This window comes from Lentilactobacillus senioris (assembly GCF_026798195.1).
In the GTDB taxonomy this organism is placed as follows: domain Bacteria; phylum Bacillota; class Bacilli; order Lactobacillales; family Lactobacillaceae; genus Lentilactobacillus; species Lentilactobacillus senioris_A.
This window is the reverse complement of sequence record NZ_JAPQEZ010000007.1, coordinates 1-57,671: the sequence shown is the minus strand read 5'-3', so window position 1 is coordinate 57,671 and position 57,671 is coordinate 1. Positions and strand designations below refer to the sequence as shown.

At 40.9% G+C, this 57,671-nt stretch carries 56 protein-coding genes and 1 tRNA gene (1 of these 57 running past the window's edge); 9 read left to right on the top strand and 48 right to left on the bottom strand.

Annotated elements, in window-relative coordinates; translation table 11 throughout:
- The 9 genes from hpt to pth all read right to left on the bottom strand — a co-directional run.
- On the bottom strand, nucleotides 1-229 hold the beginning of the coding sequence (gene hpt / locus OXT66_RS08535; protein ID WP_268596949.1) for a hypoxanthine phosphoribosyltransferase. Its footprint begins 314 nt before the window's first position; only the first 229 of its 543 coding nucleotides appear in the window; its start codon is at nucleotides 227-229; the stop codon falls past the left edge of the window.
- Nucleotides 230-250: 21 nt separating this feature from the next.
- A complete protein-coding gene (gene tilS / locus OXT66_RS08530) occupies nucleotides 251-1,615 on the bottom strand; it encodes a tRNA lysidine(34) synthetase TilS (RefSeq protein ID WP_268596948.1) in 1,365 nt (454 codons plus the stop codon).
- 55 nt (nucleotides 1,616-1,670) lie between these two features.
- Nucleotides 1,671-2,165, bottom strand: coding sequence for a S1 domain-containing RNA-binding protein (locus OXT66_RS08525; protein WP_268596947.1), 495 nt, complete (start codon nucleotides 2,163-2,165; stop codon nucleotides 1,671-1,673).
- 113 nt (nucleotides 2,166-2,278) lie between these two features.
- A complete protein-coding gene (locus tag OXT66_RS08520; RefSeq protein WP_268596946.1) occupies nucleotides 2,279-2,878 on the bottom strand; it encodes a GyrI-like domain-containing protein in 600 nt (199 codons plus the stop codon).
- 58 nt (nucleotides 2,879-2,936) lie between these two features.
- The gene (locus OXT66_RS08515) at nucleotides 2,937-3,341 is read right to left on the bottom strand and encodes an FtsB family cell division protein (protein WP_268596945.1); all 405 of its coding nucleotides are present in this window, start codon (nucleotides 3,339-3,341) and stop codon (nucleotides 2,937-2,939) included.
- Between the two features lie 111 nt (nucleotides 3,342-3,452).
- Nucleotides 3,453-3,725, bottom strand: coding sequence for an RNA-binding S4 domain-containing protein (locus OXT66_RS08510; protein WP_268596944.1), 273 nt, complete (start codon nucleotides 3,723-3,725; stop codon nucleotides 3,453-3,455).
- Nucleotides 3,712-5,298 (bottom strand): polysaccharide biosynthesis protein, encoded by a 1,587-nt coding sequence (locus OXT66_RS08505; RefSeq protein ID WP_268596943.1) that lies wholly within the window; start codon nucleotides 5,296-5,298, stop codon nucleotides 3,712-3,714. The genes OXT66_RS08510 and OXT66_RS08505 overlap by 14 nt, the downstream gene beginning before the upstream one ends.
- Complete coding sequence (mfd, locus tag OXT66_RS08500; RefSeq protein ID WP_268596942.1) at nucleotides 5,298-8,825, bottom strand: transcription-repair coupling factor; 3,528 nt, start codon at nucleotides 8,823-8,825, stop codon at nucleotides 5,298-5,300. The genes OXT66_RS08505 and mfd overlap by 1 nt, the downstream gene beginning before the upstream one ends.
- Nucleotides 8,826-8,835: 10 nt before the next feature.
- The gene (gene pth, locus OXT66_RS08495; protein ID WP_268596941.1) at nucleotides 8,836-9,393 is read right to left on the bottom strand and encodes an aminoacyl-tRNA hydrolase; all 558 of its coding nucleotides are present in this window, start codon (nucleotides 9,391-9,393) and stop codon (nucleotides 8,836-8,838) included.
- 198 nt (nucleotides 9,394-9,591) lie between these two features.
- On the opposite strand from pth, the gene OXT66_RS08490 reads away from it, so the two are divergent.
- Nucleotides 9,592-10,539 carry an L-lactate dehydrogenase gene (locus OXT66_RS08490; RefSeq protein ID WP_268596940.1) on the top strand — a complete coding sequence of 316 codons (948 nt, stop codon included), beginning with the start codon at nucleotides 9,592-9,594 and terminating at the stop codon, nucleotides 10,537-10,539.
- 182 nt (nucleotides 10,540-10,721) lie between these two features.
- Nucleotides 10,722-11,366, top strand: coding sequence for a cyclic di-AMP binding protein CbpA (cbpA, locus tag OXT66_RS08485; protein WP_268596939.1), 645 nt, complete (start codon nucleotides 10,722-10,724; stop codon nucleotides 11,364-11,366).
- A gap of 72 nt (nucleotides 11,367-11,438) precedes the next feature.
- Here cbpA and OXT66_RS08480 read toward each other — a convergent pair whose 3' ends face one another.
- The 7 genes from OXT66_RS08480 to OXT66_RS08450 all read right to left on the bottom strand — a co-directional run bounded on the left by OXT66_RS08480 (nucleotide 11,439) and on the right by OXT66_RS08450 (nucleotide 17,824).
- On the bottom strand, nucleotides 11,439-11,816 hold the full coding sequence (locus OXT66_RS08480; RefSeq protein ID WP_268596938.1) for a type II toxin-antitoxin system PemK/MazF family toxin: 378 nt from the start codon (nucleotides 11,814-11,816) through the stop codon (nucleotides 11,439-11,441).
- Nucleotides 11,817-11,849: 33 nt separating this feature from the next.
- A complete protein-coding gene (locus tag OXT66_RS08475) occupies nucleotides 11,850-12,134 on the bottom strand; it encodes a hypothetical protein (protein WP_268596937.1) in 285 nt (94 codons plus the stop codon).
- A 69-nt stretch (nucleotides 12,135-12,203) separates the two neighbouring features.
- A complete protein-coding gene (gene alr / locus OXT66_RS08470) occupies nucleotides 12,204-13,331 on the bottom strand; it encodes an alanine racemase (RefSeq protein ID WP_268596936.1) in 1,128 nt (375 codons plus the stop codon).
- A gap of 4 nt (nucleotides 13,332-13,335) precedes the next feature.
- The gene (gene acpS / locus OXT66_RS08465) at nucleotides 13,336-13,698 is read right to left on the bottom strand and encodes a holo-ACP synthase (protein ID WP_268596935.1); all 363 of its coding nucleotides are present in this window, start codon (nucleotides 13,696-13,698) and stop codon (nucleotides 13,336-13,338) included.
- Between the two features lie 139 nt (nucleotides 13,699-13,837).
- Nucleotides 13,838-15,394, bottom strand: a complete 1,557-nt coding sequence (locus tag OXT66_RS08460) for a DEAD/DEAH box helicase (RefSeq protein WP_056977125.1) — start codon at nucleotides 15,392-15,394, stop codon at nucleotides 13,838-13,840.
- A gap of 244 nt (nucleotides 15,395-15,638) precedes the next feature.
- Nucleotides 15,639-17,021, bottom strand: a complete 1,383-nt coding sequence (locus OXT66_RS08455; RefSeq protein ID WP_268596934.1) for a UDP-N-acetylmuramoyl-tripeptide--D-alanyl-D-alanine ligase — start codon at nucleotides 17,019-17,021, stop codon at nucleotides 15,639-15,641.
- A gap of 44 nt (nucleotides 17,022-17,065) precedes the next feature.
- A complete protein-coding gene (locus tag OXT66_RS08450; protein ID WP_268596933.1) occupies nucleotides 17,066-17,824 on the bottom strand; it encodes a hypothetical protein in 759 nt (252 codons plus the stop codon).
- Nucleotides 17,825-17,984: 160 nt separating this feature from the next.
- Here OXT66_RS08450 and OXT66_RS08445 point away from each other — a divergent pair, with 160 nt between their 5' ends.
- A complete protein-coding gene (locus tag OXT66_RS08445; protein WP_268596932.1) occupies nucleotides 17,985-18,455 on the top strand; it encodes a low molecular weight protein-tyrosine-phosphatase in 471 nt (156 codons plus the stop codon).
- Here OXT66_RS08445 and OXT66_RS08440 read toward each other — a convergent pair whose 3' ends face one another.
- Nucleotides 18,456-19,148 carry a class A sortase gene (locus OXT66_RS08440; RefSeq protein WP_268596931.1) on the bottom strand — a complete coding sequence of 231 codons (693 nt, stop codon included), beginning with the start codon at nucleotides 19,146-19,148 and terminating at the stop codon, nucleotides 18,456-18,458.
- 60 nt (nucleotides 19,149-19,208) lie between these two features.
- On the opposite strand from OXT66_RS08440, the gene OXT66_RS08435 reads away from it, so the two are divergent.
- Nucleotides 19,209-20,426, top strand: a complete 1,218-nt coding sequence (locus OXT66_RS08435; protein WP_268596930.1) for a multidrug efflux MFS transporter — start codon at nucleotides 19,209-19,211, stop codon at nucleotides 20,424-20,426.
- 98 nt (nucleotides 20,427-20,524) lie between these two features.
- On the opposite strand, the gene OXT66_RS08430 is transcribed toward OXT66_RS08435, so the two are convergent.
- The 5 genes from OXT66_RS08430 to OXT66_RS08410 form a co-directional block, all read right to left on the bottom strand.
- The gene (locus OXT66_RS08430; RefSeq protein ID WP_054671745.1) at nucleotides 20,525-20,767 is read right to left on the bottom strand and encodes a type B 50S ribosomal protein L31; all 243 of its coding nucleotides are present in this window, start codon (nucleotides 20,765-20,767) and stop codon (nucleotides 20,525-20,527) included.
- Nucleotides 20,768-20,861: 94 nt separating this feature from the next.
- Nucleotides 20,862-22,145 carry a UDP-N-acetylglucosamine 1-carboxyvinyltransferase gene (locus OXT66_RS08425; protein WP_268596929.1) on the bottom strand — a complete coding sequence of 428 codons (1,284 nt, stop codon included), beginning with the start codon at nucleotides 22,143-22,145 and terminating at the stop codon, nucleotides 20,862-20,864.
- Nucleotides 22,146-22,286: 141 nt separating this feature from the next.
- On the bottom strand, nucleotides 22,287-23,897 hold the full coding sequence (locus OXT66_RS08420) for a CTP synthase (protein WP_056977137.1): 1,611 nt from the start codon (nucleotides 23,895-23,897) through the stop codon (nucleotides 22,287-22,289).
- Nucleotides 23,898-24,047: 150 nt separating this feature from the next.
- Nucleotides 24,048-24,686 (bottom strand): DNA-directed RNA polymerase subunit delta, encoded by a 639-nt coding sequence (rpoE, locus tag OXT66_RS08415; protein ID WP_268596928.1) that lies wholly within the window; start codon nucleotides 24,684-24,686, stop codon nucleotides 24,048-24,050.
- A gap of 44 nt (nucleotides 24,687-24,730) precedes the next feature.
- Complete coding sequence (locus tag OXT66_RS08410) at nucleotides 24,731-25,165, bottom strand: DUF1934 domain-containing protein (RefSeq protein ID WP_268596927.1); 435 nt, start codon at nucleotides 25,163-25,165, stop codon at nucleotides 24,731-24,733.
- A gap of 139 nt (nucleotides 25,166-25,304) precedes the next feature.
- Here OXT66_RS08410 and OXT66_RS08405 point away from each other — a divergent pair, with 139 nt between their 5' ends.
- From OXT66_RS08405 to yidA, 3 genes are read left to right on the top strand one after another with little or no spacing between them, the layout of a single operon-like run.
- Complete coding sequence (locus OXT66_RS08405) at nucleotides 25,305-26,129, top strand: lipoate--protein ligase family protein (protein WP_268596926.1); 825 nt, start codon at nucleotides 25,305-25,307, stop codon at nucleotides 26,127-26,129.
- Entirely contained in the window at nucleotides 26,129-27,478 is a 1,350-nt protein-coding gene (locus OXT66_RS08400; protein ID WP_268596925.1) for an HD domain-containing protein, read from the top strand. Before OXT66_RS08405 ends, OXT66_RS08400 begins: the two co-directional genes overlap by 1 nt.
- Nucleotides 27,478-28,284 (top strand): sugar-phosphatase, encoded by an 807-nt coding sequence (yidA, locus tag OXT66_RS08395; RefSeq protein ID WP_268596924.1) that lies wholly within the window; start codon nucleotides 27,478-27,480, stop codon nucleotides 28,282-28,284. The genes OXT66_RS08400 and yidA overlap by 1 nt, the downstream gene beginning before the upstream one ends.
- Nucleotides 28,285-28,336: 52 nt before the next feature.
- Here yidA and OXT66_RS08390 read toward each other — a convergent pair whose 3' ends face one another.
- The 18 genes from OXT66_RS08390 to trpS all read right to left on the bottom strand — a co-directional run bounded on the left by OXT66_RS08390 (nucleotide 28,337) and on the right by trpS (nucleotide 45,700).
- A complete protein-coding gene (locus tag OXT66_RS08390) occupies nucleotides 28,337-29,014 on the bottom strand; it encodes a YoaK family protein (protein WP_268596923.1) in 678 nt (225 codons plus the stop codon).
- A 103-nt stretch (nucleotides 29,015-29,117) separates the two neighbouring features.
- Nucleotides 29,118-30,107 (bottom strand): ribose-phosphate diphosphokinase, encoded by a 990-nt coding sequence (locus OXT66_RS08385; protein ID WP_056977150.1) that lies wholly within the window; start codon nucleotides 30,105-30,107, stop codon nucleotides 29,118-29,120.
- A gap of 57 nt (nucleotides 30,108-30,164) precedes the next feature.
- Nucleotides 30,165-31,541, bottom strand: coding sequence for a bifunctional UDP-N-acetylglucosamine diphosphorylase/glucosamine-1-phosphate N-acetyltransferase GlmU (gene glmU / locus OXT66_RS08380; protein ID WP_268596922.1), 1,377 nt, complete (start codon nucleotides 31,539-31,541; stop codon nucleotides 30,165-30,167).
- 18 nt (nucleotides 31,542-31,559) lie between these two features.
- Nucleotides 31,560-32,378 (bottom strand): pur operon repressor, encoded by an 819-nt coding sequence (purR, locus tag OXT66_RS08375; RefSeq protein WP_268596921.1) that lies wholly within the window; start codon nucleotides 32,376-32,378, stop codon nucleotides 31,560-31,562.
- 156 nt (nucleotides 32,379-32,534) lie between these two features.
- The gene (locus tag OXT66_RS08370; protein ID WP_268596920.1) at nucleotides 32,535-33,341 is read right to left on the bottom strand and encodes a metal ABC transporter permease; all 807 of its coding nucleotides are present in this window, start codon (nucleotides 33,339-33,341) and stop codon (nucleotides 32,535-32,537) included.
- Entirely contained in the window at nucleotides 33,334-34,005 is a 672-nt protein-coding gene (locus OXT66_RS08365) for a metal ABC transporter ATP-binding protein (protein ID WP_268596919.1), read from the bottom strand. The genes OXT66_RS08370 and OXT66_RS08365 overlap by 8 nt, the downstream gene beginning before the upstream one ends.
- A 160-nt stretch (nucleotides 34,006-34,165) precedes the next feature.
- Nucleotides 34,166-35,029, bottom strand: a complete 864-nt coding sequence (gene ispE, locus OXT66_RS08360; RefSeq protein ID WP_268596918.1) for a 4-(cytidine 5'-diphospho)-2-C-methyl-D-erythritol kinase — start codon at nucleotides 35,027-35,029, stop codon at nucleotides 34,166-34,168.
- Nucleotides 35,030-35,153: 124 nt separating this feature from the next.
- Complete coding sequence (locus OXT66_RS08355) at nucleotides 35,154-35,387, bottom strand: Veg family protein (RefSeq protein ID WP_268596917.1); 234 nt, start codon at nucleotides 35,385-35,387, stop codon at nucleotides 35,154-35,156.
- Between the two features lie 99 nt (nucleotides 35,388-35,486).
- On the bottom strand, nucleotides 35,487-36,380 hold the full coding sequence (gene rsmA, locus OXT66_RS08350; protein WP_268596916.1) for a 16S rRNA (adenine(1518)-N(6)/adenine(1519)-N(6))-dimethyltransferase RsmA: 894 nt from the start codon (nucleotides 36,378-36,380) through the stop codon (nucleotides 35,487-35,489).
- Entirely contained in the window at nucleotides 36,373-36,936 is a 564-nt protein-coding gene (gene rnmV, locus OXT66_RS08345; protein ID WP_268596915.1) for a ribonuclease M5, read from the bottom strand. Before rnmV ends, rsmA begins: the two co-directional genes overlap by 8 nt.
- Nucleotides 36,936-37,709 carry a TatD family hydrolase gene (locus OXT66_RS08340; protein ID WP_268596914.1) on the bottom strand — a complete coding sequence of 258 codons (774 nt, stop codon included), beginning with the start codon at nucleotides 37,707-37,709 and terminating at the stop codon, nucleotides 36,936-36,938. The genes rnmV and OXT66_RS08340 overlap by 1 nt, the downstream gene beginning before the upstream one ends.
- Nucleotides 37,710-37,761: 52 nt before the next feature.
- Nucleotides 37,762-39,789 (bottom strand): methionine--tRNA ligase, encoded by a 2,028-nt coding sequence (metG, locus tag OXT66_RS08335; protein WP_268596913.1) that lies wholly within the window; start codon nucleotides 39,787-39,789, stop codon nucleotides 37,762-37,764.
- 89 nt (nucleotides 39,790-39,878) lie between these two features.
- The gene (locus OXT66_RS08330) at nucleotides 39,879-40,724 is read right to left on the bottom strand and encodes a DUF72 domain-containing protein (protein ID WP_268596912.1); all 846 of its coding nucleotides are present in this window, start codon (nucleotides 40,722-40,724) and stop codon (nucleotides 39,879-39,881) included.
- A gap of 12 nt (nucleotides 40,725-40,736) precedes the next feature.
- A complete protein-coding gene (locus tag OXT66_RS08325) occupies nucleotides 40,737-41,444 on the bottom strand; it encodes an NAD-dependent protein deacylase (protein ID WP_268596911.1) in 708 nt (235 codons plus the stop codon).
- A gap of 2 nt (nucleotides 41,445-41,446) precedes the next feature.
- Nucleotides 41,447-42,409 (bottom strand): IpaB/EvcA family protein, encoded by a 963-nt coding sequence (locus tag OXT66_RS08320; protein ID WP_268596910.1) that lies wholly within the window; start codon nucleotides 42,407-42,409, stop codon nucleotides 41,447-41,449.
- A 1-nt stretch (nucleotide 42,410) separates the two neighbouring features.
- On the bottom strand, nucleotides 42,411-43,667 hold the full coding sequence (locus tag OXT66_RS08315; protein WP_268596909.1) for a hydroxymethylglutaryl-CoA reductase, degradative: 1,257 nt from the start codon (nucleotides 43,665-43,667) through the stop codon (nucleotides 42,411-42,413).
- A gap of 63 nt (nucleotides 43,668-43,730) precedes the next feature.
- Nucleotides 43,731-44,660, bottom strand: a complete 930-nt coding sequence (locus OXT66_RS08310) for a Ppx/GppA family phosphatase (protein ID WP_268596908.1) — start codon at nucleotides 44,658-44,660, stop codon at nucleotides 43,731-43,733.
- A 23-nt stretch (nucleotides 44,661-44,683) separates the two neighbouring features.
- On the bottom strand, nucleotides 44,684-45,700 hold the full coding sequence (trpS, locus tag OXT66_RS08305) for a tryptophan--tRNA ligase (protein ID WP_268596907.1): 1,017 nt from the start codon (nucleotides 45,698-45,700) through the stop codon (nucleotides 44,684-44,686).
- Nucleotides 45,701-46,024: 324 nt separating this feature from the next.
- Here trpS and helD point away from each other — a divergent pair, with 324 nt between their 5' ends.
- Nucleotides 46,025-48,322: an RNA polymerase recycling motor HelD gene (gene helD / locus OXT66_RS08300; RefSeq protein WP_268596906.1), complete on the top strand. Its 2,298-nt coding sequence runs from the start codon at nucleotides 46,025-46,027 to the stop codon at nucleotides 48,320-48,322.
- A 45-nt stretch (nucleotides 48,323-48,367) separates the two neighbouring features.
- On the opposite strand, the gene OXT66_RS08295 is transcribed toward helD, so the two are convergent.
- The 3 genes from OXT66_RS08295 to OXT66_RS08285 form a co-directional block, all read right to left on the bottom strand.
- Nucleotides 48,368-48,440 (bottom strand) — tRNA-Thr (locus OXT66_RS08295).
- 61 nt (nucleotides 48,441-48,501) lie between these two features.
- A complete protein-coding gene (locus OXT66_RS08290; RefSeq protein WP_268596905.1) occupies nucleotides 48,502-49,488 on the bottom strand; it encodes a GMP reductase in 987 nt (328 codons plus the stop codon).
- Nucleotides 49,488-50,774, bottom strand: a complete 1,287-nt coding sequence (locus tag OXT66_RS08285; protein WP_268596904.1) for an adenylosuccinate synthase — start codon at nucleotides 50,772-50,774, stop codon at nucleotides 49,488-49,490. The genes OXT66_RS08290 and OXT66_RS08285 overlap by 1 nt, the downstream gene beginning before the upstream one ends.
- A 232-nt stretch (nucleotides 50,775-51,006) precedes the next feature.
- Between OXT66_RS08285 and purB the strand changes: the two genes are divergently transcribed.
- On the top strand, nucleotides 51,007-52,302 hold the full coding sequence (gene purB / locus OXT66_RS08280; RefSeq protein ID WP_268596903.1) for an adenylosuccinate lyase: 1,296 nt from the start codon (nucleotides 51,007-51,009) through the stop codon (nucleotides 52,300-52,302).
- A gap of 42 nt (nucleotides 52,303-52,344) precedes the next feature.
- Here purB and OXT66_RS08275 read toward each other — a convergent pair whose 3' ends face one another.
- From OXT66_RS08275 to OXT66_RS08255, 5 genes are read right to left on the bottom strand one after another with little or no spacing between them, the layout of a single operon-like run.
- Nucleotides 52,345-53,673 (bottom strand): dihydrolipoyl dehydrogenase family protein, encoded by a 1,329-nt coding sequence (locus OXT66_RS08275; protein ID WP_268596902.1) that lies wholly within the window; start codon nucleotides 53,671-53,673, stop codon nucleotides 52,345-52,347.
- A 12-nt stretch (nucleotides 53,674-53,685) separates the two neighbouring features.
- On the bottom strand, nucleotides 53,686-54,651 hold the full coding sequence (locus tag OXT66_RS08270; RefSeq protein ID WP_327059010.1) for an ABC transporter ATP-binding protein: 966 nt from the start codon (nucleotides 54,649-54,651) through the stop codon (nucleotides 53,686-53,688).
- Nucleotides 54,652-56,181, bottom strand: a complete 1,530-nt coding sequence (locus OXT66_RS08265) for an ABC transporter permease/substrate-binding protein (protein WP_268596901.1) — start codon at nucleotides 56,179-56,181, stop codon at nucleotides 54,652-54,654. It abuts the gene before it with no gap.
- A gap of 20 nt (nucleotides 56,182-56,201) precedes the next feature.
- Nucleotides 56,202-57,065 (bottom strand): NAD(P)H-binding protein, encoded by an 864-nt coding sequence (locus tag OXT66_RS08260; protein WP_268596900.1) that lies wholly within the window; start codon nucleotides 57,063-57,065, stop codon nucleotides 56,202-56,204.
- Nucleotides 57,058-57,507, bottom strand: coding sequence for an Rrf2 family transcriptional regulator (locus OXT66_RS08255; RefSeq protein ID WP_268596899.1), 450 nt, complete (start codon nucleotides 57,505-57,507; stop codon nucleotides 57,058-57,060). Before OXT66_RS08255 ends, OXT66_RS08260 begins: the two co-directional genes overlap by 8 nt.
- Nucleotides 57,508-57,671 lie beyond the last annotated feature (164 nt).

Sequence of the window (57,671 nt, the reverse complement as noted above, 5' to 3'; positions counted from 1 at the left end):
CGCTAGAGGCTAAGCCACCATGATAACTAGAAACATCGATAAAGTCCATTTCCATATACGTATCAGCATTGCGAAGTAAATCAGCCATGAAGAAAATAGAACCTCTTAATACCCCAATTACTACTGGCACACGATCTTGATACTCTGTTTCTAATTCTTTGCCTAATCGTTGGCATGCTTCAGCGATGTCTTGACGACTGTATAAAGTCTTTAAAATATCATTATCCATTAACTTTTTTCCCTCTCAAAATCAATCTTTTTTATCAAATAAACCATAGCTGTCTCCGTCAGAATGTTCTTGGTAGGCTACCTGAACACCAATGACGGCTAGAATCACCTGTTGTTGATTGACCAAAACTTGAATTTGTTGGCGCTTAGGTTTTGGCACTTTTTGGTTAATCAAAGTGCGAGTTATTTTTTGATGTCCACCCTTAACCGCAATGACATCACCACTTTGAACCGGACGAACAGTTAATGGAAAATCGGATGCTCGTAGAGATAAAGTACCTAGCTTTGTAGCTCCTACAATGCTGGAATCTGAAAAAATCCCATAATGGTTATGATCAGTACCTAAATACCACTTATTTAAGTTTACCACAAGCTCTTGAGTTTGCTGATTTTCCTGCCCGTTAATTTCAATTTTTTGGTTAAAAACTAACCGATCATAGTTTCTGATTGCTACCCAATCATTAGGGAGATCAAGTTGAACATACTTACCACTGGCTGACTCTACTAATACCGTTAATTCGTTTACCAAGTTTTGGTTAACATCATTTAGTTTTAGCAAAGTGGTTAATACTTCCGCCACCCAGATTTTGGTTTCGGGTGGCATCGTTTTTCGCAGTAATTTTAGATCCAGTTCAACAAATCGGTCGGTTTGCACCCTGATTGCTTTATTAAGCAAGGGGTGTAACAAAAATGATAGCGCGGCTAAAGAATCCGTCAACTGCTCAGCGTAATTTTGAATATGTTCAGCAGCTTGTAAGTTCTCCGTTTGTAACAGGGGAATTACCTTATGGCGATAACGATTACGGGTGAACTCAAGTTGTTGGTTGGTTTCATCTTCAAACCACTTCAAGTCGTGCTGTAATGCATAATGCTTTAATTCTATCTTACTAAAATCCAACAAGGGACGGATTAGCTGTCCTGTACCTAATGAGCGTCTGGCTGCCATACCAGTTAATTCCGTCAGTTGCCCCCCTCTTGTGAGGTGCATCAAGATAGTTTCCACCTGATCACCTTGATGATGAGCAGTTAACACCTTATTAATCTTTTGTTGGCGCATCTGCTCTTTAAAAAACTGATACCGAAATTTTCGAGCGGCTTCTTCTACCCCAGTGGATGGGTGGTCTTGAATTGGCCAGGTCGCAATAATTAATGGTAACTGTCTTTCTTGACAATACTGCGTCAAAAACTCTGCTTCTTCTTGACTTTGCTCTCTAAGCTGATGGTTAACGTGAACCACCACTACTTTTGGTCCATCTGGCAACCGTTGTAACAAATCTAACAGCACCATTGAATCTACGCCCGTAGAAACTGCCACTAACAGTCGTTCACCTGGTTGCCACCACTGCTTATTTGCGTTTAACTTGCCTAACCGCGTAGTTAGATCCATTCTTTTCCCTCTTCTAATACAAAAGGAGCCAGGCCAATGCCTGCCCCCTTATTTATCAGCTACGACGACCTCCACGGCCACCGCGTTTGCCTTCAGTATTTCGTTTTAAAGTAGCTAATCGATCTTCGCTTTCCTTTAAAAAGCCAGACATCAAATCATCAAAACTTGAGCCTTGCTTACCATTATTTCCGTGGGAGTTATGCTGGCCACGATTCGAATTTGAATGGTTGTTATTGTGTTCCCGGCGGTCATGATGACCGTCGCGATGAGTATCATGATGTTCCCCATTGTGATGAGGGTGACTATCTTCTTTTGGTTTACCTACCGCTTTACGAATAGACAGGCTAATTTTATTATTTTCAGCCTTTAAAACCTTTACAGTTACCTCATCACCAACGCTTAATACATCGTGAATATCCTTAACGAAACCATCCGAAACTTCACTGATATGTACTAATCCAGTTTGGTGGTCACCTAAATCGATAAATGCACCAAAATTAGTAATCCCCGACACTTTGCCGGTTACTTTAGCCCCAACTTCAATTGCCATTTAACCAAGTGTTCCTCCTAAAATATAAGTGTCATAAGTATAGCATACTTTAGTTTTAGACGGAAAAGGATTCTTTAAAATATTCTAATCCTAATCGGCCACAAACAGCTTATTTAAACTGAATACCGCAGCACGGTTTTTCTCTTTTCAGGAGCTACTCTACGTGCATCCGATAAATAAATCTCACGGTGAACATGATTCTTAGGGGTTAATTGATTAGTTTCACAAAACGCTGTTAATTTAGCAAACAACTCACTTTCAGTATCATACGGTCCAATATGCATAACTTGAACTGCTGGACCATCAGTAATAGTTTCAAAGTTCACCTGACTTAGATACATATTAGGCTTTTTACGTTCTACGGCTTGCCGAATAACTTCAAATTCCGTTTCGGTAACTGATTCGGGTTGTCTAATCATAATTTTATACTGCAAATCAGCTTTATTGAATTGACCGGGTGCAGTTGGCGCAGCCGGCAAAGTCCATAAACCTTCTAAGGGATAGACAGTATATTCAAATCCCTGTTGCTTAAGCTTCATTCGGATACCATAAGCTAACGAGTATAACGCTGCAACTCGGTCGCCAAACGCAGATTCATTAGGATCTCCCTGCCCGGTAATCGTTAAAAAGTTAAAGGCTGGGACTTCTAAATACATTGGAGTGGTTTTAGGTAAATATAATTCTTTTTCTGCTTTTCGCCATTCATGTTTCATTCCTTATTCCTCCTAAATTAACAAAAAACGACAGCCTGCCGGCTGCCGTTTTTAAAACTTACTTACTATTAGAAACGTCACTAGCTACTTCGCTGGGAAAGCTGTAAATAGTTTCCCCGGATTTGCTGTAATAATACTTGTCACGAATGATTTTTTCACAATAGTCTTTATCGTTTAACTGTTTAATTTTAGTATTTAACTTCTTTTGAGTTGTTTTTTTCTTAGCAATCTTTTGCTTTTGGGTAGTAATTTGGGTTTGCACGTGAGCTAAATTAGCTTTAGCCTGAATAATTTGCACCGTCGAAATTAACGCTAAAATTCCAAAAAAACTAGCGATTATAATTGCTCGTCGTTTCCGTCGTTGCTTTAACAACGTTTTGGAAGCCTGTTGGGCGTTTAAATTATTTTGTTGTCTTGTGAAATCATTTTCTAAATGATGAATATTATTTCGTCGTGCTACCATAACTTTCCCCTTAGTATATTCAAAAGTATAACGATTACAATTTGAGTATACCAAGTAATTCAGGGGCTGTCTAGACGCCATTAGTTCACTTTATAAAACATTAACAATTATTTATTCTTGCTTGAAATCTTGCGCATATTTTTCACTTAAAATTTCGTACATGTTGGCGGCGTCATCTTTCTTAGTTGTATCAAGGAGTTGACTGACTTTAACCGTCAAAGTTTTATTACCAAATGTGATTTGAACTTCATCACCTACATGAACTTCAGAAGATGATTTGGCTGGTCGCCCGTTAATTGTAATTCGACCTTTATCCGCAATTTCCTTAGCAACTGCTCTGCGTTTCACAATTCGTGATACTTTCAAAAATTTATCTAACCGCATTTTTCTTTACCATCCTTTTTAAAATCGTCTTCATAAATGGAATCGTTAACCATTCGCGTTTGGTCAATAACTTAGCCCGATAGCTTAGTCCTAAAAATTCGACCACCCCTATTGGAACGGTAATGATCAAAATTGCCACTGCCGTTAACCTACCAGTTCCCAAGTACATAGTCAAAGTATTCGCAATAATGCTAACGGTAATCATCATTCCTATGCTAATTGCGAGTAACCGTCCCATTTTGGGAAACTTAAAAATCCGTTTGAGCCATTTTCGCCCTAACCGATTCGCCATTAAAACCATTACTATCAAGGCTAAGACGGTGCTAACACTCGCTCCTAATACCCCGATACTTCTAACCATTAATTTAGTCAGTAGCACTTTAGTAGCTAACCCAGTCAAGACAGCAACCATCATGGGATAAAAACTGCCCACACTTTGCAAGATACTATTTTGAACTAATAAACAAGTAGCAAATACGATGCTAATTCCATAAACTCCTAACACAAAATCCTGGTCGTAAGAAGCAAATAATACCAAGTTAATTTGAGGCATTAATGCGGCCATTCCAGCACTAACTGCCACTGCTAAAAAGATGCTAACGTGGGCTAACGTCTTGGCTCCTCGAACAAACGAAAGTTGATAAGTCTGTTGGTAAAATCTAGTTAATAACGGTAATCCACTAGTAGCAGCGGCCGTCCCTAACACCAAACCGAATTGAACCAACGTTTGGCCCCGATCATAAGCTCCCTTAATATTTTGGGCCATTTGTAATGGCAATCCTTGCCCAATTAAGCCCTTAATCACCGAAAAAGAATCGACTAGTTGGAGCAGTACCATTACTGCCGCCACCAAGCAAACTGTGCCCCCTTCTAGCAACGTTTGCTTTAACAACGCTATTCTTCTAGGCCTTTCAGCTACTATTACTGAATTCTGAGGAGCAACTAACTTTCGTTTAGCAACCAATATAATTATTAACGCAAATGCTGCTGCTATCGGTGCTGACAGCATTGCATTTCGGCCCATGATATAGGGACTAATATGATTATTAGCTGCCCAAATGGCTACTGATAAAATCACAGTTACCCGTACTACTTGCTCCACTACTTGGGAATAAGCGGTGGGGTACATATTGCCAATTCCTTGAAAATACCCCCGTCCCGTTGCTAAAAATGGGGTGAATAAAAACATCCAGCTAACGGCCCGAATTACCGGAGCTAGCTGCCAATCTCCCATCCAACCAGCAATTGTGCGATCACCTAACTGAAGCCCCACAAAAACAATTAGGACTAAGCCCAGTAATATCCACTGAATATCACTTAATACCTTACGATTTAACTGGGGATCATCATTTTGTGCCACCAGATGAGAAATAAACACTGGTAGGCCACTTAATGCTACGGTCATCCCAATGCCATAAATTGGATACACCTGTTGATAGACGTAAAAGCCCACGTTACCAACTAAGTTTTGAAACGGAATTTTGTAAACCGCACTTAATACCTTAGCGATAATTCCGGTAAGGGTTAAAATAGCCGTCCCCCGAACCATTTTTTGCGCACTACTATTCTTCATTACTTTGCGTCTTGGCCCTCCTGATTTTGCCGACGGTAATCGGCTAAGCTAGTCACCAAAATAATTAGTTGATTCAACCAATCCTTCATTTGCGGTTGAATTGTAACTCCCAACACGTAACGACCATCAACTTGATTCACCGTTGCTCGGTATTTTGTTTGAGCAATTGCTTTTAGCACGGTTTGGCTTTCAAACAATTGACTGGCTTCCGGAGCAAAATTAATAGTGAGTTTGGCCCCGTTCTGGCGAATATTATTTACCAAAGCGAAATCGGCATTCATTTTCAACTTAGCAACCGCCAACAAATTAGCAACTGCCTCTGGGTAATCACCAAACCGATCTAATAAATCATCGGTGACTTCATCTAGTTGATCTTGATTTTCCACCTGGCGAATTCGTTTGTAAAGCTCAATTTTTTGTTGACCATCAGCCACATAATCATCAGGTAAGTAAGCTTCCACGTCAATTTCAATTGCCGCATCAGTTTTCTTATCAATTTGCTTGCCTTGTTTTTTAGCGACTGCATCAGACAGCATCTGGGTATATAAATCATATCCCACAGAATCCACAAAGCCGTGTTGTTGTTTACCTAAGAGGTTCCCGGCTCCCCGAATGGATAAATCACGCATCGCAATCTTAAAGCCCGAACCCAACTCGGTAAAATCACGAATGGCTTCTAGACGTTTTTCCCCCACTTCGGTTAGCATCTTATTAGGCCGGTACATAAAGTAAGCATAGGCTACCCGACTACTTCGACCAATACGGCCCCTAAGTTGGTAGAGTTGCGATAGTCCCATCTGGTCCGCATTTTCCACGAACAATGTATTTACATTAGGAATATCCACCCCGGTTTCAATAATGGTGGTAGTCACTAAAACATCGTATTCACCATTAATAAAATCATAGAGGATATTTTCCATTTGAACTTCCGTCATTTGGCCGTGAATATAGGTAATTCGCGCTTCTGGCACCAGTACTTCTAGTTCAGCGACGACTTTTTCAATGTCTTCCACCCGGTTATGCAAGTAAAAAACCTGCCCGCCGCGTTCCATTTCCCGCCGAATACCGTCAATAATGGAACCCGTATTTTGTTCCATGACATAAGTTTGGATCGGATAACGGTTAGCTGGTGGCGTTTCAATCACTGATAGATCGCGCACTCCCATCATTGACATGTTTAAAGTCCGGGGAATAGGAGTAGCCGTGAGGGTCAAGACGTCGACATCCGAACTAATTTCCTTGATTTTTTCCTTGTGTTTAACGCCAAAGCGCTGTTCTTCATCAATAATTAACAAACCTAAATCATGAAACTGAACGTCCTTGGACAAAATTCGGTGAGTACCAACTACCACGTCGACACTCCCATCAGCTAACCCTGCTAATGTATCCTTCACTTCAGCTCTAGTTTGAAAACGGGATAAAACCCGCACTTCAATCGCAAAGTTATTAAACCGGTTCTGCATCGTTTCAAAATGCTGTTGGGCCAAAATAGTAGTAGGAACTAAAAAGGCCACTTGTTTACCCACTTCTATGGCTTTGAAGGCTGCCCGTAAAGCCACTTCGGTCTTACCATAGCCAACATCCCCAACTAGCAAGCGATCCATTGGGTGAGGCCGCTCCATATCATGCTTAATTTCAGCAGTACTACGCAACTGGTCTGCCGTTTCCGAGTACGGAAAGGCGGCTTCAAATTCATCTTGTAAACTATCATCCTTAGGAAAGGCGTAGCCGGGTTCCGAGCTTCGTTTAGCGTAAAGTTCAATCAAGTCATCAGCGATATCCTCAATTTTAGCTGCTACTTTTTGCTTGGTCTTAGCCCATTCGCTTCCCCCTAATTTATTAATTGTAGGGCGCTTATCGTTGCCAGCAACGTACTTTTGGATGAGGTTTAATTGCGTTACCGGAATAAATAACTGGGCATTGTCTCTATAAGTGATAGTGAGATAATCCTGATGCTTACCATCGACTTCCATGGTCTTCATGCCTTCATAACGACCAATTCCGTGATTGACGTGGACTACGTAGTCGCCCGGTTTCAGATCGGAATAGCTTTTGATTCGTTCAGCATTGTTAAATGTTTGCCGTTGGGGGCGTTTTTTAGTCACCTGGCCAAATAATTCTTTTTCGGTCACCACCGCTAATTTAGCACTGGGAATTTCAAAACCACTTTGTAATTGGCCGTGCACAATTTGGACGGTAGCCGGCAAAATATTTTCCAAGTCAGTTTGAGTAACTCCAATTTCAAAATCAGCTAAAGTTTTAGCCACTCTTTGAACGCGTAACTGGTCAGCCACCAAAATCACTACCGTTTGTTTTTGCTTCCGCCAACGGCCCACCTCAGTTTTTAGCAGTGGCATTTGAGAGAAAAACTGTTGCATCGGTCTGGTCGTCATTTCCACAATGGCGCTTAACTTCATCTGCCCAAGGCCTTTTTGGAATAAAGCGATGATTAGTTGAGCGTGTTGATCAGCCTTAAAAACGGTCGCAAACTCATTAGTATATTCTGTTTGGGCTAGTACCCGTTGGTCAATTTGCTGATCAGCTAACCAGTTACCTTGATCAACAGCTAATTGTCGGTTCGTTTCTTGTAAGCGGCCGTAATCGTCAAACCAGGTAATACCATCTGATGGTAAATAATCTAGCAAGGACGTTTTTTCTGGATATAACCACTGAGAAAATAATAACCATTTACTATCGTTTAAGCCCGCTGCCAAATCCACCAACTGAGGCTTTAGATTCTCGTTTAACAATTCAGCTTGATCCGCTTGCTTCATTGCTGCCGTTTGTTTTGCTAATGCGTTAGTGACTTGTTCCACCGTCGTTTGGCGTTGCTCATCAGTCATCAACAGATCCGTCGCCGGTAAAATCGTCACCGTTTCAATATTTTCAATACTGCGTTGATCTGCTGAATCAAAAATACGCATCGAATCCACTTCGGTATCAAAAAAATCAATTCGAACCGGGTACTCGCTGTTCAACGGATAAACATCCACAATCGAGCCTCGAATCGAAAATTCACCGGGAGCTGCTACCATTTTTTCTGGTGAATACCCCATTTGGTGAAGTCTTAGCTTCAAATCAGCAATCTCAATGTCAGAACCAATCTCTAAGTTTATCGCTGAAGCTTGAAACTGTTCTGGAGTTGGTAACAATCGCCGAATACCAGAAATAGTGGTCACTACGATATTAGCTGGCGCACTCTGTAGCTGATGCAAAGCTCGCACCCGCTGAGCCCTAAAATCGGGAGAGCTAGTCGCTAACTCCGCCGCCGGCATCTCTTCAACTGGAAATAAGGATACTTGATCTTCATTAACTAAATTAGTTAAGTCACTTACTAATTGCTCAGCATGAAATAAAGTATCCACCACTACTACCATGGACTTTTGTTGACTTTCAAGCGTACTTGTCATTAACAAAGTAGTTGCCGAGCCATTAATCCCTGTTACCAACTGACGAGATTTGGGCTTAATTTTTTTAATTAACTCTTGATACTGCGGCAATTGAGTAAGTAATTGATCAAATTCCAAAATGGGCCTCCTAGTTATACTTGTTTTCTAAATCCCTAATTGACATCCCGTTTACCCAGTCTAATAGTCCCGCTTCAGCCTTATCAATAGCTTGGTTCAATAGCGGAGTTTGATCGGCAGTGAATTTGCCTAACACATAATCCACCACGCTAACTTGTTTAGGATGTTCAATTCCCACCTTCAAACGGGCGAATTCCTTAGTGCCTAAGTGCTCAATAATGCTCTTAATACCATTATGACCACCTGCTGATCCTTTATCTCTAAACCGAATTTTCCCCAGTGGTAAGTCCATATCATCATGCACGATGATCACATCTTCTACCGCCACGTCGTAGTAGTCCATTAATGGGTGTACCGCCCTACCGGATTCATTCATAAACGTAGTAGGTTCTACTACAATTACTTTATGCCCATCGACTATTCCAATTCCAAATTTGGCTTCCATTTTACGGTTATTTAACAAGATGCCATGTTCATTGGCAAACGCCTCCACCGTCATAAAACCAGTATTGTGACGCGTTTTAGTATATTGTGGTCCAATATTTCCAAGACCCACGATCATTTTCATTATTAATTACTCCTATCGCCAACACAAACAGCCGAACGGCTTTGCGTTCAGCTAATTAGCTTAAATTTTTATCGTCTCATTATAGCATAGCCCAGATTATTTCACTAAATTGACTTCGTCTGATTCCATCCGCCATTCTTTCATGTTATAATGACAAAGGTATCAAAATACTTAACAAGTGAAAGGATGGATTTTATTATGGCTTTAGGTCGTCAAAAAGTCGCCCTAGTTGGTGACGGTGCCGTTGGTTCATCATTTGCCTTTGCAATGATGCAACAAGGAATCGCAGAAGAATTTGTTATTATCGATGTTGTCAAGGAACGTACTGAAGGGGACGCATTGGACTTGGAAGATGCCCAAGTTTTCACTTCTCCAAAGAACATTTACTCTGGTGACTACGATGATTGTTCAGACGCTGACGTAGTTGTTATTACTGCCGGCGCCCCACAAAAACCAGGTGAAACTCGTCTTGACTTAGTTAACAAAAACTTGAAGATTATGCAATCAATCATCAAGCCAATCGTTGACTCTGGCTTTGATGGTATCATCGTGGTAGCAGCTAACCCAGTTGATATTTTGACTTATGCTGCACAAAAATTCTCTGGCTTCCCTAAGGAACGTGTATTCGGTAGTGGTACTTCATTGGACACTAGCCGTTTACAAGTTGCTTTAGGTAAGAAGTTAGGTATTGACCCTCGCGACATCAACGCTTACATCATGGGCGAACACGGGGATTCAGAATTTGCCGCATTGAACGCTGCAACTGTTGGTTCAGTACCATTGATCTCATTGGCTGAAAAAGCTGGTATTTCAATGGATGATTTGCTTAAGATCGAAGATGAAACTCGTAACAAAGCTTATGAAATCATCAACCGTAAAGGGGCTACTTTCTACGGTATCGGTACTTGCTTGATGCGTATTACTAAGGCAATTTTAAACGACGAAAACGCCGTATTGCCTGTTGGCGCACCATTGAACGGTGAATATGGTTTGGATGATATCTACATTGGTACTCCTGCCGTAATCAACGCTTCTGGTGTTGCTCAAGTACTTGAAGTACCATTGAGTGCTGACGAAGCTAAGAAGATGCAAGCTTCAGCTGAAACCTTGAAAAAGACTACTGCTGATGGCTTAGCTAACATGTAAGCTTCTCTTTTAAACGATCGGAATTTATTCCGGTCGTTTTTTTGTGCTGTGAATCACTTATTAAGTATTTTCAATAAATATTTATTTTCTCCATCAAAAAGCTAAATTCAAACTCGTTAACCTCCTATTGGATATGGTATTATAATGAAGAACTGAACAAATCACTGATTGGAGGAATTGTTATGATTTTAAAAAGCTTAATTAAGCCTAAGGATCGTCTTACCACCGTTACTGAAAGTGCCACCTTGGAAGAAGCATTGAAAGTGTTGGAAGATTCTGACTACCGGTGTGTTCCTATCCTAGATGAAACTGGGACTATTTTTCGGGGTAACATCTATAAAATGCATATTTACCGGCATAAAGCTAATGGTGGTGATATGCAATTACCAGTTACCACCCTACTTAAAAACGCCACTAAGTTCATTAACGTTAACTCAGCATTCTTCCACGTTTTCTTCTCCATTAAAGATTTACCATACATCGCCGTATTAGACGAACAAAACAACTTCTACGGGATCTTAACTCATACTAGATTATTGGACATGTTGTCTCAATCCTGGAACGTTAACATTGGCAGTTATGTTTTAACAGTTACTTCTAATGGTGCCCGTGGCGACTTAGAAGATATTACTAAGATCATTACTAAATACACCGCCATTGCTAGTGTGATCACCTTAGACGCTCAAGAAGGAGAACTGCTTAACCGAATTATGTTCACATTGCCAGCTAGTGTTGATCAAGATCGGGTAAATCGGATTATCGCTGCACTAGAACGTAAAGAATTTAAAGTACCTGAAGTAGAAAACCTAAGAGCAGAAAATCAGTAAAAAATATTTACAAGATATTAGAACTGATATTAATAAAAAGGAAGCGACCGAATTGGTCACTTCCTTTTTTATTTATGTACGTTGCGCACTGGCAACGGTGTCATTAATTCCCAAACTAATTTTAAGAGCTTTGTCCACTCGTTTCATAATCTTATCATCTAAGTGAGCGACTCGATCTCGTAAACGTTGCTTATCAATGGTCCGAATCTGCTCTAATAATATTACCGAATCACGTTCCACCCCATCCTTTGCGGAAACCCCCACATGAGTAGGCATTTTAGGCTTTGTAATTCTGGCAGTAACTGCCGCTACAATCACAGTAGGACTGTAGTGGTTACCAACATCGTTTTGAATAATCAAAACTGGACGCATTCCCCCTTGCTCTGACCCCACCACAGGCGAAAGGTCAGCGTAGTATACGTCACCACGTTTAAAAACATTGGAACTCATCTGTTCACCTCCTAATTGCCACTTTAGGATTCATTACCCCAAAAAATTAATCGTTTTGGTTCGCAGTTGGGTTAACACCAACTCCGCATCTTCTTCTGAGTTTGTGAACTCAGCGGTAATTTCTTGATTTAAATTAGCCATTTCTTCATAACCGTCCACCAACGACTTAATTACATCAGGATCGTCGCTATAGCGATCAATAATAAAATCAACAGTGGGCCGCAATAAATCAAATTGCTGATAAAATCGGGCCACACGATTGACGGTTTCAGGACTCACCATAACAGCAAATATACGCTGATTCTGTTCGTCGATCATTTTTGAAATCCCCCATTATTCAGTAATGTATCTCTTGAACAATATTATCATTTTTTTAACAAACATGCACTAAACATATCTATGAGCTAGGCGGGCACTAAAACCACAAATTACGTCATACCCAATAGTATCAATGTACTCAGCAATATCTTCAGCCGTAATTTTTTTATCGTTAGATTCACCCATTAAGACTACCTTGGTACCTGGATCCATTTTATACGGCAAACGCACCATCAGTTGATCCATGCAAACTCGTCCTACAATTTCACATTCATGGCCATCAATTAACACGTGAAACCCTTGTAATCGTCGCGGAACTCCGTCGGCATAGCCAACCGGAATGGTGCCGATCCATTCAGCTTGTTTAGCGGCATAGGTTGCACCATAACCAACGGAGCTGCCAGCAGCAATTTGTTTAGTATATACCAACTGAGAAACAAAACTCATAGCGGGTTTTAAAGGATAAGGAGTGGTAGGAATAGCGTCTCCGGAGGGATTCAGCCCGTAACCAGCCGCGCCTAACCGAATCATATTACTACCACTAAAGTCGTGCCATAAACTAGTAGCCGAATTAGCAATATGCACGTATTTAGGGCGTTGCTTAACTACCTTCATCATTTCTGTAAATCGTTTTTTTTGCAACTCAAAATATTCAGTATCTGGATCGTCCGCCGTTGCAAAATGAGTAAATAAACCTTCCCATTCCATTACGTCGGAATGCTGCTCTAATACCTCAATAGCTGCTTGCAATTCTGCTGCTGTTTGAAACCCAATTCGGCCCATACCGGTATCTAAGGCTAAATGAATTTTAACTTTTTGAGTCACTGGATATAGTTCTAAGACTTCAGCCGCCTTCTCCAACCAATCGCTAGAAGCTGCCGTCAACGAGACATTATTATCAGCAGCTACTTTAACATCAATGGCGTCCCCAATTCCCAGTACCAAGATAGGAGCTTTAGCAATTCCCCCACGGCGTAATTCTAAAGCTTCGTCAATAATGGAAACACAAAAGCCATCAGCACCCGCTCGTTGAGCCACATGAGCCACCTGGATAGCGCCGTGTCCGTATCCATTTGCCTTAACGGTCATAAATAACTCGTCGCCATCCGGCAAATTTTGTTTAGCGTTTTTAATATTTTCATAGATTGCCTGTTGATCAATTATCAACTGAGCAAAACGATGGTTACCAACTGCCATAATATTATCGTCCTTCCCGTTCTAATATGACTTCGGTCATGACCAGCTCTTTGGTGTGTGAAATGGAAATAAAGGCACTACCAGCAAATGGTTGATACTTAAATTCTGGTTGTCCCTTTTCATTATTTAAAATACAGATATCAGCAAAACTAACCTCTGCTCCAATTCCGGTCCCGTAAGCCTTGGTATAAGACTCTTTCGCTGAAAAACGGCCTGCGGCAAACTCCAACTGATGAATTCCTTGACGTTGTTGATATTCGGCTAACTCCTCAATGGTTAGCACCTTGGTTAAGAAATTTGGATGTTGGTTAATTAAAGTCGCAATTCTGTTTATTTCAGTGAGGTCTACCCCAATTCCTACAATCATAACTTTTTTTCCTCGAACTCTAAAAGTGTTAGCCTATATAATACCATAGATTTTAGTTTTGTGCAGTGATCCCATTTATGTCACTTTAATTAACTCCACAAAAAAACTGAAGTCAACAGACTTCAGTTGGGTTAGTGAACTAGTCACCGTTTTTGATGGTAAAGCGACGTTTGTTTCCATCCTTACCATGATTATCTTTGTTATTGCGACGACGGTCACGATCTCTATCGCGATCACGGTTACGACCGCCACCATTACCGCCACGACCTCCGCCGTTACGGTTGCCACCACGGCCACCATTACGGTTACGATCATAATGACGATTACCGCCACGGCCACCACCATTACGGCTGTTGCGACCGCCACCCTTGCCATGACGACGAGGAAGTGGACGTTCTGGGGTAATCTTAACCTTAACATTGTCGCGAGTTGTTTCATTTAATAACGCAGCCACTAAGTCAGTAGCTTCGTATTCTGACAATAACTTGTTAGCCATATCAGCATACTTTTCAGTGTTGGTGTGCTTGATTAAGTCCCCAATTTCACTTTCAGCAGCAGTCAATTGGCCTTCAAAGGCTTCAGCATCCGAAGGTGGCTTCAATGGTAACATCCGCACCTTGGTAAGCTTTTCGATTTCACGCAAGTAATCCATTTCGTTAGGGGTAGCAAAAGTGACTGACACCCCGTGTTGACCGGCACGGCCAGTCCGACCTACCCGGTGAACATAACTTTCTGGATCTTGAGGAATATCGTAGTTATAAACGTGGGTAACTCCAGAAATATCAATTCCTCGAGCAGCCACATCAGTAGCAACCAAGATATCAATCTTACCTTGCTTGAATTCACGCATAATTTGAGTCCGACGTGATTGAGTCAAGTCACCGTGCAAGCCGGCAGCCTTGTAGCCACGCATTTCAAGTCCCTTAGAAACTTCATCAACACGGCGCTTAGTCCGACCAAAGACGATAGTTACTTCTGGTTCTTGAACGTCAAAGAAACGAGTCATAGTATCAAACTTTTCGTATTCTTTAACCCGAACATAGTATTGATCGATTAAGTCAGTAGTAAGTTCTTTGGCCTTAATCTTAACGTGAGTTGGGTCTTTCATGAATTGAACCCCAACCCGCTTGATTTCAGGAGGCATAGTTGCTGAGAAGAGCAAGGTTTGCCGACCTTCTTCAGGAGTTTCCTTGATGATGGATTCGATGTCTTCTAAAAAGCCCATGTTAAGCATTTCATCAGCTTCATCTAATACCAAGAATTTCAAGTGATCAAGGCGTAATGTCTTGCGGTGAATATGGTCTAAAATTCGGCCAGGAGTTCCCACCACAATTTGGGGTTTGTTCTTCAATGAGTTGATTTGACGACGAATATCAGCCCCACCATAAACTACTTGAACCTTTGCATGTTCATCCTTACCTAATCGGTAAAGTTCTTCTTGTGTTTGGATCGCCAATTCTCGAGTTGGTGAGATAACCAACGCTTGAACGTGGGGATCGTTTAAGTCAATTTGTTGTAAAATTGGTAGACCAAAAGCGGCCGTTTTACCGGTACCGGTTTGGGCTTGGCCAATAACGTCTTGGCCCTTTAATACCAACGGAATAGTTTCCGCTTGAATCGGAGTGGCTTCTTCAAAACCACTAGCTTCGATAGCTGATAAAATGCTATCTGATAATCCTAATTCGCTAAACTTCAAAAATGTTTCCTCCTATATATGAAACAATCAGTGATTCCACAGTCAACTAACGAAAAATCCGTCCGTCATGCTTCGTTGGCTGCTTGATCAGATAATTATTAATTACGAAATAACTTGTCTAGTTTACTACTTTAAATACCATTAGGCAACCATGATTATTTAAATAAATCCTTAATTCCTTTGTGGCACCGTTACCAATCAAAAAAGGAAATCTGATTCTTATGGATTTCCTTTTTCTTCATATCTATTTAGTTAAATCAGCTACCACTTTTTCTAAGTGTAAACCATGACTAGCTTTTAGCATTACTTCATCATTAGCCGTTATGTCAGCTTGCAGATCCGCACTTAATTGTGCTAACTGATCCGCCGTATAATAGTGAACGTTTGCTGGTGCATACTTAGTTAACAACCGATCACGCAAAGCGGCCATATCCGTTCCAATTAAATACACAGTTTCGATTTGCTTAGGATCTAAATCATCAGCTAAATCTGCGTGCATTTTAGCAGATTGAGCGCCTAGTTCTAACATGTCCCCTAAAACTGCAATATGTCTGCCTTCTGTTTGCGTTTTACTAAAAGCAGCCAGCACTTCTTTAGCAGCAGTAGGATTAGAATTATAAACATCTGATAAAATGGCTTCGCCCTTATTACCAGATAACCATTCCGTCCGGTTTTTAGTGATTGCAAAGTGTTCCAAGGCTCCTTGAGTAACTCGATCTGGAATTTGAAAAATGTGGCCCACTTCGATGGCCGCCAATGCATTATCCACATTGTAATCCCCAATCAACGGAATTTTAAATTCAATTGTGGGATCGTCATTAACCTTAAAGTCGGTTTCAAAACGACCATCAACCACCTCTGTGGCATACAGGTCATCTTCGACTTGGCGACCAAAGGTCCGTTGTTCCATTTCTACGGTCGTTGCTCGTTCCCGTAACAGCGGTTCGTCTCCATTATATACAAAGAAACCGTCTTCCTTTAGGCCATGGGTAATTTCCATTTTAGCGTCCGCAATTTTATCTCTGGTGCCAAAGAATTCGATGTGGGCTTCACCAATCATGGTAATCACCGCTACATCTGGTTGGACTAACTTACTCAAGAAATCTAACTGTCCTGGGCGGTCCATTCCTAGTTCAATTACCAAAAATTCAGTGTTGGCTTCCATTTGTAAGATGGTATAAGGAACCCCAATTTCATTATTAAAATTATCGTAGGTTTTGGTAACGTTAAAATCTTGGCTTAAAATAGCCGCAATCATGTCCTTAGTAGTGGTTTTACCATTACTACCAGTCACTGCTACCACTCGTGGATTAATTTTAGTTAGGTAATATTGACTTAGTTGTTGATAAGCCGTCAAAGGATCATCTACTACTAATACCGGCAAATCTTGCGGGCGAAAGTCCACCCGTTCTTTGCTCCACAAAGTAGCATGGGCGCCATTTGCAATCGCACTAGCTATGTAATCATGACCATCATGAGCTCCTTGTAAAGGAACAAATAAATCGCCAGCTTCAATATTGCGGCTGTCAAAATTAGTACCGGTCACTTCTACTGCTAATTGCTCTTCATTTAGATATGTTTCATCCGCATTAATTGCTTTGGCAATTTCTGAGACTGCCATTTTCATTATTAAATCGCTCCAATAGCTTAGTAAATTTATGAATTAATCGCTTAGTTTTTGTGGGTCCATTCTAGATCCCATTGCGATGTTTGAATATTATACATTAAATTGCCAATGATTTCAGCGTTTTCTGTAATTGATTGAGTTCGTAAAATCATGGCGGCTTGGTCTGGATCCTTAGGAGCCAACAGTGGAATTCGATAAATTTTGCGTCTTTCGTTTAACGCATCAAATAAAATAAATAATCCATCATTGCCCTTTGTAATTAAGTCTAACAGAATCGGTCGATCAATGTCTTTGATCGCTAATGGCCGTAAAAAGACCCGCCGAGAGTTATGACTATCTCGCAGATTACGCTTAATACTGATTTCTAAGACGTGATTAAACGCTGAAAACCGGCGATAATAAGATCTAACCGTCCCGTCTCCTTGTTCTAAGTAAATATATTGGTTCAATAACTTAGAAGAAAATGGACGATTCATCGGTGTTCCCATGTGAGTTAAATATAAAAGTTCTGCAATTTCAGATGCCATTAAACTATTTAACCCGTCAACGTCATTAAAATCAATAAATTTTTTAGGATCAGTAGACTTAGCTAATAAATAGTGGCGAACTTCATTAGCCCCACTGACCAAATTAAAACGGGAATGAGAATTATAACCGTTAGCCGAATTTTCATCATCTTGTAATAAAACAATATTTTCTGGTAACTGTTCTAAACCATTCACATAATCGGCAGTGGTAACGCCCATTGACAAAACCATGTTACTAATTGGGTTCGTATTAATAAAAACAAAACTCCCCGGCATCAATTCTCCTCCGTTCTTCGTAGTTTGGTAACTCTAATTGTACACTTAATCACATTAAAAGTGTCTAACAAAAAGACAAAATCTTAATTTCATTAATTTGCGTTTCCGCTAGATTACTGGTAGTATAATCTAATTAATATTTTTCGAGGATTGATTAATTATGGTAAAAGTACTTTTTGTTTGCTTAGGCAATATCTGTCGTTCACCAATGGCCGAAGCAATGTTTACTAAACTAGTGGCTGACGACAATTTAAGTGACCAAATCATAGTAGATTCTGCTGGTACCAGCAGTGAAGAGGAAGGTAACCATGCTCACCCCGGTGCCCAAGCCGAACTAAAACTTCACGGCATTGATGGTTCGCACTTAATTTCTCGGCCCATTACTACCGCTGATTTTGAATCTGCAGATTTAATTTTAACCATGGATGCTTCTAACAAACATAATCTCGAACGGATGGCTCCAGCTAACGATCGTGATAAAATTCATCTTTGTTACGACATTTTACCAACCATGCAGGGAGTAGAAATTCCGGACCCTTGGTACGATCATCGGTTTGATCGAACGTACCGCCAGTTAGCTGAGACCCTTCCAGCTTGGTTAGACGCTATTAAACGCCACAATCAACTTTAACTAACTATTAACGGGCCCGTTTAAGGCTCGTTTTATTTTGGGATTAGCTCGCTTAAGTGGATAGTTCTTCAAATACCGCCCGCGAATCATTAAACGACCAGCACCAGTAGCATCACAAGTGATCAGCGTAATAATTTTACGTTTAGTTTGATTAATCACGTTCACGTCGGTCGCCGCGATGAACTGCCGTTTATAGATTCGATACTCATAAACAGTCTTCATATCGGTAATATAAATTAATTGGCCCGTTCGAGCCTTAGCATACAATGGACCAAATAATACATTGGGATCAACCATATGGTGACCAGCTAACGGATAGTTTCCCGTGCCCATTTTTTGATCTGCTCGCATAGTTCCTGCAGCTAGCGCTAAGGTTGTATTAGATACTCCCAGCCCAATAGGCAGATGAATACCAATAGGTGGGATTAAAATTTGGCCAGCCAATTGAATGCTATCAGATTGTGACCGAGCTTCAACTGCTTGTTGGACCCCTAAGCTTTTAACCTTACTAAAATCGTAATCTGCTTTTTTAGGTTTAGCTTTTGCGACCGCATTACGGGTAATTTTAGGTTGATAACTTTTAATAAACCAGTAACTAACTTGGCGGTTAAAAATTAACAACAATGCTACAATCGTAAGCACAGTAACTACTATCACTTTTAGAGTTGTTTTTATTTTTGAATTTCGAGCCATTGGATTCTCCTATAATTTTTAACATCAATATTTAATATTTAAGAAAGGAAGATTGATACTTTGACAACTGATTCATCCTCCGCGCCGAATAGTTGGCGCAAAAATTTATTTATTCTCTGGTTTGGGACCTTTATGACTGGGATTGGCTTTAGTGAAGTCATGCCGTTTTTATCCCTTTATGTTGATTCTCTGGGAAACTTTACTCACGCTCAATTAAGCTTATACAGTGGATTAGCCTTTTCGGCCACCTACTTAGTTTCAGCCATTGCATCACCAATTTGGGGGCAACTAGCCGATCGTACTGGCCGTAAAGCCATGTTATTGCGGGCATCGTTAGGAATGGCCTTTGTTTTTGCCTCCATGGGATTAGTAACCAACGTTTGGCAATTAATTGTTGCTCGGCTAATTCAAGGGGTATTCTCCGGTTACATTAGCAATGCCAATGCGTTAATTGCCACCCAAGTTCCCAAAGAAAAAAGTGGTCAAGCCCTAGGTACCCTGACTACCGGAGTAGTATCTGGAACCTTATTAGGACCCCTTTTAGGGGGAACGTTAGCCTCTGTTTTCACTTACCGGGTTACCTTTTTTATTACCGGTGCTATCTTACTTTCTGTCTTTATTTTAACCCTTTTCTTTGTTCATGAAAAATTTACTCCGGTGAAAAAAACAGAAATGTTGGATACTAAAGGCGTGATTGCGGATCTAAAGGCTCCTAAATTAGTTTTTGGGATGTTTATCACAACCATGATCATTCAAGCCTCCAATAATTCTATTTCGCCTATTTTATCACTTTACGTGCGCCAAATTATGCATGGCAGCTTGAAAGCTACCTTTTTTGCCGGAATAGTTGCTTCGATTCCCGGTATTGCTACGTTAGTTGCTGCTCCAAAGTTAGGTGGACTTGGTGATCGAATTGGCACCGAGAAGGTTTTAATGGCTGGATTTTGTTTAGCAGTAGTCGTCTATATCCCAATGGCCTTTGTTACCAATGTTTGGCAATTAATTGGGCTACGGTTCATCATGGGAATTGCTGACGCCGCCATGTTACCTGCCGTTCAAGCCATTCTGGCTAAAAATACTCCTCCAGAGGTAACTGGACGAATCTTTAGTTGGAATCAAGCCTTTCAGTCACTAGGAAACGTTGTGGGTCCTATTATTGGTTCACTAGTTTCTACTCGCTTTAACTATTCTGGCGTTTTCATCTCAACGTCGGTCTTAGTGTTGATCAACTTATTGTTAGTCTCTAAAGAAACTAAAGGCTTAAGAAGTCGTCATTAAATTACAAAATCCAGTTAACTTATTAGAGTTAACTGGATTTTTTGGTTTATTATCCATAAAAAAACGACTCTTCCAAAGAAGAGTCGTTAGCGGTCTGCTTATTTGAGGCCGTATTTCTTGTTGAAACGATCCACTGCACCGTCGGCTTGAGTAAACTTTTGCTTACCAGTGTAGAATGGATGTGAATCTGATGAAATTTCAACACGAATCAATGGGTAAGTCTTACCTTCAAATTCGGTAGTTTCGTCAGAATGCTTAGTAGAACCAGCTAAAAACTTAGCGCCAGTACTTGAATCTTGAAATACAACTTCGTGGTAATCTGGATGAATTCCTTGTTTCATAATTATCGCTCCTTTGCCCTGAATCATTTGTTGATCCAGAGATTATCGATTAGTCAACTTAATTAGTTTAGCATACGTTTGAACTGCTGACAAGTTAAAACTTAGGTTCTTCAGCCGCTAATGAAACATCAGCGCCAATTGCCCTTAACTTATCAATAATACTACCATATCCTCGCAGGATATTATCAGCCTGTCGAATTTCGGTAGTGCCTTCTGCCATCAGACCGGTGATTACTAACGCAGCCCCCGCTCTAATTTCTCCAGCTTCTACAACTGCACCGTGTAAATTAGTTGATGGATCCACCACAATCAATCCCTCTTCAATATCTTCAGAGTAGATTTGAGCCCCCATCCGTTGCAATTCAGCAATGTGTTTAACCCGTTGTGGATAAATAGTATCAATAATTGTACTTCTACCAGTAGCCTTAAATAATAATGGCGTAATGGGTTGCTGTAAATCAGTGGCAAAGCCAGGAAACGGCATTACTTTCACTGAAACCGGCTTAAGATCTTTGGAAGGTCCTACAAAGGCACTGTCTTCATAAATAGTTAGATCACAGCCCATTTCTTCTAACTTAGCGGTAAAGGATTCTAGATGTTCCGGAATAATATTATTAATCCGAATTCCGTCTCCAACCGCCGCAGCCAATGAAAGATAAGTACCAGCTTCAATTCGGTCCGGAATAATCGTGTGGGTGTTTTGAGCAACTAGCTTATCTACCCCTTCGATTCTGATAACATCAGTTCCGGCACCACGAATATTAGCCCCCATATTATTAAGGAAAGTAGCAATATCAATGATTTCTGGTTCTTTGGCAGCATTACCAATAGTAGTAGTTCCTGGAGCTTTAACAGCAGCCAAAATGGCATTAATCGTTGCCCCAACAGAAACCATGTCCATGAAGATTTGAGCCCCATGAAGGCCGTCTTCTCCAGTTTTCATAGTAACCGTTCCGTCTTTTTCGGTAACTTCAGCACCTAATGCCCGAAACGCCTTAATATGTTGATCAATTGGTCGAGGACCAATATTGTCACCACCCGGAAAAGTAACTACTGCCCGGTGAAAGCGTCCTAATAGCGCCCCCATAAAGTAATATGAAGCTCGTAAACTTTTGATGGCCTTACTTGGCAATGGCCCCTCTTCAATATTAGTAGGATCGATGGTTAACACGTCTCCCGTAAAATCTGATTTAACGTTCATGGATTCTAGAATGACCATTAAATTATGGACATCTAAAATATCGGGAACCGAATCAAATCTAACCGGTGTATCAGCCAAAATCGCAGCAGGAATTAGCGCAACGGTGCTATTTTTAGCACCACCAATTGTTATTTCACCGGAAAGTCGGTGTCCACCCTTAACTATTAATTTATTCATCGACAACTTTCCTCACTTTATTACATTCGTCCAATATACTGTATCATCAAATATATTAAAGAAACAGCATTAAAAATACAACACTAAGTGAGAAATTAGGTGAAAATGTAATATTTATCTAATATTAATGTCAACTAAGGACTACTTAGTTTCGTGTTGTTTGTCTGCAGCAGCAACAAAATCACGGAATAAGCCTTCAGGACGGTTAGGACGTGAAATAAATTCTGGGTGATATTGTGCGGCTACAAAGAAATCATTAGTTGGAATTTCAACAACTTCTACCAAGTGGTTATCTGGAGAAGTACCAGAAATATTCATTCCGTTAGCTTCGAATTCTTTTCGGTAAGCATTGTTAAATTCATAACGGTGACGGTGACGTTCTGAAATTTCGGTTTGGTTATCATAAGCCTTAGCAGCTTTAGAACCAGGAACCAAGACACATGGGTAAGCACCCAAACGTTGAGTCCCACCTAAGTCATGAACATCTTCTTGGTCAGCCATTAAATCAATAATGTTGTGTTTAGTGGTTGGGTTCATTTCAGTTGAGTTAGCATCCTTGTAACCTAAAACGTTTCTAGCAAATTCAACAGAAGCCATTTGCATTCCTAAACAAATTCCCAAGAATGGTACGTTATTTTCCCGAACATAACGAATAGCTTGAATCATACCTTCAATCCCACGATCACCGAAACCACCTGGTACAATCACACCATCGCTATCGCCAAGTAATTCGCTAACGTTATCTGCTGTAATTTCTTCAGAATCAACCTTGTTAAGTTCAATATCAGCATCTACCACGTAACCAGCAGCCTTCAATGCTTCGGTAACGGAAATGTAAGCATCTTGTAAGGCAACGTACTTACCAACAAGAGAAATTTTAACTTTCTTTTGTAAATGTTGAACGTGGTATTCCAATTTTTCCCATTCGCTCATATCAGCCTTAGGGGCATTAATTTGGAAGTGATCCAATACTTGTTGGTCCATTCCTTGTTCTTGTAAACGAAGCGGAATAGTGTAAAGCGTTGGGGCATCCAAAGATTCAACTACGGCGTCTGGAGTAACGTCACAGAACAACGCAATTTTCTTCTTCATATCCAACGTTACTGGTTTTTCGGATCTAACCACTAACATATTAGGTTGGATTCCAAGGCCACGTAATTCTTTAACACTGTGTTGAGTTGGCTTGGTTTTCATTTCTCCAGCAGCCCGCAAGTATGGGATCAAGGTAGTATGGATATAGAAAGTATTTTCTTCACCATATTCTGTTCTCATTTGGCGGATAGCTTCCAAGAATGGTAGAGATTCAATATCCCCAACCGTACCACCGATTTCGGTAATCACGATATCGGCATTTAAAGTTTTAGCTGCGCGAGTGATTTTTTCTTTGATCATGCCAGTGATATGGGGAATTACTTGAACAGTAGCTCCTAAATAATCACCGTGCCGTTCTTTTTTCAAAACTTCATCGTAAATTTTACCAGTTGTTACGTTAGAGTAACGGTTAAGGTTGTTGTCAATGAAGCGTTCATAATGGCCAAGATCCAAGTCGGTCTCGGTACCATCATCGGTAACAAATACCTCACCATGTTGGTAAGGACTCATTGTACCGGGATCCAAATTAATATAGGGATCAAATTTTTGAATAGTAACGTTTAAGCCACGATTCTTTAACAAACGGCCAAGAGACGCCGCCACAATTCCTTTTCCTAACGAAGACACAACGCCACCGGTAACAAAAATATATTTGGTCATTATTAATTTCACTCCTCTAAATATTTCGGGTGCTACAACAACAAAAAATTCCCTATTCATCTGAATAGGGAACTGTTTAAAAACTCGTAACTTGCTCAAAGAGCCCAAAAGATATACTACAGGGTTTTTGAATCAGCGTCAAGTTAAAATTTATTCATCACGGTTATCGAAACCATAATCAGCATCGTCTTCTGACTCATCGTCATCATCTTCACCAATTAACTCAGTTTCATCTAAATCAGTTAATTCACCTTCGATTCCGTCTGGTAAATCATCATCATCGTTAGCATCGGTGTCATCAACGTCTTCCATGTCTTTGCTGTACTTACCAAGGTCAGATGAGCTATCTTCTGCTACCCCTTCATCGTCAACAAATTCTTCATCATCTTGATCTTCTGGATCATCATCATCGTAATCGATAACGTCATCGTCGTCAGAAGCATCCGCCAAGAAGGCATTAACTTTACGACGTTTCTTACGTTTAGGACGATCTTCATCGTCATCATCCGTGTGGACAGTGGCTTCATCAATCGAATCGTATGGGTACCAAGTTCTTAAGCCCCAGGTATTATCCCCCAGCGAGATGAAGCTGCCATCAACGTTTAGGTCAGTATAAAATTGGGCGAGTCGTTCTCTGATTTCTTTGTTACTATCTCCCAAATATTCCTGCACCGCATTTGCTAAATCTGCAAATGGCATGGTATCTCCATGTTTTGCAAGAATCGCGTGGGCAACTTCAATCATCGACAATTCACTTTTATTTTGGCCTTCAAAGACTTCTAATTCCAAACTGGTACACGTCCTTTCAACAGTCTAGGGATAACTATACTCGATTAAATCGTAAATTGCAATCGAATATTGTATTTCCCTAATAACTCTTCACCGGCATACAACAAATAATCAATTGCTAAATTCCCCCGCAACGGGCCATCCGAAATATTGATATCCATATTAGGTGTGACCGTATCAATATCCATCAACCCATACGGAGTTTTATAATGGGCCGTTACTCGTTTACCGGGACTAAATAATAATTGTAGCCGACTACCGGCTGCCCGCGTTAAACGAACATCTCCGTTGGGCATAATTTTAACGGTAACGGGAACTTCGCCTTCTTCTCCTAGTTCAACGTATCGAATATAAATAGTTTCTCCGATTTGGACTAATTGGCCAGTTAAGTCAAATACAAAACTGTTAGAGTCCTCGGCATTTTTCATCATGGTTTCCAAATGAATTTGAACGGGAACTCCCGCACGTAAATTGGCCATTTTATCCCTTCTTTTCTATTTCATTATTGATTTATTATAATCCCAAATGCAAATTCTCGCACCTATTTAACAGTGGTAACTCAAAGATCATTTTTTTGCTATAATAAGGTTAACTATTTTTAACGAAGGAGCTTTCACTATGGCTGTTTCAAGTTCCACGTTGGTAGTAGATTCGGTTTATTCACCAGCTAACCAATTACTATCATTTGCAGATACTAATACCCTGCTAAATACTGCTAGTCAGACCACACAGGGGTTTCTTCACTTTTGGACCACCTCAGCACCAACCGTAATTTTAGGATTAAACGATAAACGTCTTCCTAATTTAACTGCTGGCCTAACTGATTTAACCGCCCATGGTTACCAATATTTTTTGCGAAATTCTGGCGGACTCGCCGTTGTTAGTGACCCCGGAGTTTTAAACGTCTCTTTAATTTTTCATGAGGAGCAAGCGTTAAGCGTGGATGCCGGTTATGAAATCATGACCCAACTAATCCAAAACAGTTTCCCGGAATTGACCATCAAAGCGTTTGAAATCAGTGACTCTTACTGTCCTGGCACGTATGATTTAAGCGTGAACGGCCAAAAGACCGCTGGTATTGCTCAACGCCGGACCAAAAACGCAATTTCGTTGATGTTGTACTTAGGGGTCAACGGCGATCAACTAACCAGGGGGAAAACCATTAGATCATTTTATGACGTTGCAGATGCAAATTATAGTGATGGTCAATTTCCACTGGTTAACCCTAGTGTAATGACCACTTTAAACGATTTAAACCCTGCATTAGGTTCAATCAACGTAGCTAAAGAGCGGATCCTAACAGAATTAAAACGCCAACAACCCGTTGCCCCATTAGCTCAAGGTCAGGAATTCATCAATAGTCCCGCGTACTTAGCAGATCAACAAAAAGCCCTGCGTCAAATGCAGCTCAGAAATCAAGTACTTATTAAGGAGGAACCCTAATGGACTTGCATTCCCAAATGCTAGACCGCGAAAAAGTCTTTCGCGATCCAGTCCACAACTATGTTTACGTTCGGTATCAGGTTATTATGGATTTGATTAATACCACCGAATTTCAACGGTTACGCCGAATTCATCAATTAGGAACCACCCTGTTTACTTTTCACGGAGCCGAACATTCTCGCTTCTCCCATTCTTTAGGGGTATATGAAATTGCTCGTCGAATTTGTGATCGGTTTGCCAGAAATTTTGCAACTCAAACCGCAGGTGATGGTCTCTGGGACCCTAATGAAGAATTAGTTGCCCTTTGTGCAGCTCTACTTCACGATATTGGGCACGGAGCCTATTCTCACACCTTTGAGCACATTTTTCATACCAACCATGAGCAAATCACCCAAGAAATTATTACTTCTCCCCAAACGGAAGTGAACGCTGTTTTACGCCAAGTTAGTCCTGAATTTCCTGAACAAGTGGCGAGTGTAATTGCGAAAACCTATCCCAACAAGCAAGTAGTAGCAATGATTTCCAGTCAATTAGACGCGGATCGCATGGATTATTTACTTCGGGATGCTTACTTTACCGGCGTTAAATACGGCACTTTTGATCTAAACCGCATTTTAGAGGTGATGCAACCCATCACCGACGGAATTGGTTTTGAGATGAGTGGAATGCACGCCGTAGAAGACTATATCGTCAGTCGGTTTCAGATGTATCAACAAGTGTATTTCCATCCAGTTTCACGCTCAATGGAAGTTGTGTTAAACCGACTTTTGCTACGAGCATCGGAAGTCTTTAAACAACCAGCTACTACTGATCCGCAAACTCCCTACTTGTTACTGCCATTTTTTAATCAACATTTTGAATTAAATGACTACTTACAACTAGACGATGGCGTTTTAAACACTTATTTTATTCACTGGAAAAATCACGGAGACGATGATTTAAGTGACCTAGCTACCAGATTTATTGATCGTAAACCGCTCAAGTCGGTAAAATACGGCAAAGAAACTGAAGATTTACTGCCGCGCTTACGAAGCCTAGTAGAGCAAGCTGGTTTTAATCCTAATTACTATACCGCTACCGATGACAGTTTTGATTTACCGTACGATGCTTATCGGCCTAACGACAAGGAAATTAAACTAATTAACCGGGACCATACTTTGACAGAATTGTCCAAAGTTAGTTCCATCGTCAGTGCTATCGCGGATAAATCTACTGGAGATCATCGCTTCTTCTTTCCAAGAGAAATTCTACAAAAATCTGATAATATAGATTTGTTCCAACCAGAGTACGATGAGTTTAACCACTACATTCGAAACGATCAATTAATTCACCCAAAGGAGACTAATTAATGTCCATCAAGTTAATCGCCATCGATATCGATGGTACCCTACTCGATCCTAGTAACCAACTAACCCAAGCCAATATTGACGCCATCAAGGTTGCCAAACAAGCCGGCATTAAAGTCGTTTTATGTACCGGTCGCCCATTAAGTGGGGTGCAACCATATTTAGATCAACTAGAAATTAGTGGTACAGATCAATATGCTATTACCTTTAACGGCGCCATGGTTCAAAATTTAGACGGTAAAGTAATCGTCAACCACACCCTTTCATTTGACGACTTTTTAGAAACCGAAATGTTGGGACGTAAGTTAAACGTTCACTACCAAATTGAAACTACTGATAAAATTTACGCGGTTAATAAGGCGATTAGCCCTTACACCACTGCCGAAAGCTTCTTAGTCCGGTTACCAGTTGAATACATGGCTCCCGAAGACTTCAACGATCAAATCGTTATGTCTAAAGCCATGTACGTTGATTTTCCAGAAGTTATTAGCCGGGTAAAGCCTCAACTACCTGCTAGCTTGAGTGAACACCTTTCAGTAGTCCAAAGTGCCACTTACTTCATCGAAATCATGAATAAGCAGGCTACTAAGGGGAACGCTTTAAGTGACTTAGCCAAAAATCTTAACTTCTCGGCTGCTGAAGTCATGGCCATCGGCGATAACGGTAACGACCTAAGTATGATCGAATATGCCGGTACCGGGGTTGCTATGGGTAATGCCATTCCAGAAATTAAAGCGGTCGCTCAAGAAGTTACCACTACCAATGCTGAAAATGGAGTAGCCGAAGCAATTAAAAATTACGCTCTTTAAATCAATAAAAACGACGGTAAAGACTAAATCTTACCGTCGTTTTTTATTTAAGTTATTCCGTTCCTAGTCGATAAATCGCAATCATATAACCAATTGTAAGTAGCGCTAAGAAGCCACAGGCCCACCAAATCGTAGCTAAGCCAAAATAATTTTGCATAACAGCCGAAATCATCGCTCCGATTGCAAAACTCAAAACTAATCCCAAAAAGGTGAGACCGGATTTTAATTGTTTACGGTTTTTAGTGAATAAATAACTAGCTAAGCCCACCATCGATTTTTTCAGGTTACCGGTCGAAAAGACGTTATTGTAACCCTGACCTTCAATTTCATTAAAAGTCGTGGTTTGCATTGCCATCACAAATGCTAATGCCGGAACAATCGCAACGTTCGGTAAACTAGTCGGTAACCAACCAACTATAAAAAAAACCAATGTTTCCAAAATCAAAGTTGGAATACGCCAATAATGAGTCTTATGAACTTCCTTAATAATTTGGCCAATAAAACAACCTAACGCAAAGGCCAGCATGGTTGCTAACTTGGTCTTAACTCCCAAAAAATCGCGATTGACCACGTTAACACTCATAAAGATAATGTTTCCTGTTTGACCAGCAGCCATTACCCCACCGCGTTGCACAAAGGTATAAGCATCAATAAAGCCTCCAATTGCCACCAAAGCATTAGCCATAAACTGAGTCGAATAAAGTTCTGTTAATGTCTCTTTTTTAGGCATGATTCACCTCTTCATAAGATTAAAGCTAAAATACTATTTTAGCATAAAAAAAGAAGCCAACCAAAAGTTTGTGAAAAACTTTTGGTTGGCTTCAATATTTTGCTTAGTCTTTAGCAGGATCAGAACCATTGAAACGAGTAGCAAATAACGGACTTAAAGCGTTATTTTCATTAATTCGTTTAATAGCTTCACCGATTAAAGGCCCAACTGAAATTTGGTGAATTTTGTCGATTTGCTTATCCTTTGGTAATTGGATGGTATCAGTGACCACCAATTCCTTAATTGGAGAAGCTTGAATTCTTTCAATAGCAGGACCCGAAAGTACTGGATGGGTTCCACAAGCATACACTTCAGTAGCACCCGCATCCATTAAAGCTTGGGCTCCTAAAGTTAAAGTTCCAGCAGTATCAATCATATCATCGACCATCAAACAACGCTTACCTTTAACGTCACCAATGATATTCATGATCTCTGCCACGTTAGCTCGGGGACGGCGTTTATCGATAATGGCAATAGGGGCTTTCAAGAAGTTGGCTAAAGCTCTTGCTCGAGTTACCCCACCATGGTCAGGAGAAACGATGACCGTATCCTTATCAAAACCAGCATTTAAGAAGAAGTCAGCTAGTAATGGAGCACCAGTCAAATGATCCACGGGAATATCAAAGAATCCTTGAATTTGAGCAGCGTGCAAATCCATAGTGATTACCCGATCAGCACCATCAATTTGCAGCATGTTAGCCACTAATTTAGCGGTGATTGGTTCTCTAGAACGAGCTTTACGATCTTGACGAGCATAACCGTAGTAAGGAATAACAACGTTAATAGTACCAGCACTGGCCCTTCTTAACGCATCAATCATGATCAGCAATTCCATAAGATTATCATTTACCGGTGCAGACGTTGACTGCACAATGTAAATATTATCTCCACGAATACTTTCTTCGATATTAATCCGAATTTCGCCATCGGAAAAACGATCAACCGATGTCTTTCCTAACGGCACACCAACCGCAGCAGCGATTTTCTCGGCCAACGGCTTATTAGAATTAAGGGCGAAAATTTTTAACTTAGGGTCAAAATATTGCTGAACCATATGTTCCTCCATTTATTTGATTGTCTGTAGAATTCTATTATTACTCTTATTTACCAATTAGTCGGCGTCATAAGGAAGCTTTTTGTAGTAACCCGCCTTATTTGTTTGCCGAGCTCGGGCAATCGCCATGTCGTATTGGTTGATATCATCAGTAATCGTGGAGCCAGCCGCAATAAAGGAATGATCTGCCACGTTTAATGGAGCTACCAAATTAGAGTTACTGCCGATGAAGGAATCATCGCCAACAGTAGTTTCGTGTTTCTTAGAACCATCGTAGTTAACAAAGACCACTCCACAGCCAACGTTAATGTTTTTACCTAGTTTGGCGTTACCTACGTAAGTCAAATGCCCCACTTTAGTACCGGCACCGATTTCGGATTTCTTCACTTCTACAAAGTTCCCTAAATGAACGTTTTCGCCGATTAATGATTGAGGACGTAAATGACTATCTGGACCAATGTTAGAACCATCCATCATTTCAGAATCTTCAATCATGGATGAAGTAACGGTTACTCCATTGTGAATAGTGGAATTCCGAATTTCTGAGTTAGCGCCAATAAAACAATCTTCTCCAATAACGGTATTTCCTTTAAGTTGAACTCCTGGTTCCACAATGGTATCAGCTCCAATTTGAACATCCACATCGATGTAAGTATCATCTGGATCAACCATTGAAACGCCGTTCTTCATGTGAGCAGTATTGATTCGGGCTTGCATAATCTTAGTAGCTTTAGCAAGGGCTACGCGATCGTTAACTCCCATAGATTCGTAGAAATCAGCCATTTGGTAGGCCGCCACAATGTCTCCTTGGTCCTTTAAAATTTCAATGACGTCAGTTAAATAGTATTCGCCTTGCGCATTGTCGTTAGTAATCTGGTGTAACGCGCTAAAGAGAGCCTGATTATCAAAAACGTAAACGCCAGTATTGATTTCGTTAATGGCAGCTTCATCAGTTGTGGCGTCCTTTTGTTCAACAATTTTAGTAACAATCCCCAGTTCATTACGAATAATCCGCCCATAACCAGTTGGGTCCGGAGCTTTAGAAGTTAAGATAGTAGCCTTGGCTTGTTTATCTTCATGGTACTTAAAGAGGTTTTCAAACGTTTGAGCAGTAAACAAAGGCGTATCACCACTAACTACCATGGTAGTGCCGTCTAGGTTGGCTAGTAGGTCTTCTGCTTGTAATACAGCGTGACCAGTACCCAGTTGTTCTTTTTGCACAACGTATTTAGTTCGATCGCCCAATTCTTCTTCTACTGATTCAGCGCCGTAACCTACGATGGTTACCACATTGTCCATATTAGTTTTTTCCACTTGGGTTAAAACGTGATCGACCATTGATTTACCACAAAGTCTGTGTAGCACTTTGTATAATTTTGATTTCATCCGGGTACCCTTACCCGCTGCTAAAATAATCGTATTTCTCGTTGCCATTAGTGATGAGCTCCTTATTTACTGATAAATTTGTTCAAAATAATTGCCCGGTACCGCCGTAACGGTGTCATCGTTAGCATCCACGCGCAGTAGTGAAGTATACTCGCCAATTTTACGGTTCGGATGGTCTGAGCTTTCAGCTACTACCCCGATCCCAACTAAATTAGCATCAAACTCCTGCACCATAGAAATCATTCCGGAAATAGTTCCGCCACCCCGCATGTAGTCGTCAACGATTAAAACGTTGGCGCCCGGCTTTAAACTGCGCTTAGATAGTGACATTTTTTCAATTCTAGTTGAAGAACCCGATACATAATTCACATTAACGGTAGAACCTTCAGTAATTTCAGTATCGTGACGCACGATTACAAATGGCACGTTTAATAAACTAGCCACACTTTGGGCAATAGGCACCCCTTTAGTAGCAATTGTCATTACTGCGTCCACCCGTTGATTCAAGTATTGGGTTGCAAAGATGCGGCCGATTTGGCGCAAAACTGCAGGATCGCCAAGCAAATCAGACATGTACACATAGCCGCCCGGCAAATAACGGTCGGCCGTGGCCATTTGGGTGGCCAAGTCTGCAATCACCACGCTCGCTTCTTCCTTAAGCATATACGGCAAAAAGCGAGTTCCTCCAGCAGCTCCTGGAATAGTTTCTAATAGTCCGGTGCCGCGATCTTGAAACGTTCGCTTAAGAATAGTTAAGTCTTCACTAATAGAAGATTTGGCAGAATCATACCGGTCTGCAAAAAAAGTTAGTGGAACAAGGGTATGAGGCCGCTCTAATAAGTAGCGGGTCATGTCAATTAATCTGTCACTTCTTCTGGCTTTCACGTTGTTCACCTCAGGTTTCATGTAATATCCTTTCAAATTTTAACATAAATGTTCGGGTTTTAGTATGCCTAATCAAATTTAGTCAGTGGCTTTAACAAAATTTTCCAAAAGCCACACAAAAAGAACCTACCGTTAATACGGCAGGTTCTCAAAAAATCATTCTGCTATTTGACTTTGATAATGATTGACTAACAAAGCGATACAATAGATAGCTGCCTCGATCACTGCAATAAAAAAGGTAACTGGCCAATTAGTTACGTAACCTAGGTATAAGCCCAGCCAAACTCCTAAAAGAGCAAACCCCACCGCAGTTAACATCATACTAGCCACTGAATGAGCGAAATAACGGGCACTGGCAGCCGGTAAAGTAAGTAGGATAAAGATTAACAGCGAACCCACAATTTGGGCTGCCACACTCACACTAAGGGCCAACAGTACTAAAAAGATTACCCCAAGTGCATTCACCTCTACGCCGTTGGCTCTTGCACCAGTTGGATCAAAGGAAGCATCCTTTAAATTGCGATAAACCACTAATACCACTAGTAAGATGGCTAGTGATAGAATCGACATTTGCCAAACATCTGCTCGGCTAATACCAACCACACTACCAAACAAAATATTAGTAGCATAGCTAGAGCTCTGATCCGATAGGGCTAAAAACAAAATTCCGAGTCCAATAAATAAGCCCGAAATGGCACTAATCACTGATTCTCGGCGAGATTCATTCGTCCCACTGAGGCGCCCCACTAAGATTGAACTAGCGATCGTAAACAGTAACATCCCGTTTAAGGGGCTCAGGCCAGCAAACATCCCAAATGAGGCACCGGCAAACCCAATTTCTGAAAGGGTATGTGTCATAAAAGCCATGTTTCTGGCAATCACAAATACTCCCATCACCCCACTGACAATTGCAATCAAAGTACCAGCAGTGTAGGCGTTGCGCATAAATTCAAAACTAAACATGGGCTTTTCCTCCCAATTTCATTTCTAACTCCTCAATTGGACCTTGAGAATAGCCGTCTGAGCGTAGCCACAAATACTTGTTGGGATACTCATTCACCAATTCCATATCGTGGGAAATAAAAATAATAGTTAGCCCTAGCCGTTGATTTAAATCCTTAACTACCCACAATAATTCCTGCTTGGTAGTTGGATCTAAACTGGCTGTTGATTCATCTAGAATTAATAAATTGGGTTCAGCGACTAATGCTTGGGCTAAATAGGCCTTTTGTTTTTCTCCTCCAGAAGCCCTGCCCAATGGTCGTTTAGCAATTTTGGTAAGTTCTAATTGCTCAATTACCGTCTGTACCCGTTGCCGTTCTTTCTTAGACAACCACGGTAGTTTCCAGCCAGTAAAGTTTAAGCCAATAAAATCTGCCACCGTTAATGGGTATTCAGAATCTAAATTACGAAATTGGGGCACATAACCAATTTTTAACTGCGGACTGGTTTCAATTGTTCCAGCCGTTGGTTTTAACTGCCCCAGAATGGTTTTAATTAACGTGGTTTTACCAACTCCGTTGACCCCCACTACCGCCAAAAAATCTCCTTGATCAACCTCAAAGCTTAGGTGATCAAAAACCGTCGTACTGCCAAAATTCATTGCCAAATCATTGACACTTAGCATTTTTTCCCTCAAGACGTACCTCACTTTATGTAAAGAGTAACAATTACTATTTTAGTTTAGCGGATTTTACCATGATGTCAAACGTTTTTTAAGCTCTATTCAAAAATAAGAGCATTCAGATCTAAAGCTGAACCCTCTTATTCACGGTTATTCAATTATTTTAGTTACTTTCACCAATCGGAGCTACCAGGTAAACTTCCCGACAAAAACCAGAAATACTATTATAAACCCGTTTAGCCCTAGAAAGTTGACGACAAATACCGAAAACGGTAGGCCCCGAACCACTCATTTGAGCACTATCTGCCCCAGCCTTTACCATTCGTTCTTTTAAAATATTAACCTCTGGGTGACTTTTTGCTGCTACCGTTTCTAACGCATTGCCCATGTTAGCAACCATTTGCTCATAGTCCCCAGATTGAATTGCTGCAATTAATGCATCAATATTAGGATGAATCAGTTCATCATGATTTACTGCCCGTAATAACTTGGGCGTGGAAATACTAACTTTGGGTTTAGCGATTACTAACCAGCATGCCGGTAATGGTTGTAACGGGGTAATTTGATCACCTTTCCCCGTCACTAACGCCGGTTTGCCATACACACAGTATGGCACGTCAGAATCTACCTGTAACCCCAATTCTTCTAATTGACGATCAGAAAAATTAGTTTGGTACATCTCATTTAGCGTTCGTAATACCGCAGCAGCATCGGAAGAACCACCACCCAATCCAGCTGAGACTGGAATACGTTTTTGGATATGAATTACAATGCCATCATCAATTTGAGCAGCTTGTCTAAACACGCGTGCGGCTTGGTAAGCTAAGTTACGATTACCCTCTGGTAAAAAGCCCTTGTCGGAGAAAACTTGAATGTGTGAACTCGCGCTGGTGGTTTCAATTTGCACATCATCAGCCAGATCAACCGAGATCATGACCATTTTCCACTCTAAAACACCCTTAGCATGAGCATAGGGCGTATCTAAGCCTAAGTTAATCTTTGCCGGGGCCCTTACGATTCGTTTCATTGCCGTTTCCTCCACTTCAGAAGATTTAATTACCAAAATTATACTAGACAAATCTTCAAAAGTCAGTTCCCACTACTTTTAAGCCAAAATAAAAAAGGCCTGCTGGCCTCACATTTTAGCAATATTATTCAAAATCGACCGCAATATTTTGCGTTAAGATGTCGGTGTAACTGTAAGAAACTCGTTCAAACTTGGCACTTTCCCCATCAAGTTCTACCACAAATACGGCGGGATACGTTTCACGTAAAATACCGTGGCGTTCCGTAACTTTGCGCCTGCCAGCCTGGGCAGTTACCAAAATTGGTTGTCCAATATGGTTGTCTAACTTGTTCTTGATTACTGATAAGCTAATTGGCATATCCCTCACCTCACATTAGCCCAGTATATCACTTTTAACAACAAAAAGCAAAATTTTATCACAACTCGATTTTAAATGCAACTAAAAAATTTTGAAAATTTAATTTAATAATCCTAAATCATGGAATTTATTGGTCATTAAAACAAATTGTTTCACAGCCAATTCTTCTGGTCTGCCACTAGGATCAATTTCTAAATCAGTTAATGCAGTAGTAATTTGCGCCTTCACTTCCGGCTTTTTCCCGAAAACGCCTTGCAAATTATTCCATAAACTCTTTCGGCGGTGCATGAAACATCCCCGTACAAAGCCAATGAATTTCTTTTGATCATAAGGTTGTTCTCGCTCTTCTGGCTTAGCTGGGACTAAGCTCACAATTGCTGAATCTACCTTAGGAGCCGGAATAAATGCTGAACTTGGTACGGTAAAGGCGATTTCCGGAGTGGTCAATTGTTGGACGATAACTGATAAGGAACCATACGCTTTGTGGCGCGGTGTAGCAGTTAGTCGTTCAGCAACTTCTTTTTGCATCATAACTACGATTTGATCAAATTTAACCGGGTTTTGAATTAAATCTAACACGATAGGAGTAGTGATGTAGTATGGCAAGTTCGCTACTACTTTCACCTTTTCTCCCTTGCCAAAGTATTCAATGACCGTATCAGGTAGGTTAGCTTTTAAAATATCTTGGTTTAAAACGGTTACGTTACCATAAGGGGCCAAGGTATCTTCTAGCACTGGAATCAATTGACTATCGATTTCAAAGGCTAAGACGGATTTAGCGTGTTGGGCTAGTAATTCGGTTAGGCCTCCGATCCCGGGACCAATTTCGATGACGTTATCATCCGGGCCTAACTGAGCCGCTTCCACGATGTTATTTAAGACGTTTAGATCTGTCAAAAAGTTTTGGCCAAGACTCTTCTTAGCTGATAAATGGTACTGATTTAAGATTGCTTGCGTCCGAACGGGACTTGCAATTGGGGGCATATTATTCATTACGTTCCTCTTCAATAATTTCTTTGACTGTAGTTTCAAAAACTTCCGGGGTAATGCCAAACATTCGCAATCTGTGTTGAAGTTGCTTACCGTTTACGTACCCAATTCCCAGCCGTTCGCCTAATAATTGACGCCGATGTTTCGACTTGGGAGAACCCATCAAGCCAGCGGCAATTAATTCCGCCTGACTGATAAGTTCTGGACTATCTTCATCTTCGGTGTAAACCTGCGATAAAGCTTCAATAATCGCTTGAGAACTAGCATGTTCCACTCCTAGTGAACCTTTATGGTCAGGCACCGCTTGGTCTTTACGTAGAAAAGCATGTTTGGCATTAGGAACAGCCGCCGCAACGGTTTTACGAATTTTCTCTCCCGAAAAGTCAGGGTCGGTAAAAATAATAATTCCCCGTTGCTGGGCTAATTGTTCAATTAATTCTAAAGTTTCATCCGGAATAGCTGACCCGCGAGTTTCAATGGTATCAGCATCCACGGCCATTTGAATTCGTTTGGTATCGTCTTTGCCTTCCACGACGATTACTTCTTTAATTCGTTTCATTAGTCCTCGATTCTAAATAATTCTAAAGTATTTTGGTAGGTAGCACTAGCAATTTCATCCGGATCAACGTCGCGAATTCTGGCAATTGCTTCCACGGTATATAAGGTATACGCTGGCTCATTTTGCTTTCCCCTAAACGGTTCTGGGGCCAAATAAGGAGCATCCGTTTCTACTAACATACGCTCTAATGGTGTTTTTCGGACGGCATCATGGACTTCATGGGTTTTCTTAAAGCTAGCCACCCCACTATAAGAAACGTGCATGCCTAAATCTAAGAACTTAGCTAACCACTCTGGATCGCCGTTAAAACTATGCAAAATACCGCCTACAGCTTCTACGTGTTCTTCCTTTAAAATACGGTACGTATCTTCAAAGGCATCGCGATTATGCACTGAAATTGGTAATTTTAACTGCTTAGCAATTTGAATTTGTTCGCGAAAAACACGTTCTTGAACTTTTTTAGGGGCAGTAGTTTGGTAAAAATCCATTCCAATTTCACCCACTGCTACTGCCTTAGGATCAGCCAATTGTTCGATTAAGACGTCTGCAGCATGTTGATCAAAGTTTAGGGAGTCCTCTGGGTGCCAACCCAAAATGGAGTACATATCAGCATACTGATGAGCCAGTTCCAAGCTCTTCGCATTTAATTCCGTATTAGAACCCACGTTAGCAATTTTAACCACCCCTAGTTTACGGGCGTGTTCTTGATACTGCTCAGCTTCGGGGAACAACTGGGAATCGTTTAAATGAGTATGAGAATCAAAAATTTTCATTTATTGCTCCTTAGTCAAAAAAGCCGGGACTAGGTCACCAGCTTTTTCGGTTTTATTCTAATGTTGCGCCGTTTTCCATGTTTTGAGGGACGGTAACTAGTTCAACGGTGCCATCATCGTGTTCTACTGACAGCAACATCCCTTGACTGAGTTGACCTCTCATCTTGCGTGGTTTTAAGTTGCTAACGGCAATTACCTTTTTCCCAACTAACTTTTCGTAATCTGGATACCATTTAGCAATCCCGGAAAGAATTTGGCGATCGCCATCGTCACCAGCATCCAAACGGAATTGAAGTAACTTGTCCGCTCCTTCAACCGGTTTAACTGCCTTGATTTCGGCCACTTTAAGTTCAATTTTTTCAAAAGTCTCAAAGCGGGTTTCTTTTTTATCAGAAACTAAGGTAGTAGTTGCAGGATCAAAGTCATCAGCTGCAGCAGCCTTCATTGCAGCCCGACCTTTAGCTTTGCTAGACTTAGTCATTTGCCCAGCCACAAACGCAACTTCTTCTTCAGCATCTAAGCGAGGGAAGATTGGGGTTCCCTTAGCCACCACGTGCGCGTTGGCAGGTAAGTCAGCGTAGCTTAAGTTAGCTAAATCAATGGTTTCTTCTAAGCCCAATTGTTCAAAAATGGCAACTGGAGCCTTAGTCATTACCGGACTAATTAATTCTGCAATTACTCGTAAACTGGCTGCTAAATGAGCCATTACGGAAGCCAATTGGTCAGCTTGAGCAGGATCTTTAGCTAATTTCCAAGGTTCAGTTTGGTCAATATACTTGTTGCTAAGACCAATGAACTTCCAAACGGCAGCCAAAGCATCGGCAAAGTGAAGATTATCCATTAGTTCTTGGAACTCACTAATAGCAGCCTGTGCAGCAGCTTCCAGATCAGCATCAAAATCAGTTACGCCACTAACTAAAGCCGGAATCACACCGTCTTCGTATTTATTAATCATAGAAACAGTTCGGTTCAACAAGTTCCCTAAATCATTAGCCAGGTCGTAGTTAATTCGGTTAACAAAATCTTCTGGTGAGAAGACCCCATCATTGCCGTAAGGTACGGAACGAGTTAGGTAGTACCTCAAGGCGTCTAAGCCGTAACGATCAATTAGGGTTTCTGGATAGATTACGTTACCTTTAGACTTGGACATCTTGCCATCTTTCATTACTAACCAGCCGTGACCAAAGACTTCCTTAGGTAGCTCTAACCCTAATGCGTGTAAAATGATTGGCCAATAAATAGTGTGGAAACGGACAATTTCTTTACCGACTAATTGAACGTTAGCTGGCCAGAATTTCTTAAAGAGTCCGTCATCATCACTGTCATAACCTAAGGCAGTAATGTAGTTAGTCAACGCATCAATCCACACATAAACCACGTGCTTAGGATCTGACTTCACTGGAACTCCCCAGCTAAACGTGGTCCGAGAAACAGCCAAGTCTTCTAAGCCGGGTTCAATAAAGTTTTTGATCATTTCGTTCATTCTTGAAGCTGGTTGAATAAAAGTTGGATGTTCGTGATAGTATTGCAACAACCAATCTGCGTACTTACTCATTTTGAAGAAGTAGGATTGTTCTTGCACTAATTGGACTTCGTGACCACTAGGCGCTTTACCACCGGTTACATTGCCGGCTTCATCCCGGTATACTTCTGCCAATTGGCTTTCAGTGAAGTACTCTTCATCCGAAACGGAATACCAACCGCTATATTCTCCAAGGTAGATGTCACCTTGATCTAATAATTGTTGGAAGATCTTTTCTACAGCTTGTTCATGTTGGGCGTCAGTGGTCCGGATAAACTTATCGTTAGTAATATCTAAAGTTTGCCACAGTTTTTTAATGGAATCCGCCATGTCGTCGACATATTGTTGGGGAGAAACGCCTAAAGTTTCAGCCTTTTCTTCGATTTTTTGACCGTGTTCATCGGTTCCAGTTAAGAAGAAAACGTCATACCCCATTGAGCGTTTAAACCGAGCTAACGCGTCGGCAATGATAGTGGTGTAGGAATTTCCAATGTGTAATCTTCCTGATGGGTAATAAATGGGAGTGGTAATGTAAAATGGTTCTTTGGCTGTGTCCATGAAGCGACCTCTCTTCGTTATAATTTTCATCTCGTAAATTAATAATTAGTGTTTAGTATAGCAAATATTTACTCATTTTGATGCTGATTTTAAAACAAATCCAGTTGCGTTGGTGATAAATTATCAAAATGTAAATTAAGTATCTTTTGTAAGGCCAGTGCATTACCAGCAGCGGCATGACCAGCATTATTATTAAAGATAACCACTACTTGTTTAGAATGTTCAGCTATGTTTTGAATGGTTTTAGCTAACTGACCTAATTCTTCAGTCGAATAATCGTACAGGGTGCGCACACTTCTGGCTTCTTTACCAGTTTTGGCCCAACCAGCTAAGTTGCGACCGTGCAGGCGCACCATTGTCAATTTGGGGTTGGTTAATTCTAATAGCGGCACTCCTAAGTTAGCCGTATGGGGCTCATCTACCACCACTAGAGACATCCCTAGTTCGTTGACCAACTGCACCACGTCAACACCGATGCCATTGGCGTACCAACTATGATCTCGTAATTCTACTAATATCGGTACTTCTGGCAACCAATGGCGAATTCGCTGAAGGTAATTAAAAGACTCCACCCGTCTTCTAAATGAAGGTGGAAATTGAAATAAGACTCCGGTGAGTTGGCCAGCCGCTACTAGCGGCGCAATCATTTTGCGGTAATCTTTAAACATCTGTTGCCGTTCACTACCAGTTGCCGGTTCCCCCACTACTTGATCGTGAAGGGTCATCAACCGGTTAGCCTTCAAAATAAATTGAAATTCTGCTGGGACCTGTTGCTGCCATCCTTTCACCGTCTCAATAGTTGGTAGTGCATAAAAAGGAGTATCCAATTCCACGATTGGAAAATGACCACTATATTCAGTTAACCGCACTTTTCGGCTAGCACCATCAATTAATGCCGGATGATCAGAAAAAGTTGTTAACCCGATTGTAATCACTGCTACCCCTCCTTAAACCCGTAATTCATTAAACACTTCAACTGCATCGGTCACCATCATTTGAACATTACTGCCCAAATTTAATGGTTCCGCGTTAATTGCAACCACTGGGCCTGAGCGTTGAAAATCTAATAAACCAGCAAACGGATAAACCCGCATCGAAGTCCCCACGATGACAACTAAATCAGCTGCCTGCATAGCTGCCACGCTATCAGCAACCACCTGTTCATCAAGCCCTTCACCATATAACACCACGTTAGGACGTAATTCTCCACCACAAGTTTCATGAAAACGAGAATTCAAATACTGATCAAATGAAACTGATTGCCCGCATTTTTGGCAATAAATCTCAGTCAAATTGCCGTGAAATTCCAATAAATTCTCAGTTTGAGCCTGACGGTACAGTCCATCAATATTTTGGGTAATTACGGTGGCCTTACCTTGCCTGGTTAACTCTGCTTGGCGTTCGTGAATGACGTTGGGCTTAGCGTCTGGATAATACAAGTTAGTTTTTAAATACTCGTAAAACACTTCTGGTTCGTTCACTAAACATTCATGACTGAGATAATACTCAGCTGGCTTATCCTGTTGGCTATTGGTGTAAAGCCCATTTTTGGAACGATAATCCGGAATCCCGGAAGCGGTAGAGACCCCCGCTCCGGTCAAGAAAACAATTTTTGGGGCTTGATCAATTAACTGTTGTAGTTCCGTTATTTCCATAATTACTCCCGCACAATGTATGGCATAGCCAATTCATCAAAGAGTTCCTTAACTGTTTTGTTGTAAGTTGCCTTAAAGAATTCAGGGTCGTCTTGATCATTAGGCGTTGTCATCACGAAAGAATTTTGTTGGTCGACCTTGTTAAAACCTACGTATCCTTGTTTACCAGAGTTAATTTCTTTCATATCAGAGTGATAGAGTTCAAACATTTGGTTTACCTTCAACCCTAATTGACGTTCTGATAAAACACTAGTTAAAGTGGCAACTTCAGTACTGTGTAATGGTGCTAACTTCCAAGCTGCTAGCTGTTCGTCAAATGCTTTGAATAGTTTAACAACGTTTCTTCTTAACCCAAATGGTGAATCCGTTGGTTTGGCAGTAATAGTTTGATATAGTTTTTCGGCAGCTGCATAAGCAGTAGGAAAATCATTCTGTAATTGCTCAGCAACTAATTCAAAGCGGTCACCATAAAAGACCATGGCGTCTAATAACGTAATTAATTGCAGGGTCTTTTGACTAGGAGTGTCTTTTTCCGGCTTAATAGTGGCATAGATGCCCTTCATGTACATTGCTTCAATTTCTTCGTTAATTAAACCATGCTTACGTTGTTCACTTACTACCACCGTATGACTAACGATGTCGTACAATTCGGTAATCACTGCTTGCAACTGTTCATCTAATTCTTGGTTGCCAGAAGTAAGGGAGAAAAACAATTGAGGAAAGCCTCGTAAGATCATCATTACGTGCAATAGTTCGTGAGAGGCAGTGTAATTAGGGGCACTTAAATCCGCAATTTGAATATCAATATTTTTGCCATCTTGAACGGCTTGAGCTTGATCATGGCGCACATATCCCGATTGGAGTTGGCCAATAAACGTGACCTTAATTTCACCGGGGAAATAGTTGTTAACTGCGTTGATGAGTCCTTGAACTTCTGAATTTAGTTCGATATTGTTTTCTGGCATGTTACTCTCCTTTAGTTTGTCGTATTTTTTCAATTGTTACCTTAACTAATTGAGCATTAATTGACTGTTGGTGGGCTAATTGAGCCAACACTAACGGCACTTCTGTCGGCGTCGCCCCGTTAGCCATCGCCATTGATTTTAATTGGAGTTTCATATGGCCGGCTTGAATTCCTTCGCTCACTAACGCTAATAAGGCCGCCAAATTCTGAGCTAACCCCACAGCCGCAATGACGCTCATTGCCTCTTGAGTAGTCTGAAAATTACTTAGCTGCCGGTTAACCGTCACTAAATTTAAAACTTTGGTAGCTCCTCCCACTAGCCCCATTGGTAATGGTAACGTCATTTTACCAATTAATTGATCGTCCACCACTTGCCATTGGCTTAACCCCCGGTATTGGCCGTCACGGCTGGCAAATGCTTGAACGGCAGCTTCCACTGCCCGCCAGTCGTTACCAGTAGCAATTACCACGGCATCCACCCCGTTCATGATGCCTTTATTGTGGGTGACCGCTCTTTTAGGATCAATTTGAGCAATGTGACTGGCCACCTGGATCCGTTTGGCGATTTCAGCACCGCTGATTTGAGCTTTAGCGAGTTGGGCCACCGGTACTTGAGCACTTACCGTCACCAACTGATGACTCCCCTCATTGGTTAAAATGCTCATGATAATTGTAAAATCATGTTGTCGTAGGTAGTCGGCAACTGCCTCCGCCATGGTATTGACTACGTTAGCTCCCATAGCTTCGCCGACCCCAACTTGCAGATCAACTGAGCAATAAGCTGCATCTAGTTGCCGAACGGTAACGGCTTTAGCGCCGCCACCATAGTTTTGCATAGTTGGATGACTTGCATTGGCCACTTGTAGGATAGCTACTTGATTGACCGTTACAAATTGGCTTAGTTGTTCGTATTCTGCACTAGCCACAATTATTTGTCCTTCTACTAACCGTTCTGATATTTGTGCGGTAATTCCAGTCGCCATTAATAGTTTAGCACCATGACTAGCGGCAGCGATAACTGATGGTTCTTCAGTTACCATTGGCACCACGTAATCGTGATCGTTAACCCGAATTTGGGGCAAAACGCCTTCTGGTAAGCGATAATCCGTTAAGTAGTTTTCAATCAACGAATCACTCACTTGTGTAGCATTTTGTTTAATCGTAGTTACCTGCTCGGAAGTTAATTTACGTTGTTGTGCTAACGCTGCTAATCGATCGGCATAACTTAACCGGTAAAAATGTTTGATTTGATTTGCCATAATAAAAGCCTCCGCCAATGCAAAAGTAAGGCCGCCTAAGATTTCCTCCTAGCCAGCCCCACGTTAGTTACTATAGTATTCGTTTAAATACTCGGTAATAATTCCTTCGCGGACACCACTTTCCGAAAAGTACATTTTACGCGAGTCGACCATTTCCATTAAGGTTACTAATGGCAATAGTCCTCCCACGATAATATCAGCTCGATCAGCTTCTAAGCCGGGAATAGACTGCCGGCGTTTCAAGTTTCCTCGAAGTAAGTTCAAAAAAGTCCGATTTACTTGTTCTGCTGATAAATGATAGCCATGAATAGCATCCACTCGAGTCATATGTTGCCGGCGCCGATTAATGCGAGCTAACGTGCGACTAGCACCTCCCAGTAGTACTAATGGTTGGCGCCGAGCAGTGTGCAGCCATTTAACGCGACCAAATAATTTACGTAATCCAAATTGGGCATTAAATAAGTTAGAGCCACTAATGGAATCATTTAAGTGATAACGCTCCGATAACGTTACCGCGCCGACTGGAACGCTGGTTAGATGAACATCTCGACCATTTTCTACCTGTACAATTTCAACGCTAGCGCCCCCAATGTCTAAGATGAGGCAGTTTTTAATTCCCAACCGGTTCATTACGCCCAGATAATCGTAATAAGCCTCTTGGTGCCCAGTTAACACTTTTACGTTAATATGAATTCGTTTTTTGACTGCTGCCAAAAAATCAGCTTGATTTTTAGCCTGGCGAACGGCTGCTGTAGCGATTCCAATTACAGTAGTATGATCATACTGAGTGTAAATTTTCTGAAAATCAGCAAGAGAATCAATGGTGCGATCCATCGCTTTTTTCTGCAATATTTTTTGCGGACCCATTCCCTCAGATAAGCGACTGTCACTTTTAACCCGCTTAATTTCTCGATAGGAACCGTCTGCTTGAATCTGGTTAATTGCCATTCGAACGGAATTAGAACCAATATCCAAGATTACTAGGTTTTCCATCCCAGCCACCCTTTCTGACTTCGTTAGTCAAAATAATTGATTCCAATTGCATCCCGGACTTCTTTTAAAGTCTGGTTAGCAACGGTATTGGCTTTATCACTACCCTGTTTCAAAATATCGTACACTCCAGCAATATCTTGAGCGTATTCATTTCTTCTGGTTCGAATTGGATCTAATTTAGCTTGTAAAACGTCGTTTAAGTAGCGTTTAATCTTCACGTCACCAAGGCCACCATGACGGTATTGTTCCTTTAATTCGGCAACGTGGGCTTTATCATCGTCAAAAATATCTAGGTAAGTAAAGACGGTATTACCTTCGACTTGACCAGGATCTTCCACGTGAATATGGTTAGGATCAGTATACATTGACATTACTTTTTTACTTAAAGTGTCAGCATCATCAGATAGGTAAATAGCGTTACCCAATGATTTACTCATCTTAGCGTTACCATCTAAACCAGGAATTCGGCCTTGACCCTTAGGTGGGAAGTAACCTTCTGGTTCTACAAGAACTTGTTGATCGTATACGGAATTAAAAGTCCGCACAATTTCTCTAGTTTGTTCCAACATTGGTTCTTGATCATCACCAACGGGAACAGTTGTAGCCTTGAACGCCGTAATATCAGCTGCTTGACTAATTGGATACATAACAAATCCAGCTGGAACACTTTGGCCAAAGTTCTTTTGCCGAATTTCGTTTTTCACAGTTGGGTTTCGTTCCAACCGACTCATAGAAACTAAGTTAGAGTAGTGTTGAGTTAATTCACTCAACGCTGGAATTTGGGATTGGACTAAAATAGTAGACTTCTTAGGATCGATTCCCACTGCCAAATAATCCAAAGTGACTTGAATCAGGCTATTGCGGATTTTTTCTGGGTCCCGAGCATTATCAGTCAATGCCTGCATATCAGCAATCATAATGTAGGTTTCGTATTCACCTGAGTTTTGTAATGCTACTCGATTCTTCAATGAGCCGACGTAGTGTCCGACGTGTAACTTGCCAGTTGGGCGATCTCCTGTTAAAATAACTTTCTTTGCCATTTTATTCATCCTTTCAAAAAACGCCCTATTGAACAACCAATAGGACGTCTTAACGTGGTACCACCTAAATTGCAGCTAATGCTGCCACTCACAACAATAAGGCGTTACCCTTTTATTTAATAACCATTTCGCAACACCAAAATGCTTGCAGCCGGGGCATTTTTCTCTGAAAGTCTGGTTGCTACTTTTCAATAATATAATCACATATAATTTTACTTATTAATGGTAAAAAAGTCAAAGGTTGATGGCATTGACATGCCTAAAAAATGCAACTAAAATGGTCAAAGCAATTTCGAACGTCATCAAGAAAATGGAGGGTCCTTTTTGAAAAATAACGAAGAACAAAAAGAACAAAAAAGAGTCGATCAAGTCGTTAATAAGCTAGGCATTCAACTTGCTAAGACGGTAGCTGAATATGATCGCGCACGTACTGAAACTAAAAACGTGCAACAAAATTACTCCACCAACACCTCGGTTAACTACTTCGAAGTCGATGACCGAATTGAAACCAGTGCTGAATTACAACAGCAACGGGGCCTGATTTCACGACTAACCGAAAATGAAACTATTTTAAAACGGCAATTAAAAACTTACCGCCAATTAGCAAAATCTCCTTATTTTGGTCGCATTGACATTGTGGATCCAGGTGAGACCCAAGCAGAGTCTCTTTATATCGGTACCGCTTCGTTTGTTGACGAAGATGGAGAATTCTTGGTATACGATTGGCGAGCGCCCATTTCTAGTATCTATTACAACGGAACGTTAGGAAACGTAACGTACGAAACACCGATGGGCAAACAATCCACCGACTTAATTAAAAAACGCCAATTTCAAATCAAAGACGGTCAAATTATTAACATGTTCGACACCAACGAAACGGTGGGTGACGAAATGTTGCAAACCGTTTTAGGCCAACAAAATGATGAACAGATGCAAAATATCGTAGCCACCATCCAACGTGAACAAAACGATATCATTAGAGACACAACTAGTGATTTACTAGTAGTTCAAGGAGTAGCCGGGTCCGGTAAAACTTCCGCTATTTTACAACGGATTGCTTTCTTGCTGTATCATAGCCGTGACACCTTAGAAGCTGACCAAATTATTTTATTTTCCCCTAACAAACTATTTAGCCACTACATTTCTGACGTACTCCCCAGCTTGGGGGAACGGAATATGCGGCAGGTAACCCTGGCAGAATTTTTCGATAATCGCCTAAAAGGCCTCCACATTCAAACACTCTTCAATCGTTATGAAAATAGTGAAAAACTTTCCGCTACTGAAGTGGCAATTGACCAAATTAAAGAAAGTGGTGCCTATATGGACACCCTCACTACCTATTGCGATCAACTAACGGCAACCGAATTACAGTTTACCCACATCCTCTTTAACGGTGAAATTTTCTTTAACAAGGCAGAAATCCAAGAAATTTTTGCTCAGTGGCCTACCGCTAAAAAAGTAGCGGATCGCATCTTAGCTACTAAAAATGAATTAATTAAGCGCCTAAAACGACGGATCAATCAGGAACTAGATACTGAATGGGTTAACGAAGAAATCGATGAATTAAGTGATGAACGTTATCACGAACTATTAGGTAATAAACGGCTAGGTGATTTCCAAGACGAAATCACTGAACGTAAATATATCGCTACTAAAATCGTTGCCGCTCGTTTAAGACAAGTTTACGATGCTATTTTCAATAATAATTTCTTGGACCCTTACCTCCAATATGGCGATTATCTACAAAAATGTCCCTTATTGACTAAATTTAACGCTCAAGCCGTGGAACAATTCAATGCCGATATTGAATTACATCAGATTAAGTTAGCGGACAGTGCTCCCCTGTTATATCTACGAGATTACATCTGTGGGAGTGCCCAAAACCAAACCATGAAGTACCTGTTCATTGACGAAATGCAGGACTACTCTATTGCTCAACTGAAGTATTTACGGTACGCCTTTCCCAAAACTAAATGGACATTGCTGGGTGATAGTGAGCAGGCACTCTTTAAAAACGTAGAAGCCCCGGAAGCATTATTGACTAAATTACAAACTGCTTTTGGGACTAATAAAGCTCGGCTAATTAGTTTGATGCGGTCGTATCGTTCTACTTATCCGATTATGACATTTGCTAAGTCGTTACTACCAAATGGTGATGATATCGAAGCTTTTAACCGACCAGGAGAACTCCCTAAAATTATTATTGACCCTACTGATGAGTCCGCCATGAACTCCTTAAAAAAAGAAATCACTAGTTATTTAAAAGAAGTTAAAACGGTCGCAGTCTTAACAAAGAATATGGCGGAAGCCCAACAAATCAATGCCGCTTTAGTTCATGAATTTAATAGTAGTCTTTTACAAGACGCCGATCGAACCTTACCAACCGGCGTAGTAGTTTTGCCAATCTACCTAGCCAAAGGGTTAGAATTTGATGCAGTGGTGGCCTGGAACGTTTCCCAGGATAATTATCCTGACCAATCTCTTCTAGGAACCCTTTACACCATCATTACTAGAGCAATGCACGCCATTACGTTGATTGCAGTTGGTGAGTTAAGCTCACTAATCGCTAATCAAAACCTAGCACTGGATCAAGTTAAAATTCAACGCGAATTACAAAAATAAGCTAAACAAAAAGAACGACCATTTACTGGTCGTTCTTTTTTAATAAGCCGTTTCCGGGATTTGAACCCGGGACCTCTGCCTTACCATGGCAACGCTCTACCTTCTGAGCTAAAACGGCAGCTTACATTCTTTTATTATACAAAAAAACGAACCGAAATGGACCCGGTTCGTTAATCTTTTTAATAATTATCACCATTAGTGATCGAATTTTTCACGATGACATAGTCAACGGTTTTTAATCCATTAAGATCTTTACCACCAGCATAAGAAATTGATGATTGTAAATCTTCTTGAATTTCAGTATAGGTATCTAAAATAGAACCCCTGTATGGGACCAACATTTGCTTACCTTCCACATTGCGGTAAGCGCCCTTTTGTTTTTCGGAAGCCGAACCCCAGTATTGCTTGTAAGGTTTGCCGTCGATCATGATTTCGTTACCTGGAGATTCTTGATGACCAGCCAGCATAGAACCAATCATAACCATCGTCGCCCCAAACCGTACAGACTTAGCAATATCACCATTATAGCGAATACCACCGTCAGCAATTAATGGTTTGCTAGCGGCCTTGGCGCATAGTCTTAGTGCAGCTAATTGCCAACCACCGGTACCAAAGCCAGTTTTGAGTTTAGTAATACAAGCTTTTCCGGGACCAATTCCCACTTTAACTGCATCGGCGCCTGCATTTTCCAAGTCCCGCACTCCAGCAGGCGTCCCCACGTTCCCAGCAATTACAAATGCTTCTGGCAACCTTTCCTTAATGAACTGAATCATTTCAATTACGGCATCACAGTGGCCGTGAGCCACATCGATAGTAATGTAGTCTGGTGTTAACTGGCGTTCTTGTAGCGCTAAAATTAAATCTCGTTCTTCTTCCTTGATCCCCACGCTGATTGAAGTGAATAAACCTTCCGCTTTCATTTGTTCCACAAATCCCAGGCGTCGTTCTGGATTAAACCGGTGCATGATGTAGAAGTACTGCTTGCTAGCTAATAAGCGGGCTAAATCTTCATCGATCACGGTTTCCATATTAGCGGGTACCACCGGAATTTTAAACGTTATCGGTCCTAAGGTCACACTGGTTTCAGCGTCTTTACGGCTCTTCAAAATCCCCTTGTTAGGTATTAGTTGCACATCTTCATAATCAAATACTGGTGTATTATTCATTACTTACTCTCCCAAATTGGATCTAATACGTTAGTTTGTTCTCGATCTGGTCCTACTGAAAAAGTGGCAATTGGCACCCCAATAATTTCACTTAAACGCTTAAGATAGTTTCTTGCGTTAGTTGGCAATTCAGCTAATTCATGAACCCCGGTAATGTCTTCATCCCAGCCCGGCATTTCTTCATAAATTGGTTCACACTGTTCAATTTCTTTGATGCTAGCGGGATAACGGTGAATCACTTCGCCATTGAGCCGATAAGCCACACAAATTTTTACAGTTTCGATATGGGACAAAACATCCAAACAGTTCACGGATAAGTGCGTAAAGCCAGCTACTCGTTTAGCATGTTGTAAAACAACCGCATCAAACCAGCCAATTCTGCGTGGCCGTTTAGTAACCACTCCGTATTCATGTGCAGTTTCTCTAATATAATCACCGGTTTCATTTAACAATTCAGTTGGGAACGGACCTTCACCAACTTTAGAAGTGTAGGCTTTACATACTCCCACCACGTTATCAATCAACGGAGCCCCGATTCCGATCCCGGTAGTGACTCCACCAGCTGGGTTAGAGGAGGTCACGAATGGATAAGTCCCATGATCAAGGTCTAACATGGTGCCTTGAGCACCTTCAAACAAGACTTTTTCACCGTTATCCACAGCTTCATTGACCAATTCTGAAGTATCCACAATGTAGTCCTTTAATTGTTGCCCTAGCTCTAGGTAACGATTTAACAATGGTTCTAACTCAATTTCTGGTTTATTGTACATTGCCGCAAAGAGTTTATTTTTAATTTTGAGATTTTCTTGCAACTTGTTAGTTAAAATTTCTTCGTCTAACAAATCAACCATCCGGATGCCAATTCGTTCGGCTTTGTCCATATAAGCCGGACCGATTCCCTTCTTAGTGGTACCGATTTTGTTAGTTTTGAGTTCTTCTTCATATTCGTCTTGTAGGCGGTGATATGGAAAGATTACGTTGGCACGGTTAGAAATCCGTAAATTACTGGTATCAATACCGTTATCATTCAGGTATTTAATTTCCTTAACTAAAGCTTCAGGATTTACTACCACTCCATTGCCAATTACACATAACTTATCATCTGCAAAAATACCAGACGGCATTAATTGTAATGCAAAGCGTTTGCCATTGAAAACAATGCTATGACCAGCGTTGTCGCCACCTTGATAACGAGCGATTACATCCGCCTTTTGTCCTAGAAAATCCGTAATTTTACCTTTACCTTCATCGCCCCATTGAGCTCCGACCACAACGATTGTTGCCATAAATAAAGCACCTCATATCCGAATTATTTTCTGTCATAACTACCGCCTTAGAATAGCAGATGTTAGATTAATTAGTCAAGAGCAAATCCGAAATATTTAAAACTAGCATTGCTTCATCATTCGTGTTTAAGTAGATAAATAAACTTAAATTCTTTTTTAATTTTAAAATAACTTTAAAACCCGAACTAATTTTGTTATACTAAAGCCATCAACTAGCGAAGGAGCAACTTATATGCTATCAAGATACAGTCGGCCCGTAATGGAACAAATTTGGTCGTTAAAAAATCAATACCAAACATGGCTTACCGTCGAAATTGCCATCGATAAAGCCTGGAATCAACTGGGAGTAGTCCCCGATAGTGACCTCGCTTTAATCGAAGCTAACGCGAAGTTCGATACAGACCGCATTGCTGAAATTGAAGCTACCACCCACCACGACGTAGTAGCATTTACCCGTGACGTGTCAGAATCTCTAGGCGATGAAAGTCGTTGGATTCATTACGGTGTTACCAGCACTGACGTGGTGGATACCGCTCAGGCTTTACGGTTAGCTCAAGCTAATGATGTAATTGCAGCTGATTTACAAGAATTATTAACAACCTTAAGAAACCTCGCTCTTAAATATAAAGATACCGTTATGATTGGTCGAACGCATGGTGTGCAGGCTGAACCAACCACCTTTGGCCTAAAAGTAGCTCGTTGGTATTCAGAAATCAACCGACATATTAATCGTTTTGCTACCGTTGCTGCTGACTTAAAAAGTGGCAAAATTAGCGGTGCAGTGGGCACTTACGCCAACGTGCCCCCAGAGTTAGAGGAACTCACCTGCCAATTCTTAGGCTTACAAGCTCAAGAAATTTCAAGTCAAGTCCTACCACGCGATCTTCACGCTGCGTACATTGCAGAATTAGCCTTAATTGGCACTAGCTTAGAAGAATTTGCTACTGAAATTAGAAGTCTACAGCGATCAGAAATTCATGAAGTAGAAGAACACTTTAATCCTGGTCAAAAAGGCTCTTCGGCTATGCCCCACAAACGGAACCCGATTTCTTCGGAGAACATTACCGGTCTAGCCAGAGTTTTGCGTGGTTATATCACTCCGGCATATGAAGACGTTTCTTTATGGCATGAACGAGATATTTCCCATTCGTCTGCAGAACGAATCATTCTAGCTGACAGTACCACCTTGGTGGATTACATGTTGAACCGCTTCAATCGAGTGCTAACTAATCTAGATGTCTTTCCTGAAACGATGGAAGCCAATCTGGATAAAACTTATGGCTTAATTTATAGTCAACGCGTTTTATTAAAACTAATTGATGCCGGTCTGACTAGAGAAGCAGCCTACGATCTAGTTCAACCATTAACTGCTCAAGCATGGGATCAACACGTTCAATTCAGAGCCCTGGTAGAGAATAATCCTGAAATCACTAACGTCCTTTCAGCAGCGGACATTGCGGACGCTTTTGATTACCACTACCATTTGCGTCACGTAGATGATATTTATCGCCGATTAGGCTTGTTATGAGCAACAAAAAAAGGATTTTGACTTTTGTCAAAATCCTTTTTATTAGCCTAAATATTCTAAATCACTAGCTTCCGTAGGATATAAGAAAACTTGGTCCTTAACTTGCTTCATTGTTTGACCAGCATTAATAATCTGAGTCAAATAGTTCACTAAGGTCTCAGCCTCGTTACTAATAACGGTAGCTCCCACAATTTGATCCGTTTGTTTATCCACTACCATCCATGCTTTAGCCAGCGGCTCATTTAAATGTTTATAAGTAAACCAATTAGTCATATCGATTACTTGACTACGATACTTATCGGATTGCTCCTGATCAGTTTGCCAACTAATTCCTACTTGAGCCAATCGGGGCATTCCAAAGACTACCGTAGGAATTTCTGGATAGTTAATTGCCGCTCCTGTTTTAACCAATTCCCGACTTAAATAAGCAGCCTCGAAACCGGCCACCGGAGTTAGCTTAGGCAGCCGTTTGGCTACTACATCCCCCATTGCATAGATATTGGGTTGAGCAGTTTGGAGATGATCATTAACCACCACTCCGTGACGATCAGCTTCTACTCCGATAGCAGCTAAATTTAACGTATCAGCATTAGCAACCCGGCCACTAGTAACGAAGGCTTGATCCACTGAAAGTTCATAATCAGCCGCTTGAATCACGACTTGATCAGCTTCACGTTTAATTGCTTGGGTTTCTACATTCAAATCAAATTGAACACCCTTAGCTTCGAGTTGCTTCATTAATTCAGTCACCGCATCTTGCGCAAATTGTTTTAATGGTCGCTCATTGTGATGAATAATATGCACTTCAGCGCCAGCTGCAGCAGCAATTGCCGCTAATTCAAAAGCAATGTAACCCCCACCGATAAACGCAACTTTGGCCGGCATGGTTGGTAACGCCAAAAAATCGGTACTGGTCAGTAAGTATTCATCCCCTGGAACATTCAACCGTCCAGGCCGTTGACCAGTAGCAATCACAAAACAATCAGCAGTGATAGTTTGTTCACCAACACTTAAGGTGTGGTTATCCACAAAACTGGCGTGACCGTCAAAAACGTCAATCCCAGCAGCCACTAAACCGGCTCTAGAATTAACTGAGACCGGATCGGTAAACGTCTGTTTAAATTTCATTAGTTGGGGCCAGTTAATTTGCGGCGCTTGTTCTAACCCGTGTCCCACTAACTGACTACTCTTAGTCTGAGCTTCTACCGCACCCAATAAAACTTTCTTAGGGTCACAGCCGCGGTTAGGACAAGTTCCCCCCCACTTATTTTCTTCTACCACCGCTACTTTTTGACCTGCCGCATGCAGTGGATAGGCTAATCCTAATCCTGCAGGACCGCCACCGATAATTACCGTTTCAAATTGATTCATCTTGCACCTCCACTAATGTTTGACTTCGCTTAAATACCGTATAATGGATTGCCGGTCTAACCAACCAACCGGCTGTTCAGTTTCATCACGGACTTCAACTACCTCGTTAGAAGCTAGGATAACAAAAACTTCTTCTAACGTCGCCTCGCTAGCTACTACCGGCAAATCAGTAGCTGCCGTTGGGCGTTGAATCTGATAACCAGTTTTAATAATTTTATCCACAGGTGTATCATACAAGTTTTTGCCCACAGTTGCCGCAAAAAAGTCTTCCACAAATTGATTCACTGGATGCTGGGCAATTTCCGTCGGGATACCAACCTGGAGTAATTCTCCGTGACTCATTACTCCAATTCGATCACCCAACTTAAGGGCCTCGTTCATATCATGAGTCACAAATACAATCGTAGTTTGATACTGTTTGTGAATGCGTAATACTAAATCCTGAAGTTGGTTTCTAACGATTGGATCTAAGGCACTAAATGGTTCGTCAAATAAAATTACTGGTGGATTAGCAGCCATGGCTCGAATAATACCGATACGTTGTTGCTCACCTCCCGATAGTTCTCGTGGGTAACGATCTCGATACTTTTCGGGGTCTAAGTCCACGCCCCTTAATAGTTCGTCTACTCGTTGGTCAATTTCTTTTTTAGCCGTATGCTTTAATTCTAAGATCACCGCTACATTTTGTTTCACGGTCATCGTTGGAAACAACGCAATTTGTTGAAGCACATAACCAATGTTGAGTCTTAATTGGCGGAGATCATAGTCTTTAGCTCGTTTGTTATCAATTAAAATATCACCGCTAGTTTGAACGATCAGTTGGTTAATCATCTTTAAGGTAGTGGTTTTGCCACTGCCTGACGTACCGACTAACACAAATAATTCACCTTGAGCAACAATAAAACTAAGATCTTTAACCGCTTGAGTGTTTTCAAATTCTTTTTTAACATGGCGAAATTCAATCATTGGCGTTGCCATTTATTCACTTCCCTTCAAGAGGCCTTCTTCTTGCAGATAACGTTTTGCCACCTCAGCCGCTGAGCGTTTTTGCACGTTAACTTCATAATTCATTTGGCGCATCTGTTCAGCAGTGATTTTTCCTCGCAGTTGATTTAATGCGGTTACTACCTTAGGGTGCTGATCAGCAAACTGAGTTTTCATCAACGGCGCTCCCTGGTAAGGAGGGAAAACGTGCTCCGGATCACTCAATACCGTTAGGTGGTACTGTTTAATCTGGCTGTCAGTAGTGTAAACATCACAAATATTAATATCATTTTTAGTAATGGCTTCGTAACGTAATGACGGTTGCATTTGTTTAACAGGAAAATCAATTTGATATTTCTTTTGAATTCCCAGCCAACCATCTTCTCGGTTAGCAAATTCTTGTGAAAAGCCAGCATGTAATTTAGATTGCACCCGCTTTAAATCCGCAATGGATTTGAGATGATATTTCTTGGAAAAACTAGTCTTAACTGCTAGGGCAAAAGTATTTTCGTACTTCATAGGTGCTAAGTACTTCATTTGGTATTGCTGTTGAACCAACTTAGCAGCCCGATTGTAAGTTTGTTGTTCAGACAGTGGCTGGCTAGGCGCCCCGTTTTTAACTAACGTGGTTAATACCGTTCCGGTAAATTCCGGATAAACATCAATTTCATCGCTCTTTAAGGCACTGAACAAGAAAGACGTTTCACCAAAATTATTTTTTAATTCTACCTTAGCTTTTGGATCTTCTTGTTTAATCAAATCCTTATACATATTAATTAAAATATCCGGTTCTGATCCTAATTTGCCAGCAATCACGATTTTTTCTGGTTTAGGAGCTAAGGTGGCAATTCCCACTCCCCCAGCAAAAAGCACTAAAATTGTGCCTAACACCAACAACATTTTTTTAGGGGTCAATTTTTCGGCTAACTTAATTAAACTACTTAAAATAATTGCCAAAACTGCTGAACTAATTGCTCCTAGTAAAATTAATGCTGGATCATCTCGATTAATTCCCAGCAAAATAAAATTACCTAACCCACCGGCTCCAATTAACGCAGCTAAAGTCGCGGTTCCCACAATTAAAACCATTGCCGTTCTAATACCCGAGATAATCACTGGCATGGCAATTGGTAATTCCACCTTAAATAATTTTTGAATTGGTCGCATTCCAAAGGCATCGGCGGCCTCTTCAAGAGACGGATCGATCTCAGCAATTCCTATGTATGTATTTTGAAATATAGGTAGCAAGGCATAAATTACTAATGCAATAATGGACGGAGCAGTTCCAATCCCTACCAGTGGAATCAATAACCCCAGCAGTGCTAAGGACGGAATCGTTTGAAAAACGCTGTTAATTTGAAGGAGCAGCTCTGCCACCCGTTTATGCCGAGTTGCCCAAATTGCCAGTGGCATCGCTAACACTAATGCAATAATCAAAGAAATTAATGAGATTTCCAAATGTTGCCCTAGCGCAATCCACAGTTCATGGCGTTGAGCTACAAAAGTATTAATTAATTCGTTCATTTAAACTCCTTTCACTGTAACTATTCATGATAATTCAGTTTTAAAAAGGTCAGCATATCTGTCGGTTGTTTACCGGTGATGGTCTCAAAATCACTAGTGACAACATCAAATAAGCCTAGCCTACCGGCCTGATACATGGAAGCCAATTCAGTCCCGTCTCCTTCAGCCGCATAAATTTCCGCAAACTCAGTTACACTAACTGGTTGATAACCAATTTGATGACCAGTAACCGTCGTCATAATTTTGCCTAAAGTCTGCATATCTAGTGCCTCATTTTGAGTCAACGTGTAAATTTGCCCCTGATTACGTAATTCCGGAGTAACCGCCACTTTAGCAATCGCTTCAGCACTATTATCATAACTAATAAAACTCATTTTTTGGTCACCAACCGGATAAATTAAAGCTTTACGCTCTATTAATTCTGGTAAATAGGGAATTAATGGATCGGTATAAAGTGAATTTTTCAGTACCGCGTATTTAATTCCAGCCGCTGCCAATCGTCTAGGCGCATAACCGTAATATCCTGACATCGTAAATGGATTGTTTTCTTGATCAGCGTAAAAACTCACAAAAATCATTTCTGTCATGTTAGCAGCTTGCATCGCAGCTAACACGTTTTCTAATTCCTGTACTCGTTGCACAATGTTATAAGTTTTGCTGGGAATATAGACTAAAACATCTGCTTTAGAAAATACCGGTACCATCGTTTGCGGATTTAGGTAGTCAATTGCTTGAACATTAATTTCTGATTGAACTAGGTATTTCGCTTTATTGAGACTGTGTACTGCCGCTGTTATATCGCCAGCAACAGTAAAGTTTAGTAAATCAGCAACTACCCGTTTACCTAAATTGCCAGTTGCTCCGGTAACTATATATTTAGTCATTTAAATTTCCTCTTTCTTTTAAGGCTTGCTTAGTCATAATGCTGTCAATTATATTCGCTAAAGTAATAGATTGTAATTTCTGTTGAGCAGCTAACTGAGCTTCATCATAATACTGCGCTAAAACCTGTTGAATATTTCCCCCCACAATACAATTAGGATTAGTTTGGTGATCAATATTAAATAGTTCCGTATGACCTTCAATTGCAAAATAAATATCTAACAGTGTAATTTGATCAGTTTCTTTGGTTAGACTGGGGGCTGGAGTGCCAGAGATAGTTTGAATTAACCCAGCGGCCTTTAATTTACTCATTAACCGACGAACTACTACTGGTGATGTCATAATACTAGCCGCAATTTCTTCACTGGAAAGCTTAGTATTTTGATATATTTTTAGATACGCTAAGATATGGATAGCATCACTAAAACGTGTAGATAACTTCATAGTACCTCCATTTTATTGTAACAACATAAGTTACAGCTATAATAACTTTTTACCAACAATTTGTCAATTTCTATTTTTGGACACAAAAAAAAGGACCTCTATTTATAGAGATCCTTTTTATCAATTAGCGTGGCAACGTCCTACCCTCGCAGGGGGCGATCCCC

Excerpts from the sequence above, each read along its gene's own strand:
- tilS (WP_268596948.1), bottom strand. The coding sequence starts at position 1,615 with ATGGATCTAACTACGCGGTTAGGCAAGTTAAACGCAAATAAGCAGTGG.
- OXT66_RS08525 (WP_268596947.1), bottom strand. The coding sequence starts at position 2,165 with ATGGCAATTGAAGTTGGGGCTAAAGTAACCGGCAAAGTGTCGGGGATT.
- OXT66_RS08520 (WP_268596946.1), bottom strand. The coding sequence starts at position 2,878 with ATGAAACATGAATGGCGAAAAGCAGAAAAAGAATTATATTTACCTAAA.
- OXT66_RS08515 (WP_268596945.1), bottom strand. The coding sequence starts at position 3,341 with ATGGTAGCACGACGAAATAATATTCATCATTTAGAAAATGATTTCACA.
- OXT66_RS08510 (WP_268596944.1), bottom strand. The coding sequence starts at position 3,725 with ATGCGGTTAGATAAATTTTTGAAAGTATCACGAATTGTGAAACGCAGA.
- OXT66_RS08505 (WP_268596943.1), bottom strand. The coding sequence starts at position 5,298 with ATGAAGAATAGTAGTGCGCAAAAAATGGTTCGGGGGACGGCTATTTTA.
- pth (WP_268596941.1), bottom strand. The coding sequence starts at position 9,393 with ATGAAAATGATCGTGGGTCTTGGAAATATTGGACCACAATATACTAAA.
- OXT66_RS08490 (WP_268596940.1), top strand. The coding sequence starts at position 9,592 with ATGGCTTTAGGTCGTCAAAAAGTCGCCCTAGTTGGTGACGGTGCCGTT.
- cbpA (WP_268596939.1), top strand. The coding sequence starts at position 10,722 with ATGATTTTAAAAAGCTTAATTAAGCCTAAGGATCGTCTTACCACCGTT.
- OXT66_RS08480 (WP_268596938.1), bottom strand. The coding sequence starts at position 11,816 with ATGAGTTCCAATGTTTTTAAACGTGGTGACGTATACTACGCTGACCTT.
- OXT66_RS08475 (WP_268596937.1), bottom strand. The coding sequence starts at position 12,134 with ATGATCGACGAACAGAATCAGCGTATATTTGCTGTTATGGTGAGTCCT.
- alr (WP_268596936.1), bottom strand. The coding sequence starts at position 13,331 with ATGGCAGTTGGTAACCATCGTTTTGCTCAGTTGATAATTGATCAACAG.
- acpS (WP_268596935.1), bottom strand. The coding sequence starts at position 13,698 with ATGATTGTAGGAATTGGGGTAGACCTCACTGAAATAAACAGAATTGCG.
- OXT66_RS08455 (WP_268596934.1), bottom strand. The coding sequence starts at position 17,021 with ATGAAAATGGCAGTCTCAGAAATTGCCAAAGCAATTAATGCGGATGAA.
- OXT66_RS08450 (WP_268596933.1), bottom strand. The coding sequence starts at position 17,824 with ATGCCGGGGAGTTTTGTTTTTATTAATACGAACCCAATTAGTAACATG.
- OXT66_RS08445 (WP_268596932.1), top strand. The coding sequence starts at position 17,985 with ATGGTAAAAGTACTTTTTGTTTGCTTAGGCAATATCTGTCGTTCACCA.
- OXT66_RS08440 (WP_268596931.1), bottom strand. The coding sequence starts at position 19,148 with ATGGCTCGAAATTCAAAAATAAAAACAACTCTAAAAGTGATAGTAGTT.
- OXT66_RS08430 (WP_054671745.1), bottom strand. The coding sequence starts at position 20,767 with ATGAAACAAGGAATTCATCCAGATTACCACGAAGTTGTATTTCAAGAT.
- OXT66_RS08425 (WP_268596929.1), bottom strand. The coding sequence starts at position 22,145 with ATGAATAAATTAATAGTTAAGGGTGGACACCGACTTTCCGGTGAAATA.
- OXT66_RS08420 (WP_056977137.1), bottom strand. The coding sequence starts at position 23,897 with ATGACCAAATATATTTTTGTTACCGGTGGCGTTGTGTCTTCGTTAGGA.
- OXT66_RS08410 (WP_268596927.1), bottom strand. The coding sequence starts at position 25,165 with ATGGCCAATTTACGTGCGGGAGTTCCCGTTCAAATTCATTTGGAAACC.
- OXT66_RS08405 (WP_268596926.1), top strand. The coding sequence starts at position 25,305 with ATGGCTGTTTCAAGTTCCACGTTGGTAGTAGATTCGGTTTATTCACCA.
- OXT66_RS08400 (WP_268596925.1), top strand. The coding sequence starts at position 26,129 with ATGGACTTGCATTCCCAAATGCTAGACCGCGAAAAAGTCTTTCGCGAT.
- yidA (WP_268596924.1), top strand. The coding sequence starts at position 27,478 with ATGTCCATCAAGTTAATCGCCATCGATATCGATGGTACCCTACTCGAT.
- OXT66_RS08390 (WP_268596923.1), bottom strand. The coding sequence starts at position 29,014 with ATGCCTAAAAAAGAGACATTAACAGAACTTTATTCGACTCAGTTTATG.
- OXT66_RS08385 (WP_056977150.1), bottom strand. The coding sequence starts at position 30,107 with ATGGTTCAGCAATATTTTGACCCTAAGTTAAAAATTTTCGCCCTTAAT.
- glmU (WP_268596922.1), bottom strand. The coding sequence starts at position 31,541 with ATGGCAACGAGAAATACGATTATTTTAGCAGCGGGTAAGGGTACCCGG.
- OXT66_RS08370 (WP_268596920.1), bottom strand. The coding sequence starts at position 33,341 with ATGTTTAGTTTTGAATTTATGCGCAACGCCTACACTGCTGGTACTTTG.
- OXT66_RS08365 (WP_268596919.1), bottom strand. The coding sequence starts at position 34,005 with ATGCTAAGTGTCAATGATTTGGCAATGAATTTTGGCAGTACGACGGTT.
- ispE (WP_268596918.1), bottom strand. The coding sequence starts at position 35,029 with ATGAAACGAATCGTAAGGGCCCCGGCAAAGATTAACTTAGGCTTAGAT.
- OXT66_RS08355 (WP_268596917.1), bottom strand. The coding sequence starts at position 35,387 with ATGCCAATTAGCTTATCAGTAATCAAGAACAAGTTAGACAACCATATT.
- rsmA (WP_268596916.1), bottom strand. The coding sequence starts at position 36,380 with ATGAATAATATGCCCCCAATTGCAAGTCCCGTTCGGACGCAAGCAATC.
- rnmV (WP_268596915.1), bottom strand. The coding sequence starts at position 36,936 with ATGAAACGAATTAAAGAAGTAATCGTCGTGGAAGGCAAAGACGATACC.
- OXT66_RS08340 (WP_268596914.1), bottom strand. The coding sequence starts at position 37,709 with ATGAAAATTTTTGATTCTCATACTCATTTAAACGATTCCCAGTTGTTC.
- metG (WP_268596913.1), bottom strand. The coding sequence starts at position 39,789 with ATGGACACAGCCAAAGAACCATTTTACATTACCACTCCCATTTATTAC.
- OXT66_RS08325 (WP_268596911.1), bottom strand. The coding sequence starts at position 41,444 with ATGGAAATAACGGAACTACAACAGTTAATTGATCAAGCCCCAAAAATT.
- OXT66_RS08320 (WP_268596910.1), bottom strand. The coding sequence starts at position 42,409 with ATGCCAGAAAACAATATCGAACTAAATTCAGAAGTTCAAGGACTCATC.
- OXT66_RS08315 (WP_268596909.1), bottom strand. The coding sequence starts at position 43,667 with ATGGCAAATCAAATCAAACATTTTTACCGGTTAAGTTATGCCGATCGA.
- OXT66_RS08310 (WP_268596908.1), bottom strand. The coding sequence starts at position 44,660 with ATGGAAAACCTAGTAATCTTGGATATTGGTTCTAATTCCGTTCGAATG.
- trpS (WP_268596907.1), bottom strand. The coding sequence starts at position 45,700 with ATGGCAAAGAAAGTTATTTTAACAGGAGATCGCCCAACTGGCAAGTTA.
- OXT66_RS08290 (WP_268596905.1), bottom strand. The coding sequence starts at position 49,488 with ATGAATAATACACCAGTATTTGATTATGAAGATGTGCAACTAATACCT.
- OXT66_RS08285 (WP_268596904.1), bottom strand. The coding sequence starts at position 50,774 with ATGGCAACAATCGTTGTGGTCGGAGCTCAATGGGGCGATGAAGGTAAA.
- purB (WP_268596903.1), top strand. The coding sequence starts at position 51,007 with ATGCTATCAAGATACAGTCGGCCCGTAATGGAACAAATTTGGTCGTTA.
- OXT66_RS08275 (WP_268596902.1), bottom strand. The coding sequence starts at position 53,673 with ATGAATCAATTTGAAACGGTAATTATCGGTGGCGGTCCTGCAGGATTA.
- OXT66_RS08270 (WP_327059010.1), bottom strand. The coding sequence starts at position 54,651 with ATGGCAACGCCAATGATTGAATTTCGCCATGTTAAAAAAGAATTTGAA.
- OXT66_RS08265 (WP_268596901.1), bottom strand. The coding sequence starts at position 56,181 with ATGAACGAATTAATTAATACTTTTGTAGCTCAACGCCATGAACTGTGG.
- OXT66_RS08260 (WP_268596900.1), bottom strand. The coding sequence starts at position 57,065 with ATGACTAAATATATAGTTACCGGAGCAACTGGCAATTTAGGTAAACGG.
- OXT66_RS08255 (WP_268596899.1), bottom strand. The coding sequence starts at position 57,507 with ATGAAGTTATCTACACGTTTTAGTGATGCTATCCATATCTTAGCGTAT.